Origin of the sequence: Actinomadura barringtoniae (assembly GCF_017573505.1) — a bacterium.
Lineage (GTDB): Bacteria > Actinomycetota > Actinomycetes > Streptosporangiales > Streptosporangiaceae > Spirillospora > Spirillospora barringtoniae.
Window position 1 is genome coordinate 1 of record NZ_JAGEOJ010000018.1, and the last position, 57,671, is coordinate 57,671.

At 71.1% G+C, this 57,671-nt stretch carries 43 protein-coding genes (1 of these 43 running past the window's edge); 26 read left to right on the plus strand and 17 right to left on the minus strand.

Features of this window, described 5'->3' with window-relative positions; genetic code table 11:
* Both J4573_RS37610 and J4573_RS37615 read right to left on the minus strand, forming a co-directional pair.
* A partial coding sequence (locus J4573_RS37610; protein WP_208260892.1) for a hypothetical protein occupies positions 1-184 on the minus strand: 184 nt, incomplete at its 3' end.
* A gap of 112 nt (positions 185-296) precedes the next feature.
* Positions 297-1,103: an Rv1486c family protein gene (locus J4573_RS37615; protein WP_208260893.1), complete on the minus strand. Its 807-nt coding sequence runs from the start codon at positions 1,101-1,103 to the stop codon at positions 297-299.
* 89 nt (positions 1,104-1,192) lie between these two features.
* On the opposite strand from J4573_RS37615, the gene J4573_RS37620 reads away from it, so the two are divergent.
* The 4 genes from J4573_RS37620 (at position 1,193) to J4573_RS37635 (ending at position 5,622) form a co-directional block, all read left to right on the plus strand.
* Positions 1,193-1,981, plus strand: coding sequence for an ABC transporter ATP-binding protein (locus J4573_RS37620; RefSeq protein ID WP_208260894.1), 789 nt, complete (start codon positions 1,193-1,195; stop codon positions 1,979-1,981).
* Positions 1,982-2,909: 928 nt separating this feature from the next.
* Complete coding sequence (locus J4573_RS56790) at positions 2,910-4,406, plus strand: SPFH domain-containing protein (protein ID WP_372442974.1); 1,497 nt, start codon at positions 2,910-2,912, stop codon at positions 4,404-4,406.
* Between the two features lie 100 nt (positions 4,407-4,506).
* On the plus strand, positions 4,507-5,274 hold the full coding sequence (locus J4573_RS37630; protein ID WP_208260895.1) for a sulfite exporter TauE/SafE family protein: 768 nt from the start codon (positions 4,507-4,509) through the stop codon (positions 5,272-5,274).
* A gap of 81 nt (positions 5,275-5,355) precedes the next feature.
* Positions 5,356-5,622, plus strand: coding sequence for a DUF8836 family protein (locus tag J4573_RS37635; protein ID WP_208260896.1), 267 nt, complete (start codon positions 5,356-5,358; stop codon positions 5,620-5,622).
* Positions 5,623-5,678: 56 nt separating this feature from the next.
* On the opposite strand, the gene J4573_RS37640 is transcribed toward J4573_RS37635, so the two are convergent.
* On the minus strand, positions 5,679-6,605 hold the full coding sequence (locus J4573_RS37640; RefSeq protein WP_208260897.1) for a Rieske (2Fe-2S) protein: 927 nt from the start codon (positions 6,603-6,605) through the stop codon (positions 5,679-5,681).
* Between the two features lie 307 nt (positions 6,606-6,912).
* On the opposite strand from J4573_RS37640, the gene J4573_RS37645 reads away from it, so the two are divergent.
* A complete protein-coding gene (locus tag J4573_RS37645; RefSeq protein WP_208260898.1) occupies positions 6,913-7,197 on the plus strand; it encodes a hypothetical protein in 285 nt (94 codons plus the stop codon).
* A 108-nt stretch (positions 7,198-7,305) separates the two neighbouring features.
* Here the strand turns inward: J4573_RS37645 and J4573_RS37650 are convergent, their stop codons facing one another.
* A complete protein-coding gene (locus tag J4573_RS37650; RefSeq protein ID WP_208260899.1) occupies positions 7,306-9,753 on the minus strand; it encodes a molybdopterin oxidoreductase family protein in 2,448 nt (815 codons plus the stop codon).
* A 146-nt stretch (positions 9,754-9,899) separates the two neighbouring features.
* On the opposite strand from J4573_RS37650, the gene J4573_RS37655 reads away from it, so the two are divergent.
* The 3 genes from J4573_RS37655 (at position 9,900) to J4573_RS37665 (ending at position 12,839) form a co-directional block, all read left to right on the plus strand.
* Positions 9,900-10,379, plus strand: coding sequence for an NfeD family protein (locus J4573_RS37655; protein WP_208260900.1), 480 nt, complete (start codon positions 9,900-9,902; stop codon positions 10,377-10,379).
* 34 nt (positions 10,380-10,413) lie between these two features.
* Positions 10,414-11,535, plus strand: a complete 1,122-nt coding sequence (locus tag J4573_RS37660; RefSeq protein WP_208260901.1) for an SPFH domain-containing protein — start codon at positions 10,414-10,416, stop codon at positions 11,533-11,535.
* A 266-nt stretch (positions 11,536-11,801) separates the two neighbouring features.
* Positions 11,802-12,839 carry an alpha/beta hydrolase gene (locus J4573_RS37665; protein ID WP_208260902.1) on the plus strand — a complete coding sequence of 346 codons (1,038 nt, stop codon included), beginning with the start codon at positions 11,802-11,804 and terminating at the stop codon, positions 12,837-12,839.
* 61 nt (positions 12,840-12,900) lie between these two features.
* On the opposite strand, the gene J4573_RS37670 is transcribed toward J4573_RS37665, so the two are convergent.
* The gene (locus J4573_RS37670; protein WP_208260903.1) at positions 12,901-14,361 is read right to left on the minus strand and encodes a catalase; all 1,461 of its coding nucleotides are present in this window, start codon (positions 14,359-14,361) and stop codon (positions 12,901-12,903) included.
* Between the two features lie 294 nt (positions 14,362-14,655).
* On the opposite strand from J4573_RS37670, the gene J4573_RS37675 reads away from it, so the two are divergent.
* Complete coding sequence (locus J4573_RS37675) at positions 14,656-16,494, plus strand: SDR family oxidoreductase (RefSeq protein ID WP_208260904.1); 1,839 nt, start codon at positions 14,656-14,658, stop codon at positions 16,492-16,494.
* On the opposite strand, the gene J4573_RS37680 is transcribed toward J4573_RS37675, so the two are convergent.
* Both J4573_RS37680 and J4573_RS37685 read right to left on the minus strand, forming a co-directional pair.
* Positions 16,484-17,875 carry a sensor histidine kinase gene (locus tag J4573_RS37680; RefSeq protein WP_208260905.1) on the minus strand — a complete coding sequence of 464 codons (1,392 nt, stop codon included), beginning with the start codon at positions 17,873-17,875 and terminating at the stop codon, positions 16,484-16,486. The genes J4573_RS37675 and J4573_RS37680 overlap by 11 nt on opposite strands.
* Positions 17,872-18,573, minus strand: coding sequence for a response regulator transcription factor (locus J4573_RS37685; protein WP_208261079.1), 702 nt, complete (start codon positions 18,571-18,573; stop codon positions 17,872-17,874). The genes J4573_RS37680 and J4573_RS37685 overlap by 4 nt, the downstream gene beginning before the upstream one ends.
* 146 nt (positions 18,574-18,719) lie before the next feature.
* Here J4573_RS37685 and J4573_RS37690 point away from each other — a divergent pair, with 146 nt between their 5' ends.
* The 5 genes from J4573_RS37690 to J4573_RS37710 all read left to right on the plus strand — a co-directional run bounded on the left by J4573_RS37690 (position 18,720) and on the right by J4573_RS37710 (position 23,657).
* Positions 18,720-19,946, plus strand: coding sequence for a UDP-N-acetylglucosamine--N-acetylmuramyl-(pentapeptide) pyrophosphoryl-undecaprenol N-acetylglucosamine transferase (locus J4573_RS37690; RefSeq protein ID WP_243774227.1), 1,227 nt, complete (start codon positions 18,720-18,722; stop codon positions 19,944-19,946).
* Positions 19,943-20,923 carry a GDP-mannose 4,6-dehydratase gene (locus J4573_RS37695; RefSeq protein ID WP_243774228.1) on the plus strand — a complete coding sequence of 327 codons (981 nt, stop codon included), beginning with the start codon at positions 19,943-19,945 and terminating at the stop codon, positions 20,921-20,923. Before J4573_RS37690 ends, J4573_RS37695 begins: the two co-directional genes overlap by 4 nt.
* A complete protein-coding gene (locus tag J4573_RS37700) occupies positions 20,920-22,233 on the plus strand; it encodes an LCP family protein (protein WP_208260907.1) in 1,314 nt (437 codons plus the stop codon). Before J4573_RS37695 ends, J4573_RS37700 begins: the two co-directional genes overlap by 4 nt.
* 100 nt (positions 22,234-22,333) lie before the next feature.
* Complete coding sequence (locus J4573_RS37705) at positions 22,334-22,957, plus strand: TetR/AcrR family transcriptional regulator (protein WP_208260908.1); 624 nt, start codon at positions 22,334-22,336, stop codon at positions 22,955-22,957.
* 91 nt (positions 22,958-23,048) lie between these two features.
* Complete coding sequence (locus J4573_RS37710; protein WP_307797216.1) at positions 23,049-23,657, plus strand: LURP-one-related family protein; 609 nt, start codon at positions 23,049-23,051, stop codon at positions 23,655-23,657.
* A 19-nt stretch (positions 23,658-23,676) separates the two neighbouring features.
* On the opposite strand, the gene J4573_RS37715 is transcribed toward J4573_RS37710, so the two are convergent.
* Positions 23,677-24,282, minus strand: a complete 606-nt coding sequence (locus J4573_RS37715; RefSeq protein WP_208260910.1) for a response regulator transcription factor — start codon at positions 24,280-24,282, stop codon at positions 23,677-23,679.
* A gap of 30 nt (positions 24,283-24,312) precedes the next feature.
* Positions 24,313-25,542 (minus strand): sensor histidine kinase, encoded by a 1,230-nt coding sequence (locus J4573_RS37720; RefSeq protein ID WP_208260911.1) that lies wholly within the window; start codon positions 25,540-25,542, stop codon positions 24,313-24,315.
* Between the two features lie 231 nt (positions 25,543-25,773).
* Here J4573_RS37720 and J4573_RS37725 point away from each other — a divergent pair, with 231 nt between their 5' ends.
* The 3 genes from J4573_RS37725 (at position 25,774) to J4573_RS37735 (ending at position 29,551) form a co-directional block, all read left to right on the plus strand.
* On the plus strand, positions 25,774-26,883 hold the full coding sequence (locus tag J4573_RS37725; RefSeq protein ID WP_208260912.1) for a ferritin-like domain-containing protein: 1,110 nt from the start codon (positions 25,774-25,776) through the stop codon (positions 26,881-26,883).
* Positions 26,884-27,257: 374 nt separating this feature from the next.
* A complete protein-coding gene (locus J4573_RS37730) occupies positions 27,258-28,289 on the plus strand; it encodes a hypothetical protein (protein WP_208260913.1) in 1,032 nt (343 codons plus the stop codon).
* A gap of 704 nt (positions 28,290-28,993) precedes the next feature.
* Positions 28,994-29,551, plus strand: a complete 558-nt coding sequence (locus J4573_RS37735) for a septal ring lytic transglycosylase RlpA family protein (protein WP_208260914.1) — start codon at positions 28,994-28,996, stop codon at positions 29,549-29,551.
* 50 nt (positions 29,552-29,601) lie between these two features.
* Here the strand turns inward: J4573_RS37735 and J4573_RS37740 are convergent, their stop codons facing one another.
* Entirely contained in the window at positions 29,602-30,657 is a 1,056-nt protein-coding gene (locus J4573_RS37740; RefSeq protein ID WP_208260915.1) for a hypothetical protein, read from the minus strand.
* 348 nt (positions 30,658-31,005) lie between these two features.
* Here J4573_RS37740 and J4573_RS37745 point away from each other — a divergent pair, with 348 nt between their 5' ends.
* Positions 31,006-31,368, plus strand: coding sequence for a YkvA family protein (locus tag J4573_RS37745; RefSeq protein WP_208260916.1), 363 nt, complete (start codon positions 31,006-31,008; stop codon positions 31,366-31,368).
* 90 nt (positions 31,369-31,458) lie between these two features.
* Here the strand turns inward: J4573_RS37745 and J4573_RS37750 are convergent, their stop codons facing one another.
* Entirely contained in the window at positions 31,459-32,202 is a 744-nt protein-coding gene (locus tag J4573_RS37750; RefSeq protein ID WP_208260917.1) for an IclR family transcriptional regulator, read from the minus strand.
* Positions 32,203-32,402: 200 nt separating this feature from the next.
* Between J4573_RS37750 and J4573_RS37755 the strand changes: the two genes are divergently transcribed.
* From J4573_RS37755 to J4573_RS37775, 5 genes are all read left to right on the plus strand, one after another.
* Positions 32,403-33,845 (plus strand): hypothetical protein, encoded by a 1,443-nt coding sequence (locus J4573_RS37755; protein WP_208260918.1) that lies wholly within the window; start codon positions 32,403-32,405, stop codon positions 33,843-33,845.
* A 182-nt stretch (positions 33,846-34,027) separates the two neighbouring features.
* The gene (locus J4573_RS37760) at positions 34,028-34,303 is read left to right on the plus strand and encodes a TFIIB-type zinc ribbon-containing protein (RefSeq protein WP_208260919.1); all 276 of its coding nucleotides are present in this window, start codon (positions 34,028-34,030) and stop codon (positions 34,301-34,303) included.
* A 226-nt stretch (positions 34,304-34,529) separates the two neighbouring features.
* Positions 34,530-36,353, plus strand: coding sequence for a fatty acyl-AMP ligase (locus tag J4573_RS37765; protein WP_208260920.1), 1,824 nt, complete (start codon positions 34,530-34,532; stop codon positions 36,351-36,353).
* 82 nt (positions 36,354-36,435) lie between these two features.
* On the plus strand, positions 36,436-39,411 hold the full coding sequence (locus J4573_RS37770) for an MMPL family transporter (protein WP_208260921.1): 2,976 nt from the start codon (positions 36,436-36,438) through the stop codon (positions 39,409-39,411).
* Positions 39,401-40,435 (plus strand): alpha/beta hydrolase, encoded by a 1,035-nt coding sequence (locus J4573_RS37775; protein ID WP_208260922.1) that lies wholly within the window; start codon positions 39,401-39,403, stop codon positions 40,433-40,435. Before J4573_RS37770 ends, J4573_RS37775 begins: the two co-directional genes overlap by 11 nt.
* 63 nt (positions 40,436-40,498) lie before the next feature.
* Here the strand turns inward: J4573_RS37775 and J4573_RS37780 are convergent, their stop codons facing one another.
* Together J4573_RS37780 and J4573_RS37785 are read right to left on the minus strand one after the other, a co-directional pair.
* Complete coding sequence (locus J4573_RS37780; RefSeq protein ID WP_208260923.1) at positions 40,499-41,749, minus strand: glycosyltransferase; 1,251 nt, start codon at positions 41,747-41,749, stop codon at positions 40,499-40,501.
* Positions 41,746-43,866: a DHA2 family efflux MFS transporter permease subunit gene (locus tag J4573_RS37785; protein ID WP_307797217.1), complete on the minus strand. Its 2,121-nt coding sequence runs from the start codon at positions 43,864-43,866 to the stop codon at positions 41,746-41,748. Before J4573_RS37785 ends, J4573_RS37780 begins: the two co-directional genes overlap by 4 nt.
* A gap of 326 nt (positions 43,867-44,192) precedes the next feature.
* Here J4573_RS37785 and J4573_RS37790 point away from each other — a divergent pair, with 326 nt between their 5' ends.
* Entirely contained in the window at positions 44,193-50,729 is a 6,537-nt protein-coding gene (locus tag J4573_RS37790) for a type I polyketide synthase (RefSeq protein ID WP_208260925.1), read from the plus strand.
* A gap of 42 nt (positions 50,730-50,771) precedes the next feature.
* Positions 50,772-52,091, plus strand: coding sequence for a crotonyl-CoA carboxylase/reductase (ccrA, locus tag J4573_RS37795; protein WP_208260926.1), 1,320 nt, complete (start codon positions 50,772-50,774; stop codon positions 52,089-52,091).
* Positions 52,092-52,199: 108 nt separating this feature from the next.
* Here the strand turns inward: ccrA and qcrB are convergent, their stop codons facing one another.
* Positions 52,200-53,882, minus strand: a complete 1,683-nt coding sequence (gene qcrB / locus J4573_RS37800; RefSeq protein WP_307797219.1) for a cytochrome bc1 complex cytochrome b subunit — start codon at positions 53,880-53,882, stop codon at positions 52,200-52,202.
* 340 nt (positions 53,883-54,222) lie between these two features.
* Here qcrB and J4573_RS37805 point away from each other — a divergent pair, with 340 nt between their 5' ends.
* Positions 54,223-55,497: a PucR family transcriptional regulator gene (locus tag J4573_RS37805; protein WP_307797221.1), complete on the plus strand. Its 1,275-nt coding sequence runs from the start codon at positions 54,223-54,225 to the stop codon at positions 55,495-55,497.
* Positions 55,498-55,588: 91 nt separating this feature from the next.
* On the opposite strand, the gene J4573_RS37810 is transcribed toward J4573_RS37805, so the two are convergent.
* The 3 genes from J4573_RS37810 to J4573_RS37820 form a co-directional block, all read right to left on the minus strand.
* Positions 55,589-56,647: a sensor histidine kinase gene (locus J4573_RS37810; protein WP_208260927.1), complete on the minus strand. Its 1,059-nt coding sequence runs from the start codon at positions 56,645-56,647 to the stop codon at positions 55,589-55,591.
* Positions 56,644-57,324 carry a response regulator gene (locus J4573_RS37815; RefSeq protein ID WP_307797223.1) on the minus strand — a complete coding sequence of 227 codons (681 nt, stop codon included), beginning with the start codon at positions 57,322-57,324 and terminating at the stop codon, positions 56,644-56,646. The genes J4573_RS37810 and J4573_RS37815 overlap by 4 nt, the downstream gene beginning before the upstream one ends.
* 69 nt (positions 57,325-57,393) lie before the next feature.
* On the minus strand, positions 57,394-57,671 hold the final stretch of the coding sequence (locus J4573_RS37820; RefSeq protein WP_208260928.1) for a glutamate-cysteine ligase family protein. The gene runs 1,204 nt beyond the window's last position; the window shows 278 of its 1,482 coding nt (coding positions 1,205-1,482); the start codon falls outside the window, past its right edge; its stop codon occupies positions 57,394-57,396.

A 57,671-nucleotide genomic window follows, 5' to 3' on the forward strand; every position in this document is an offset into this window, starting at 1 on the left:
GAACGGCCTCAGCCTGCGGAACGGCCTCAGCCTGCGGAACGGCCTCAGCCTGCGGAACGGCCTCGGCGGGCGGGTCGGCATAAGAGGGCAGGGTCGGCTTCAGCGGACGGCACGGCTTCAGTGTCCGGTCGCCTTCAGCGGGCGAGGTGGCCTGAGTAGGCGGGACGGCCTGAGCGGTCGGCACTGTTTGAACGCACGGCGCGGCCTCAGCGAACGGCTCTGCCTCAGCGAACGGCTCTGCATCAGCAAGCGGCTCGGCTCCGGCGCGCGAGTCGACTTCAGGACCCGGCCTGGCTTTAGCGGACGGGGTCGAAGGCGCTGTTGCAGGCGGCTACCAGGGCGCGGCGTACGGCGCCGTCGAGGAGGCGGAGCGCCTCGGTGCGACGGCGGATCTGGTCGGCGGTGAGCCCGCGGGCGTCCAGTTGCCTCGCCAGGTCGACGACCACGGCGAGGCGGCCTGCGAGGGCGGCGACGCGGTGGGCGCGCGCCGGGTATCCGGGGGCGAGCGGGTGGTCGCCGCGCCCGGACTCGCGGAGGTCGGCGAGCGCGTCGGCGATCTCGGGTGGGATGCCGGCGACGTCGTCGACGGTCAGCAGGGCCTCGGTGGCGTCGCGCATGGCGAGGGTCAGCTGGTGGTCGGCGTCGGCCAGCGACGGAACGTCGGGCTCACCGGGAGTGGCGTCGTGGGCGTCCCAGCGGATGCCGACGTACGACGAGCCGCGCCGGTCCTCGACGGGCACCAGCCCGATGGCACGGTCCGAAAGTGTGGCGATAACGGCGGACTCGGCCTCCACTGCCGCGCGATTGAACAGTGGCGGACCGGTCAGCCCGAGCGGATCGCCGGGCGCGGGCAGCGCAAGCCGGAGGGCGGTCATCCCGGCCACGCGAAGGTCGCCTAGGCCGCGCCGGAGCGTCGTCTCGGCCGAGAGGACGGTGCCCGTGGAGTCGCCTGTGACCAGGCGGTCGGCCGGTACGGCGCCGAGGATCTGCGGTCCCGCGACCTTCTCGACGGCGTCGACGGCCTCGTCCAGACCGACGTGTCCGGTCAGCCAGGCGTTGCCCCATGCGACCAGCGCGGTCGCCGCTTCTGCGCCAACGTGCATGCAGACCACCATAAGTGCTCGGAATCGCATAGGTTCTTTCCTGAGGATGGATCACTCGGGCAGGGCTAGATAGGGGACTTGGGCGCGCGATGGCCGGCGAGGTACTGCAACTGCGTGGGGTCGGGATCAAACGCGAGGGTGCCACCCTGCTGCGCGACGTCACGTGGACGGTGAACGAGAACGAGCGCTGGGTGATCGTCGGGCCGAACGGGGCGGGCAAGACCACCCTGCTTCAGGTCGCCGCGGCACTCCTGCACCCCACCGAGGGAACGGTGGAGATCCTGGAGGAGGAACTCGGCCGTACCGACGTCTTCGAGCTCCGGCCGCGCATCGGCATCGCCAGCGCGGCGGTGGCCGAGAAGGTGCCGACGAACGAGAAGGTCATCGACCTCGTGCTGACCGCGTCGTACGCGATCCTCGGCCGCTGGCAGGAGGAGTACGACTCGACCGACGTGACGCGCGCCGTCGAGCTGCTGGACGCGCTGGGCTGCGCCGACCTCATCCGCCGCAAGTTCTCCACGCTGTCCGAGGGCGAACGCAAGCGCGTACAGATCGCGCGGGCTCTCATGCCCGACCCCGAACTGCTCCTCCTGGACGAGCCCGCGGCCGGCCTGGACCTGGGTGGACGCGAGGACCTCGTCCGCCGCATCGCCCGCCTGGCCGACGACCCGGCCGCCCCCACCACCGTGATGGTCACCCACCACGTGGAGGAGGTCCCCGAGGGCTTCACCCACGCCCTCCTGCTCCGCCGCGGCGGCGTCGTCGCGCAGGGCAAGGTCGACGAGGTCTTCACCCAGGAGCACCTCACCCGCTGCTTCGGCGTCCCGCTCGGCGTAGAACGCCAGAACGGCCGCTGGTACGCCCGCTCCCACGGCTGACCAACCGCCCGGATTGAGCCGCGACCGGCCAGAGCGGTGACCGGCCTGAGCCGCGGCTAGCCTGTGCCGCGACACTCCTGCGGCCGCGACCGGAGCCTGCGTCACGGCTGGCCAAACCACGATCGGCCCGCGCCACGATCGGCCCGCGCCACGATCGGCCCGCGCCACGATCGGCCCGCGCCACGATCGGCCCGCGCCACGACCGGGCCTGCGTCATGATCGGCCTGCGCCGCGACCGGGCCGCGCCACGATCGGCCCGCGCCACGACCGGGCCTGCGTCATGATCGGCCCGCGCCGCGATCGGGCCTGCGTCATGATCGGCCTGCGCCGCGACCGGGCCGCGCCGCGACCGGGCCGCGCCGCGATCGGCCTGCGCCACGATCGGCCCTGCGCCACGATCGGCCCTGCGCCACGATCGGCCCTGCGCCACGATCGGCCCTGCGCCACGATCGGCCCTGCGCCGCGACCGGCCCTGCGCCGCGACCGGCCCCTGCGCCACGACTGCCCGGAGCTACATTCAGCCTGCGCCGTGACAGTTCTGCGCCGTGTTCGTGCCTGGGCCACGGCCTGCCTGGGCCGCGGGCGAGCTGAGCGACGACTGGCTTGAGCTATGGCCGCCCTGCGCTGCGACTGCCTTGCGCTGCGTTCGGCGTGCGGGGCGTTCGGGCCTGGGCCATGACCAGCCCTGTGCCGGGACCGGCCAGCGCGGCGACCGGCTCGCGCCATGATCGCCTGCGTTGCAGGCGAGATGAACGGCGACCGGCTTGAGTCACGGACGGCCTGAGTTAGGCCGGCCTGCGGGCGGGCGGTGGCGGGGCTGGGGCTGGTTGGTCTCAGCTGGCCTCTGACCGGGCCTCTGTTCACCTCACCTGCTGCGGGTGAGAAATGGAGTCTGTCCCAAAAAGGCAGGTCGATTTACGATCCAGGAGTGACCCCCACGCTGATCCTGGTCATCATCGTCATCGCGGTCGGCGCACTGGTGCTCTATCGCGCCGTACGGATCGTGCCGCAGGCCACCGCCGACATCATCGAGCGGTTCGGCCGGTACCACCGGACGCTGAACGCGGGACTCAGCCTCGTGGTCCCGTTCGTCGACCAGGTCCGCAGCCGGATCGACCTGCGCGAACAGGTGGTGCCGTTCGCGCCGCAGCCGGTGATCACCTCGGAGAACCTGGTGGTCAGCATCGACACGGTGATCTACTACCAGGTCACCGACACCAAGGCCGCGACGTACGAGGTGGCCAACTTCCTGACCGCGATCGAGCAGCTGACCGTGACGACGCTGCGCAACATCATCGGCGGGATGGATCTGGAACGGACCCTCACCTCGCGCGAGGAGATCAACACCGAGCTGCGCGGCGTACTGGACGAGGCGACGGGCAAGTGGGGCATCCGCGTGAACCGGGTCGAGTTGAAGGCTGTCGACCCGCCCGACTCCATCAAGGACGCGATGGAGAAGCAGACGCGGGCGGACCGGGACAAGCGCGCCTCGATCCTCACGGCCGAGGGCCAGAAGCAGTCGGCGATCCTGACGGCCGAGGGCGAGCGTACGTCCGCCGTACTGCGCGCTCGCGGCGAGGCCGAGGCGGCCGTGCTGTCGGCTGAGGCCGATGCCAAGGCGCAGGCCGCGCGGGCACGTGGGCAGGCGCAGGCCATCGCGACCGTGTTCAAGGCGATCCACGAGGGCAATCCCGATCAGCGGCTGCTCGCGTACCAGTACCTGCAGACCTTGCCGCGGATCGCGCAGGGCGACGCCAACAAGGTGTGGATTGTGCCCAGCGAGATGGGCAAGGCACTTGAGGGATTGGGTGGCTTCTTCGGCGCTATGCAGGGCAACGACCGCGCGGTCGGAGGTCGTGCGGCCGCCGAGAGTGTGATGTCAGGAGAGGGCGTTCCGAACGTAGCGCCAGGCGCGCCGTCGGGTGTCGCACCGGGAGCGGTGTCGAACGTGGCGCCCGGCGTGGGCCCGAACCTTGCGCCCGGCATGGGCCCGAACGTCGCGCCGAGCGTGGTGCCTGGTCCGGTGGCTGGTGTGGCGCCGAACGTTGCTCCTGGTGTGGCGTCTGGCGCGGTACCCGGTGGGGCGTCGAACGTGGGGCCTGGTGTGGTGGGCGCGGTGCCGGGTGGGGGGCCGAACGTGGTTCCCGGGGTGGCCTCGGGTGCGGGTCCAGGTGAGGCGCATGGTGCGGCTCCGGGCGGGGCGCATGGCGCGGGTCCAGGTGGGGCGCATGGCGCAGTGCCGGGTGGGGTGCATGGGGGCGTTCCGGGTGGGGCGGCTGGTGTGGGGCCTGGGTTGGCGGCGGGTTCGGCGGATGGGGGCTCGGGAAGCCCGGCTGTTCCGCCGCAGCGGGGGGAGGGCGAGGGTGAGCTGGACGGGCCTTCTCGTCCTCGGGACGATGACGACTACCGTCCGTACGCGCCCTGATCCACGCGGTATCATCACCCACCCCGACGCCCGGTGGTGAGCTGGGCGTTCTCTACGATCGTGGGGCGTAAAGAGCGCGCTAACCGGGATGGGTCGGATTTTGAATTTGCTCGACGCGGCTGCCGTCTTCGGGGCGGGGGTCGCCGCGGGAGGCATCAACACGATCGTGGGCTCCGGCTCGCTGATCACGTTCCCGACGCTGGTCGCTCTGGGCTATCCGCCGGTCGTGGCGAACGTGTCCAACAACATCGGGCTGGTGCCCGGGTCGGTGAGCGGCGCGTACGGCTACCGGGTGGAGCTCAAGGGCCAGCGCGAACGGCTGATGCGGCTCGGGAGCGCTTCGCTGATCGGGGCGTTGCTCGGGGGCGCCCTGTTGCTCGGGCTGCCGGAATCCGCGTTCAAGGTCATCGTCCCGGGACTGATCATCATCGCGCTGGTGCTGGTGGTCGTTCAGCCGCGGCTGCAGAAGTGGCTGCTGGCGCGGCGCGAGCACCATTCGCCGCACGGCGGTCCGTGGCTGTGGGCGGGGGTGCTGGCCGCCGGGGTGTACGGCGGGTACTTCGGGGCCGCGCAGGGCATCGTGCTGATCGCCATGCTGGGCATCGCGCTGGACGATGACCTGCAGCGCATCAACGCGGCCAAGAACGTGCTGTCGGGCGTCGTGAACGGCTCGGCGGCGGTGCTGTTCATCGGGATGTCGATCTTCTCCGACACCAAGATCGAGTGGCCGGTGGTGCTGCTGATCGCGGTCGGGTCGGCGGCCGGCGGGCAGCTCGGGGCCAAGGTCGGCCGGAGGATCCCGCCGCTGGCGTTGCGCGCCGTCATCGTGGTCGTCGGCCTCGTCGCGATCGTCAATTTGCTTCGCTGACCAGCGGATACCCGGGGTTGGCGCCCCTTATGTCTGGGTACAAGTCGAATATATGTTCGACAAGGTGAGGGGTCGCGTTCGATGAAGGGCGACAGGGTCGAGATCATGATCGACGCGGGTGGCGAGGGCACCCGTACCTACGAGGTCACCGCCACCCGGGCCGGACGCCGGGTCGAGATCACCAACCGGCGCGGCGTCGTCGAGGTCAGCGAGGTCACGCGCACGGGCAGCCCCGTACGGACGGCAAGGTTCATGGCCAGCAGGGTGCTGGCCCTGGTCGAGTATCCGATGGCCGATGGTCAGGCCGACCCCGGTGAGCAGCCCAGGGGGCTCCCGGATACGGCCTGAGCGGATTCCCCTACATGGTCTGAACGGAATCCCCGACGCGGGCTGAACGGCCGGGTCTAGCCCATGGGGCGGACCTGGACCATGCCGTCTTCCTGGACGCGGGACTCGAAGGCGGGCTGGCGGCCGGTGGCCGGGCCGTGCACGACGGAGCCGTCGCGGACGCGGAACGTGCTGCCGTGCCAGGGGCAGACCACGCAGGGGTCGTCTTCGTCGTCGACGGTGACCATGCGGCCCTGGTGGAGCGGTCCGGCGAGGTGGCTGCAGCGGTCGGCGAGAACGTGGATCTCGTCGCCGCTGCGCAGGACGAAGAGGCTGATGTAGCCGAGGCGGCGGTGGACCGGCCAGCCGTCGGGGAGTTCGGACGCCTGGCACAGGTCGTGCCACCCCAGCGGGACCAGGTGCGCGACCTGGTCGGCGTGGCTGGCCCCGGCGGCCTGCCGGAACGCCAGGTGCCCGCCCAGGTAGCCGCCCGCCAGCAGCGCCGTCAGGCCCGCGTAGCCGAGCGCGCGGCCCGTGCCGTCGCGGCCCTGGGTGCGGGCGACGAGGGAGGCGGTGTAGAGGAGGCTGGCGCTCGCCGTTCCCATCGCGTGAACGAGGCCGACGCGCTGCTGCTCGCGGTGCAGGGCCGACCAGTCGGCGATGCCCGTCAGCGCGGTCGGGACGGCGCCCGCCAGGCCGGCGGCGACCAGCGTTCGCGAGGCCTTCTGGGTGCCGGGCAGGAGGTCCAGGACCGCGGCCGAGATCCAGCAGCCCATGGGCAGGTCGGTCAGCGGCGGATGGGCGGGATGGCCGCCCGGAACGCCGTGCAGCACGTCCTTGACCGGTCCGGGGCGCAGCACGCGCTGCACGGTCACCGAGATCGTACGGATCGCGCGGTCCAGCCCGCGGGCCTGTTCGAGGTCCTCGGCCAGGTCCACGGGGCGCGGCCGGGTCAGCAGCGGCCGGGGGCCGCGCCGGAAGATCCTGCTCGCCCGTCGGTTCATGCCCCTCCTCGGGTGCGCATTCCGGTGTCGAAAAAGACGGCCGTAATGGGGACGCTCAGTGCGAGATTAGTATCCGCCTTCATCTCGGGCCACCCGGGGGGAATGGTTACCGGCCGTCCGTCGGCGGCCCGTGAAGGCCCGCGACGTCCCGCGAGACCGCAGCGCGCACCCGCGGTGATGGTTACCTACCAGCAGGTAGGGAGGCCTAAACCCGGGGTTCCGGATGGCCGCCGGGCGCACCTTCCTGGAAACCGGTCAATCGCCTAAAGTTGGGACGATTGCCCGTGAATCGGACGGGACGACTTCCATGGACGTTCCACCGCACCCCGAAACGGTCCCGGCACCCTCCACCCGCCCCGACGACCGGCCCGTGATCGGCCAGATCGAGGCGGAATTTCCAGGCTGGAGCGCCTGGCGCAGCGACACAGACCGCTGGTGGGCGTTCCGTACCGCCGCCAACCCGCTCACCATCGAGCAGTTGCGCGCCGGGCACCGGCTGATCGTCCAGGCCGACACCGTCGCCGCGTTGCGCGCCGAGATCCGCGCCGAGATCGAGTCCGAACCCCCCGTCGACGAGCCCTCAGACCACTGACCGTCGGTCGTGGCCGAGTTTTCCACAGAATCCAATTCGCCTTCCGGGGCCTGACCTAGGCGTTCGACAATCGAAGTGGGGTCGCCCCCCAGGGCGGCCGGGGGCGGGTTAGGGGGTGGGTTCGAGGGTTACGGGGACGCCGTTGAAGACGGCGTTGCCGGAGAGGGGGTCGATCTCGCGTTCGTCGGTGACGGCGTTGACGTTGACGCCGGGGTTGCCCTGGGCGACTCGGGTGCGGGTGCCGGGGCGGTCGTGGCCCCAGCCGTGCGGGAGGCTGACGACGCCCGCCATCACGGTGTCGGTGGGCTCGGCGACGGCCTCGATCGTGCCGGTACGCGAGGTCACCCGGACGGTGGCTCCGGCGGCGATGCCCAGGCGGTCGGCGTCGGACGGGTTGAGCTGGAGGGTGCAGGTGTTGGAGCCGCGCACCAGCTCAGGGAGGTTGTGCAGCCAGCTGTTGTTGGAACGCAGGTGACGCCGGCCGATCAGGACCAGGCCTTCGGGTGCGGCGTCGAGTGAGGCGCGGAGCCGGGTCACGTCGGCGGCGAAGGAAGGCGGGCACAGTTCGATCTGGCCGGACGCCGTGCAGAGGACCTCGTCCAGGCGCGGCTTGAGGGCGCCGAGGTCGAGGCCGTGCGGGTGCTCGTCACGCAGGCGGGTGAGGGTGAGGCCCTCGGGGTCCGCGCCGAAGCCGTCGCCGTACGGGCCGAGCCGCAGCATCATGTCCAGGCGCTGCTCGGTCGAGGTCATGGTGGCGTCCAGCGTCTTGCGGAGCTCGTCGGGCTCGCGGCCGAAGACCGGGGAGCCCTCGACGGTGGTCGCCTTCTTCAGGGTGCTCGTGATGATCATCTCGTCGAGTCCGAGGGCGGCCTCGCGGGCGGACGGCGGCGCCATGCCGGACGCGATGACGGCGAGGGCGGCGAGGATCTCGGCCTCGCTCGGACGGCCCTCGGGGCGCGGCACGATCGGCGGCGAGTAGCGGGCGTAGTCGCGCACGGCGAGGCCCAGCAGGGCGAGGTCGTAGTGCGGCGTCTGGGCCGGGCGCGGCGGCGGCAGGATGACGTGCGCGTGCCGGGTGGTCTCGTTGAGGTACGGATCGACGCTCACCATGAACTCGAGCCCGGCGAACGCCTTGTCGAGGCGAGTGGCGTTCGGCGCCGAGAGGGCGGGGTTGCCGCCGATCGTGATGAGCGCGCGGATCTGCCCCTCGCCGGGTGCCTCGATCTCGTCGGCGAGCGTGGCGACGGGCAGCTCGCCGTTCACCTCGGGGAGGCCGCGCACGCGGCTGGTCCAGCGGCCAGTGGTGAACGGACGCTTCTTCCGGTAGACGGGCGCGTGCGCGGGACGCGGGAACATCGCGCCGCCGGGCCGGTCGAGGTTGCCGGTCAGCACGTTCAGGACGTCGACGAGCCAGCTGTTGAGCGTGCCGTACGCCTGCGTGCAGGTGCCGATCCGGCCGTAGACGGCGGCGCGTTCGGCGGCGGCCAGCTCGCGCGCCATCCGCCGGGTGGTCGCCGCCGGAACGCCGGTGACGGGCGCGACCCGTTCCGGGGCGAAGTCGGCGGTGAGGGTGCGCAGGTCATCGAGGCTCCGAACGAGCCCAGCGAACCCGCTCAAGTCCGCTACCAGGTCTTCGGCGAACAGGGTGTGGACGAGCGCCATGAGGAGGTACGCGTCGGTGCCGGGGCGGATGAAGACGTGCTCGTCGGCGAGGTCGGCGGTGCGCGTACGGCGCGGATCGACGACGGTGACCTTGCCGCCGCGCGCGCCGATCGCCTTGAGCCGGCCGGGGAAGTCGGGCGCCGAGCAGAGGCTGCCGTTGGACTCGAGCGGGTTGGCGCCCAGCATGAGCAGATGGTCGGTGCGGTCGAGATCGGGCACCGGGATGGCCAGCGGGTCGCCGAACAGGTGGCCGCTGCTGACGTGCTTGGGCATCTGGTCGGCGGTGCTCGCGGTGTAGACGTTGCGCGTGCCGATCGCCTTGATGATCGCGGCGCCGTACAGCGGGCCCGCGACCGAATGGGCGGTCGGGTTGCCGATGTAGACCGCGACCGCGTCCTTGCCGTACCGCTCGATGACCTTGGCCAGCTCGCGGTGAACGGTCTGGAACGCCTCGTCCCAGTCGCCGGAGACGTGACCACCGGGCGCATGGTCACCGGGCGCATGGTCACCGGGCGCATGGTCACCGGGCGCATGGTCACCGGGCACATGACCGCCGGGCGCATGGTCACCGGGCACATGACCGCCGGGCACATGACCGCCGGGCGCATGGTCATCGGGCACTTGACCAGCCGGCTCATGGCCGTCGGCTGCAGGGGCGTCGGTGGCATCGCGGCGCAGCATGGGGGTGGTCAGGCGGTCCGGGTCGCCGTCCAGGCGTCCCAGGGTCGCGCCCTTCGGGCAGATGAAGCCCTTGCTCAGCGGGTCCTGCTTGTCGCCGCGCACGCCGGTGACCGTGCCCGCCTCGTCGAGGGTCAGCTCCAGGCCACAGAGAGCCTCGCAGAGCGGACAGGTGCGGTGGGCCTTACGGCTACTGCTGCTGCGGCTGCTGGTCATCTGCTCGCTCCTCAGGGCAGGAAACCCACCAATCATGACGTGTACCGCCGATCCCACGCCATTACCCCCTAAGTAGGGCATGGTCATGGTCGCTTTCACGGAGTTACCTTGAGTTCAAGGACTACGGCCGCCTCTAAGGAGTTGTCATGGAGGCGTGGGTCGCCTGGTTGATCGTGGCCGCGCTGCTCGGGATCGCCGAGCTGCTCACCCTGACGCTGGCGCTCGGCCTGCTCGCCGTCGCCGCGCTGCTCGCGGGGCTGACGGGCGCCGCGGGGCTTCCGGTGGGGCTCCAGCTCGGGGTGTTCGCGGCGAGTTCGGTCGCGGGCCTGGGGTTCGTACGGCCGATCGCGCACCGGCACATCAAGCAGCCGCCGCCGCTCCGTTCGGGCACGGCCGCGCTGGTCGGGCGCGAGGCGCTCACGCTCACCGAGGTGAACCGGATCGGCGGCCGCGCGCGGATCGGCGGCGAGGAGTGGACGGCCAGGCCGTACGACCCGGACGTCGTCATCCCTGCAGGCGCGATGGCCGACGTTCTCGCCATCGAGGGCGCCACCGCCCTGCTCTACCCGCTGGCGGCGGGCCCCGCCGGGGACCATGAGTCCGCCGGGGAACCCGAACCGGACTGACCGGTCTGCGGACCGACCGGGCTGAGGAGTGATCATGACCGACATCGCCATCGCCGTTCTCGTCGCGCTGATCGGCTGCGTGATCGTGCTGGCCACCGCGGTGGTGCGGTCGGTCTGGATCGTTCCGCAGGCCAAGGCGCGCAACGTCGAGCGGTTCGGCCGCTACAGCCGTACCCTCCAGCCGGGGATCAGCTTCATCGTGCCGTTCGTGGAACGGGTCAAGCCGCTGATCGATCTGCGCGAGCAGGTGGTCTCGTTCCAGAAGTCCCCGGTCATCACCGAGGACAACGTCGTGGTGCACATCGACACCGTGCTGTTCTTCCAGGTGACCGACCCGCGCGCCGCCGACTACGAGATCGTCAACTACATCAAGGCGATCGAGCAGCTCACCGCGACGCAGCTGCGGAACGTGATCGGGACGCTCGACCTGGAGGCCACGCTCACCTCGCGGGACCGCATCAACACCGCGCTCCGCGGAGTCCTGGACGACGCGTCGGGCAAGTGGGGGATCCGCGTCACCCGGGTCGAGATCAAGGCGATCGATCCGCCGGCGTCCATCAAGGACGCGATGGAGAAGCAGATGCGCGCCGAGCGGGAGAAGCGGGCGGCGATCCTGACGGCGGAGGGCGTGCGGCAGTCGAAGATCCTCACCGCCGAGGGCGAGAAGCAGTCGGCGATCCTGCAGGCCGAGGGCGCCAAGCAGGCCGCGATCCTGGAGGCCGAGGGGCAGTCGATCGCGATCGAACGGGTCTTCACGACCATTCACGCCAACGACCCGGACCCGAAGCTGCTCGCCTACCAGTACCTCCAGACGCTGCCGAAGCTCGCCGAGGGCAAGGGCAGCACGTTCTGGGTGATCCCCAGCGAGGTCACCTCGGCGCTGCAGGCCGTGTCGCAGGCGTTCGGCGGTTCGATCGACCAGGCCGTCGCGCCGATGAGGAACGCCCAGGCGGGACTGCCCCGCGAGCCCAGGTCAATTCCCGAGGCGAGGCCGGCTCAGGACGCGGTGCCGCCGCCGCACGAGGCGCTGTCGTCGCATGAGGCGACGCCGCCGTACGAGTTGGCGCCCGGCGATGATGACGCGCGGCCGGGCCTGCCCGCGCCGCGCGAGGAGCGCGAGGAGCGCGAGGAGCGCGAGGAGGCGGTCGGCCGCTGAACGAACCCGTCACTATTGTCATCCGCTCCAATAGAGAACGTGTTCTCAGCCAGACGCACACGTTTAGTGATCATGAGAACACCCAGGTGGTAGCGGGAATGCGCCCCCGGTGACGGATCGTTCCGCCCCGCTTACTTTTGTAACGGGTTTCACAATTTTCGCAGCCGAATTGTGTCGCGTCTCGCAGTGTCGTCCCGATGATCGTCTCCGCTAGCGTCTCGGACACTCATCGGTGTGCCAATCGGGGCCTGACAGCGGAGCTGACCATGACACGTGAACGGTCCCGACTACGCCTGGCGGTGGCCGCGGCGACCGGAGCCGTCCTCGTGGGCACGGCGCTCTTCGCGCCCTCCACGGCGTACGGTTCCAGCGCGCTGCGCAAGGCCGACACCGGCGCCGCCATCACCGGCCAGAAGCGCATCGGCCCGCACATGTTCGACCTCACCGTGCGCTCCCCGTCGCTGCACCAGACCGTGAAGGTCCGCGTCATCACGCCCACGGGCTGGTCGCGTACGGCGGCGCGGCGCTGGCCGGTGGTGTACGCCTACCACGGCGGCAACGACAACTACCTCTCCTGGACGCGCAGCACCGACATCGAGGGTCTCGCGGCGCGCTGGAAGACGATGGTGGTGCTGCCCGAGGGCGGTACGAACGGGTCCTACACGGACTGGTTCAACTACGGCAAGGGCGGGACGCCCAGGTGGGAGACCTTCCACACCAAGGAGGTCATCCAGCTCATGGAGCGCAACTACCGCGCGGGCACCAACCGTGCGGCCATGGGCATCTCCTCGGGCGCTCAGGGGGCCATCACCTATGCCGCACGCCACCGCGGCCTGTTCAAGTACGCGGCGTCCTTCAGCGGCATCGTTCACCTGACCAAGCCGGGCATTCCCGCGATCCTCATGGCCGAGGGCCTGGCGTTCAACCCGACGCAGGACCCGTTCCGCATCTGGGGCAAGCCCGACGACAACCTGCGCAACTGGGAGACCCACGACCCGTACGTCCTGGCGAAGAACCTGCGCGGCACCGGCCTCTACCTGTCGGCCGGAACGACGGGCAACCCGGGCCCGCTGGACCCGCCGTTCGTCGGCTGGGACTTCGTGAAGGCCCGCCTGGTCGGCGGCATCAGCGAGTCGGTCGCCGGTTCGACGAACGTCTCCCTCATCGCGCGCCTCAAGCAGCTCAAGATCCCGGTGACCACGCACATCTACAAGAATGGCTGGCACCAGTGGGGCTACTGGATCCGCGAGATGCAGCGCGCCTGGCCGCTCATGATGAAGTCCATCGGAGCCAAGCGCGTCTGACGCCCCAAAGACGTATCAGGGGCCCGGTCCACCAGGACCGGGCCCCTACTCATCTACAAGGTCAGGAGCCGTTGATGCCCAGGCCCTTGGCGACGCGGTCGCCCAGGTCCTTGTGGACGTTCCGCCAGTACTCCACGACGCGCGGCTTCATCTCCGCGGTGACCTCCGGCGAGCTCGCGTGGCCGACGATGTTGGTCACCATGTGCTCGCGGTCGGTGTCGGACAGGACCTTCTCCCACAGGGCGCGGGGCTGGCCGTAGTCGTCGTCGTCCTTGTGCAGGATGTACGCGCTGCGGACGATCTCACCGGCGACCTCGTAGCTGTCGCCCTTCCACAGCTCGGGGTCGGCGACCGGCCCGCCCATCGTGTTGGGCGCGTACACCGGGTCCGGTGAGTTCCGGTAGGCCATGGCGCCGTCCTTGTTGTAGGAGTGCACCTCGGCGATCGGGCTGTTGACCGGCAGTTGCAGGTAGTTGGGCCCGATCCGGTAGCGGTGGGTGTCGGGGTAGGAGAACAGCCTGCCCTGCAGCATCTTGTCCGGCGAGGCGCCGATGCCGGGCACGAGGTTGGCGGGCTCGAACGCGGCCTGCTCGATCTCGGCGAAGTAGTTCTCCGGGTTGGTGTGCAGGGTCCACTTGCCGATGGTGATCGGCGGGTAGTCGCCGTGCGGCCACACCTTGGTGAGGTCGAACGGGTTGAACCGGTAGTCCGCGGCCTCCTCGAACGGCATGACCTGCACCTGGACGGTCCACGACGGGTTGTCCCCGCGCCGGATCGCGTCCTGGAGGTCGCGCATGTGGACGTCGGAGTCCTTGCCCTTCCACTCGTCGGCCTCGGCGTCGGTGAAGTTCTTGATGCCCTGGTCGGTCTTGAAGTGGTACTTCACCCAGAACTTCTCACCTGCGGCGTTGTACCAGAGGAAGGTGTGCGAGCCGTAGCCGTTCATGTGCCGCCACGACGAGGGCGTGCCGCGGTCGGTCATCAGGAGCGAGACCTGGTGCGCCGACTCCGGCGAGCCGGTCCAGAAGTCCCACTGCATGTTGTTGTCGCGCAGGTTGGTGTCGGCGCGGCGCTTCTGCGAGTGGATGAAGTCGGAGAACTTCTGCGGGTCGCGGATGAAGAAGATCGGCGTGTTGTTGCCGACCAGGTCGTAGTTGCCGTCCTCGGTGTAGAACTTCATCGCGAAGCCGCGCGGGTCGCGGTTGCTGTCGGGGCTGCCGAGCTCGCCCGCGACCGTGCTGAAGCGGACCAGCGACTTGGTCTGGGCGCCCTTCTGGAACAGCTTGGCCTTGGTGTACTGGCCGACGTCCTCGGTGATCTCCAGCGTGCCGTACGCGCCGCCGCCCTTCGCGTGCACCACACGCTCGGGTACTCGCTCGCGGTTGAAGTGCGCCATCTTCTGGATCAGGTAGTGATCCTGCAGCAGCAGCGGCCCGTTCGGGCCGATGGACTGCGAGTGCTCGTCGCTCGGTGCGGCGATGCCGGCGTCGGTGGTCGTCGTCGGTGTCCCGGAAGTACTCATATCGCCAACGTAGGCACCTAAAGATGAATCATTCAAGACAATGAATTACCCAACTTTGGTCAACGGCGGGCAAGCTTCCCCCAAGGTGGGCCGCTGACCAGCGACGTTTCGCCGTTAACCCACCCCCCGATGTTTCACGTGGATCTTTCCGGAGACCCCTCCCGGCTCACGTGAGCGCCCACCCCGAGTCCCTCTACGGGCCGGTATCGCCCGTCCCGGGTGGTCTGGACTCTGGGGCTCAGCGGCGTACGTTCGCAGAGGAAGAGAACCCCCAACGGCGAGCAGGTGAGCGCGATGCGGGATCACCGGGTGAGGTCGGGCGAGGTCGAACTGGCCGTACGCGAGCGGGGAGAGGGGCATCGACCGACCGTGGTCCTGGTGCACGGCTACCCCGACACCAGCGCGGTCTGGGACGAGGTGGCCGAACGGCTCGCCGGCCGCTTCCGGGTGATCGCCTACGACGTGCGCGGCGCCGGGGCCTCCACGACCCCCGACGATCCGCTCGACTACGGGCTGGACGCGCTGATGGGCGATCTCAAGGCCGTGCTGGACGCGGCCGGCGCCGCCGAGCCGGTCCATCTGGTCGGGCACGACTGGGGCTCGGTCCAGGGCTGGGAGGCGGTGACGGGCAGCCGGCTGACCGGCCGGATCGCCTCGTTCACCTCGATCTCCGGCCCGGCCAGGCAGCACGTCGGGCTCTGGACCCGCGAGACCGCACGGAGCGGCCCGCGCGGCGTCGCCGAGGTCATGGGCCAGGCGCGGCGCAGCGCGTACATGCCTGTCCTGAGGACGCCGCGCGCCGGTGAGATGCTCGCCCGCGCGATGCCGATGGCGTTCGAACGCGGCATGCGGCTGATGGAGGGCGCCGAGCCGCGGCCAGGCCACCCCGCCCCGACGCTGTCCCGCGACGCGATCAACGGCCTCGGGCTCTACCGGGCCAACATGGGCCGGGGCAAGCGGCCGGAGGGCGAGGGCCGCACGGACGTGCCGGTCCAGCTGATCGTGCCGACCCGGGACCGATACGCGACCGAGGGCATGCTGCTGTCGGCGCGCGGCCGGGCGAGCCGCCTGTACGTGCGGCGCGCGCCGGGCGGGCACTGGATCGCGCGCAGCCACCCCGACCTGATCGCACGGTGGATCGGCGAGTTCGTCGACTACGTCGAGAGCGGCGAGGAGACCCAGGAGCTCACGCGGGCCAGGGCCGCCGGCGAGGCGGGCAAGGACTTCGGCGGGCAGCTGGTCGTGGTGACGGGCGCGGGCAGCGGGATCGGCAGCGCCACCGCGCAGGCCTTCGCCAAGGCCGGGGCCCGGGTCGTCGTGGCCGACATCGACGAGGGCGCGGCCAAGCACACCGCCGACGAGATCGCGGCGCAGGGCGGCGACGCGCAGGTCTACCGGGTGGACGTGACCGACGCCGACGGGATGGATCGCTTCGCCGAGTACGTGCGCGACACGTTCGGCGTCCCGGACGTGGTGGTCAACAACGCCGGGATCGGCGTGGGCGGACCGCTGCTGGACACCGACGAGGAGGTCTGGGGCCGCATCCGTTCGACCAACCTGGACGGCGTCTACCGGGGCTGCAGGCTGTTCGGGCGGCAGATGGTCGAACGCGGCGAGGGCGGCCAGCTGGTCAACATCGCCTCGATGGCCGCGTTCACCACCAGCGCCGGTCTCTCCGCCTACTCGGCCACCAAGGCCGCGGTCCTGCAGCTCAGCGAGTGTCTGCGGGTCGAGCTGGAGCCGGCCGGGGTCGGTGTCACGGCGATCTGCCCGGGTGTGATCAACACCCCGATCGTGCGGAACACCCAGTTCGTCGGCGTACCGCCGGGCGTCGCCGACCTCGTCCGGCGCCAGGCGATCCGGCTGTTCGAGCGGCGCGGCTACCCGCCCGAACGCGTCGCCGACGCGATCCTGCGGGCCGTACGGAACGACCGCGCGGTCGTGGTGGTCTCCCCGGAGGCACGCATCGGCCGGACGATCGCGCGGATCTCCCCGGCCACCGGCCGCGCCCTGGCGAGGTTCGGCCGCATGGCGGGCGAACGCATGCAGCAGCAGAACGGGCGAGGCGACCCCGATGCGCAGCCCGCCGCCGCCCCGCCCACGCCGCCGACACCTTTGCCGCCTACGAGCTGAGGCCGGGGCTGAGGTCGAGGCTGATCAGCGTGCCGCCGCCGTCCGGGCGTACGGCACGCACCTCGGCATGGTGCTCGCGGGCGACCTGGGCGACGATGGCGAGCCCCAGGCCGGAGCCGGGCAGCCCGCGAGCGCCGGTCGAACGGTAGAAGCGGTCGAAGACGTACGGCAGGTCGGCGGGATCGATCCCCGGCCCGTGATCGCGCACGCTCAACCGCCAGCCGTCCGGCGGCGTCGGGGCCAGGCCGACCTCGACGGGACCGCTCGTGCCGCCGAACTTGGCCGCGTTGTCCAGCAGGTTGGCGACGGCTCGGGTGAGGCGGCGCGGCATGCCGGGCACGACGGCCGGTTCGTGGCGATCGGCGGGCCCGCCGGCGACGTCGATGGTGAACGTGACCGCGGGCCAGCGGGTGCGGGCCTGCTCGACGCAGTGCTCGACGAGGCGGTCCAGCCGGACGTCCTCCACCGGGTCGGCGGGCTCGTCGCCGCGCGCCAGCTCGATCAGGTCGCCGACCAGGTCGCCCAGCCCGGCGAGCTGGCCGCGCAGGCGGGCCATCACGCGTTCGCGGCGTTCGGGCGGGAGCCGGTCGAGCAGCTCGATGTCGGAACGCAGCGCGGTCAGCGGGGTGCGCAGCTCGTGCGAGGCGTCCGCGACCAGGCGGCGCTGCGCGGTGATCGACTCGTCCAGGGCACCGAGCATGGCGTTGAAGCTGGTCGCCAGGCGCGCCAGCTCGTCCCGGCCGGTCACATTCATCCGCACGCCGGGGTCGCGGGTGGCCGCGATGCGTTCGGACGCCCTGGTCAGCCGGGCCACCGGGCGCATCGCTCCCCGGGCGACCAGGTAGCCGAGCAGGGCCGCCACACCGACGCCGACGATCGCGGTGAGCAGGAGCGCGAGCCCGGCCTGCCGCAGGCTGCGGTCCACGCCGTCCGACCGCACGCCCACCTCCAGCGCGGCGTTCGAGCCGTCGGGGAGCCTGATCGGCATGGTGTAGATCCGGATCGGCAGGCCCAGCGCGGTGGACTCGGTGAAGAAGGCCTCGGCGCGCCCGCCCGCCACCGCGACCATGCGCGGGGTGATCGGGAGCCCGGCCTTCTGGTCGGCCGTCCCGTCCGGCTGAACGATCTGCGCGCACGGCGACAGCCGCCACTCGCAGGTGCCGGTCTGGGCCCAGTCGCGCGTCTGGATCTCCCGCTTGAGCTGCGCCGACTGGCGTTGCAGCGAACGGTCGAGCTCGTTGTGCAGGGTCCTGTCGACCACGGCGTACGCGACGAGTGCGGCGCCCGCGACGGCGACGGCCACGGCGGCGGCCGCCAGCACGGCGAGGCGCGCGCGGATCGGCAGCCGCCCCCAGACCGGCAGCGGTTCGCCGCGCCTCACTCGTTCCTCAGCATGTAGCCGACGCCGCGCACGGTGTGCAGCAGCCGGGGTTCGCCGTCCGCCTCCAGCTTGCGGCGCAGGTAGCCGACGTAGACGCCGAGCGAGTTGGAGCCGGGGCCGAAGTCGTACCCCCACACCCGGTCCATGATCACCTCGCGGGTGAGGACCTGCCCGGCGTTGCGCACGAGCAGCTCCAGCAGGGCGAACTCGGTCTCGCTGAACTGGATGAGCCGGTCGCCGCGATGGCCCTGCCGCGCCTCGGCGTCCAGCCGGAGGTCGGCGTAGACGAGCGGGTCGCCCGGGGCCTCCATCCCGGCGCGGCGCAGGAGCGCGCGGACACGGGCGCGCAGCTCGTCGGGCGCGAACGGCTTGACCAGGTAGTCGTCGGCCCCGGCGTCCAGGCCGTCGACCCGGTCGCCGACCGCGTCCCGTGCGGTCAGCATCAGGATCGGCGTGCGATCGCCTCGCCCGCGCACGGTCCGGCAGACGCTGAGGCCGTCGAGGCCGGGCATCAGCATGTCGAGGACCACCGCGTCGGGCCGCAGCTCGGCCATCCCCTGGAGCGCGGTCACCCCGTCCGCCGCCGTACGGATGTCGTAGCCGTCGAGGCCGAGCGTGTCGCCCACGGTCTCGCGTACGGCGGGCTCGTCGTCCACCACGAGCACCCGCAGGTCGTCCACCACGTCCACCGCCCCCATCACGTCCCCGAAGCTACCGGTGACCTGGGCGGACTCCGTCCGTCTGGCAGATCTTCTTAGAAAGCTCTTACGTGGTCGGCCGCTAGGCGCTCTCCGCCAGGCGCTCTCTTAGGAAGCTCTTCGATCCGGTTCGCATGCTCGGCTCCATGCTCGAAACCAGAACGAGGACAGCGACGACGAAGACGCCGATGGCGGGGGCCGCGGGGGCGTCCCCGACCATCGTGATCGGGGCCGGAGGCACCGGCGGGCACATCTACCCGGGGCTGGCGCTCGCCGAGGCGCTCCGCGAGGCCGTGCCCGCCGCGCAGATCATCTTCACCGGTACGGAACGGGGGATGGAGCGGCGGCTGATCCCGGCGGCCGGATTCCAGCTGCGCACGTTCGACATGATCCCGTTCGCGGGCCGCAGCCGCTTTCTCATGCCCGCCGCGCTCGCCAGAGCGTCCCTGCAGGCACGGTCGATGCTGCGCTGGGTCGGCGCGGACGTGGCGATCGGGATGGGCGGCTACTCCAGCGCGCCGCTGATCGCCGGGGCCCGGCTGGCGGGCGTTCCGTCGCTGATCCACGAGTCGAACGCCGTACCGGGGCGGGCCAACCGCTTCTCTGCACGACTCACCCCGAACGTGGCGGTAGCCTTCGAAGCTTCCGTGCCGCATTTCGGCAGCGTGCGCGACTACAGAGTGGTCGGCATGCCGCTGATGCCGGGGCTGGCCGCGTTCGACCGCGCGGCCCTGCGGGACCGCGCCCGGCGGCGGCTCGGGGTGAGCGGCGACACCTGCCTGGTGATGGTGAACGGCGGCAGCCAGGGCGCGACCCGGCTGAACGAGGCCGCCGTCGCGCTGGCCGCGCGCTGGCGGAACCGCGACGACCTTCGGATCGTTGTGAAGGCAGGTCAGGAAGGTTCCGGCGAACTGAACAGGCGCCTCGCCGCGGCGGGGGCGCAGCGGATCGCCACGGCGGTCGACTACATCGAACGCATGGATCTGGCCTATGCCGCGGCCGACCTCATGGTCTGCCGCGCGGGTTCGGCGACGGTCGCCGAGCTCGGCAGGGTCGGCCTCCCGGCGGTCCTGGTGCCCTACCCCCACGCGCCCCACGATCACCAGACCCGCAACGCGCGGGTGCTGGCCGACCGTGGTGCCGCCGTACTGCTGGCGGACGCGCACCTGGACGGCGACACCGGCACCGCGCCGGACGCGCAGCCGGACACCGTGCGGGGCGGCGAGCGGCTGGGGGAGGTGCTCGGCCCGCTGATCGCCGATCCCGCGCGACGTGCCCGGATGGGCGCGGCGGCCCGGTCGACCGGGCGGGACGAGGCGGCATCGAGGCTCGCCGGATGGGTACTGGAACTGATCGACAAGGGGGATCGTTGAACGGCTGGGAGCGACGCAAGGTGCTCGTCACCGGCGCCGAGGGTTTCATCGGGAGCACCCTCGTCGACCGGCTGACCGAGCTGGGCGCCGACGTCCGCGCGTTCACGCACTACAAGCCGTACGGCGACGGTGGCCATCTGGCCGGCCGGGAGAACGACGTGGAGATCGTCACGGGCGACCTGCGCGACCCCGGCCGCGTGTACGACGCGGTCGACGGCTGCGAGGTGGTGTTCCACCTCGCGGCCCTGATCGGGATCCCTTACAGCTACGAGGCGCCCAACTCCTATGTGCAGACGAACGTGATCGGCACGCAGCACGTGGCGGCCGCGAGCCTGCGGCACGCCGCCCGGCTCGTGCACACCTCCACCAGCGAGGTGTACGGCACCGCGCGGATCGTGCCGATCCCGGAGACCCACCCGCTCCAGCCGCAGTCGCCCTACTCCGCGTCCAAGATCGGCGCGGACATGATGGCGCTGTCGTACTGGCACGCGTTCGAGCTGCCGGTCGCGGTCGTCCGCCCGTTCAACACCTACGGGCCGCGCCAGTCGGCGCGCGCGGTGATCCCGACGATCCTCGGCCAGCTGCACGCCGGGGCGCGGCAGATCGCGCTCGGCGCCACCACGCCGACCCGCGACTTCAACTACGTGACCGACACGGTGAACGGCTTCATCGCCGCCGCCGACAACGACGCGGTGCTGGGCGAGGCCGTCAACATCGGGTCCGGCCGCGAGATCTCGGTCGGCGACCTCGCCGAGCTCCTCATCAAGATCACCGGTGCCGACGCCGAGGTCGTCACCGACCGCGAACGGCTCCGCCCGTCGGGCAGCGAGGTCGAGCGCCTCCTGGCCGACACCGCCAAGGCCCGCGAACTCCTCGGATATGAGCCACAGGTGACCCTTGAGGAGGGTCTGGCTCGTACATCCGAGTGGGTGCGGGACAACCTCGACCGGATCGGCTCCCGGAGGTACGAGAGATGAGCAAGCACCGCCGCCGGCCCGGCCGGGGCGAGACCCCCCAGCAGCCCGTGCCTGAGGCCCCCGCCAACGGCGAGAGCTGGACGGGCCCCGCCTACGGCGAGGGTTGGACCGGCACCTCCTGGCCCGGCGACGCCTCCCCCTACGGCCCCGGCTACGAGGCCGGGTCGGGCTACGAGGCGGGCTACGACCCACGCTCGGGCCATGACTCAGGCTATGACGCCGATCCCGGTTACGGCGGCGGTTCCGGCTACGACCACGGCTCCGGCTACGAGCGTGGGTTCAGCCATCAGCCTGGCTATGCGTCTGCGGTCGAGCCTGAGCCGATGACCCGCCCCGACGCGGGCGGTACGGGCTGGGATGACGATCTCGACGCGGAGCCGAGGTCGCGCAAGCGGCATCTGAAGTGGGCGATCCCGGTCGTCGCGCTGCTGGCGGCGGTCCCGGTCGGGGTGTACGCGGCGTACGCCTCGCTGAACGGCAACATCACCCACGTCAGCGCGGTCGACCTCGGGCCGCGTCCCGCCAAGCTGACCAAGTCACAGAACATCCTGGTGATCGGGTCCGACAGCCGCGCCGGGGCCAACTCCTCATACGGCCGAGAGCAGGGCGCGCGCACCGACACGATGGTCCTGTTCCACGTGCCGGCGGGCGGGGCGAACGCGCAGGGCGTGAGCCTGCCGCGCGACTCGATGGTCTCGATCCCGGCCTGCAAGGCGCCGAACGGCTCGACGATCCCCGCGCACACCGGCCAGATCAACGCCGCGTTCAACGAGGGCGGGCTCGGCTGCGCCTGGAAGACGACCGAGTCGGTCACCGGCGTTCACGTGGACCATGTCCTGGAGATCGACTTCACCGGGTTCAAGGGCATGGTGGACGCGCTCGGCGGCGTGGAGCTGACCGTTCCGCAGGCGATCAACGACCCGAAGGCGCACCTGAACCTCAAGGCCGGACGCCAGAAGCTGAACGGCGAGCAGGCGCTCGGCTACGCCCGGACCCGGTACACCGTGGGCGATGGCTCCGATATCGGACGTATCAAGCGGCAGCAGCAGCTCATGAAGGCGATGGCCGACACCGCCAAGCAGAAGTACGGCGACCCGACGAAGGCCTGGTCGTTCCTGCGGGCGGCGACCAAGTCGGTCACGACGGACCAGGGTCTCGGGCTCAAGGGGATGTTCGACCTGGGCATGAGCGTCGGTGACACCGGCAGCGTCAAGTTCGCGACCGTTCCGATAGAGGCCTACCCGGCCGACAAGAATCGCGTCCAGTGGACCGAGCCCGCCGCCGACCGCCTCTTCGCCACCCTCAGGTGAGCCCGGGGACCGCCCGTTAGGGACCGTCCTGCGCGAGGCTGTGATGTGCGAATCGGGCCGGTGGTCACGGGTCCCGTCCCAAAGGGGCGACAATGGGTGAGTGAGTGAGACCCGGACCCCATTGCGCCGCCGCCCCGCCCAGCGCCGGAGCGCCGAACGAGTTCAGCGCATGCTCGACGCCTGCGCGGAGATCCTCGACGAGGACGGCTACGACGGCCTCACCACGACGCGGATCGCGCAACGGGCCGAGGTGGCGATCGGCTCGGTCTACCAGTTCTTCCCGGACAAGCGGGCGGTCGCGCAGGCGCTCGCGCTGCGCAACCTGGAGCTGTTCGGCGAGCGGGTGTCCAAGCACCTGGCCGAGGGGACCTTCTCCGACTGGTCCGACACGGTCGGCGTGATCATCGAGATCTTCGTCGACATGCACCGCACGGTGCCGGGCTTCCGGGTGCTGCGCTTCGGCGACGTCGCCGACATCAACCTGCTCGACTCGGGCGCCGACAACAACGCGGTGGTCGCCGACCGGCTGCGCCGCATGATCGTCAGCAACTTCTCGGTGAGCGACACCCCGGAGCTGGCCCGCGCGCTGGCGATCGCGGTCGAGGCCGCCGACGCCGTCTTCAAGATGGCCTTCCGGGTGGCGCCCGACGGCGACCCGGCGATACTCGCCGAGGTCGAGCCGCTGATCCACGGCTACCTGTCGGCCTACGTCCAGGAGACGTAGGCCGGGGGCGAGCGCCCGACGCACGACCGGGCGCATCACCGGGAACGTATGGCACACTTCGCCACACGCCTCCCGGATCACAACAGAACAGGTGGGATCGTTGGAAATCGAGAAGCTCCAGCAGCACAGTCGCTTCCTGGTGCGTCAGCGGGTCCGCCTGATGGTCAACCAGTACGAGGTCCACGTCGAGAACACCGACGGCTCCGAGGGCGGCATGGTCGCGTTCGCTCAGCAGAAGCGGATGGCGTTCAAGGAGCAGGTGACCCTCTACTCCGACGACAGCAAGTCGTACGCCTTCATGGGCTTCAAGGCGCGCAAGCGCATCGACCTGGCCTCCGCGTACGACATCACCGACGCGGCGGGCCAGCCGATCGGGGTCTTCCGCAAGGACTTCAAGAAGTCGCTGCTGGCCTCCACCTGGCACCTTGAGCAGCCCGGGCTCGGCGTCGCGACCGGCAGCGAGCGCAACAAGTTCGTGGCGATCCTGCGCCGGGTGTGGGACGTCATCCCGTACGCCGAGAGCCTGCCCTTCGCCTGGCCGTACCACTTCGACTTCTACGCGGGCGACCAGATCGTCTTCTCGGTGGAGAAGAAGTTCGGCTTCCGCGACCGCTACCTGGTCGACATCAAGGACTCGCGCCTGGACCGCCGCCTGGTGATCGCGCAGGCCGTCGGCCTGGACGCCCTCCAGTCCCGCTGATCGGCAGGCCCGGGACGGGTCAGAGCCAGCCCTGGGCCTGGGCGGCGTGCACGGCCTCGATCCGGTTGCGCGCGCCCACCTTGTTGATCGCCGCGGACAGGTAGTTGCGCACGGTCCCCTCGGACAGGTGCAGGCGGGCGGCGATGTCGGCGATGGTCGAGCCGTCGGCGCCCGCCGCCAGCACGTCCCGTTCGCGCTGCGACAGCGGGTTCGGGCCGGCGCTCAGGGCGGCGGCGGCCAGGGCCGGGTCGATCACCCGTTCACCGGCGACGACGCGGCGGATCGCGGCGGCCAGCTCCTGGGCGGGGCTGTCCTTGACCAGGAACGCCGAGGCCCCGGCCTCCATCGCGCGGCGCAGGTAGCCCGGCCGCCCGAACGTCGTCAGGATCATGATCTTGCAGTCCGGCGCCGCCCTGCCGATCTCGGCGGCCGCGCTGAGACCGTCCCTGCCGGGCATCTCGATGTCGAGCAGCGCGACGTCGGGCCGGACGTCGGCCGCCACGGTCACCGCCTCGTCGCCGTTCGCGGCCTCGCCGACCACCTCGAGATCGTCTTCGAGGCCGAGCAGCGTGGCCAGGGCGCCCCTGACCATTCCCTGGTCCTCGGCGAGCATCACCCGGATCACGCGGGTGACTCTACCGGTGCGGATCTCCCGCTAGGCGGGGGTTTGGGCTGGCGAGACGGTCCGTGCCACCGGAACGTGGACCGACAGCCGGAACCCGCCGCCCTCGACGGGCGCTGCGGCGAAGGAGCCGCCCGCCTCGGCGATCCGCTCGCTGAGACCGGTCAGGCCGTTCCCCGGCCTGAAACCGCCGCCGGAGCCGCCCACTCCGGAGCCGCCCACTCCGGAGCCGTCCGCCTCGGCGGCGTCGGCCGCGCCGGTGCCGTCGTCGACGACCTCCAGCGACGCGCCCTCGCCGTCGCGCGTGATCGTGATGGTGCACCGCTTCGCGCGCGAGTGCCGTACGGCGTTGGTGACCGCCTCGCGCACCGCCCAGCCGAACAGGCCGTCGACGACGTCGGGGAGCGGCTCGTCCGGGCGGCGCACGACCGCCTGGATGCCGGCGGCGGTCAGCACCGCGCGGGCGCTCAGGATCTCCTCGGCGAGGTCGCGCTGGCGGTAGCCGGAGATCGCGGCGCGCACGTCGGCGAGCGCCTGCCGGGCGACCGACTCGATGTCGTTGACCTCGCCGACCATCTTCTCCGGCTGCTTCTGGCCGACGCGGCGGGCGAGCTCGGACTTCAGCACGATCAGCGACAGGCTGTGGCCGAGCAGGTCGTGCAGGTCGCGCGCGATGCGCAGCCGTTCCTCCACCGCGGCGAGGCGGGCCACCTCGCCGCGCGCCGCCTGGAGCTCCTGGACCAGCGTGCGGGCGTGCCGGAACGCCCACATGAACATGCCGAGCGAGAGCGCGACGACCGAGATGGTGAGCGTGCCGGAGCCGTCCATCCCGTTCGCCCAGCATTGGAGCAGGCCCATCGCCGCCGACGCCACGACGCCCCAGGGCACCAGCCGCATCGGGAGCACCATCGCGCAGATCATGGAGAGGTAGATGGCCGCGCCCAGCCAGTTCGGACCCAGGGCGAAGGGCAGCGTGACGCACAGGACCGCGAAGGCGGAGAAGAGGGCCCAGGTCCACCGGCTGATCTCGGTGTGCCAGCTGGCGCGGCTCAGCGCCGTCGCGATGTAGAGCGAGGCGAACGCGGCCAGGGCGATCCAGCCGATGACCAGCTTGACCCCGTGGTACTCGGTGACCCCGCCGGCCACCGGAACCATGTAGACGAGGCCGAACGCCGCCCAGAAGGCGCGGCGGCGGCGCGAGTTGTCCGCGGCCCAGTCCAGGCGGTCGCCGCACTCGGCGTTACCGCCGAACAGGAGGGTCATGACGATCGGCCGGTGGTCCGGCGGCGAGCGGCGGTCTGCGCGTTCATGGGTCCAAGGCTAGGAAGTTTCCGCCCGGTGCGGGGAGTGAGGCATGTCGTCGGACGCCCATGACTTTTGTCATGGGGGACATGACGGGCATAGGGGGACTGGCCACATCTGGCTTTACATGTTACGAAGGGATGTAAAGCGGTGGGAAAGCTCACACACCCCGTGCCCGCAGGAGGTTCGCACGTGAGTTCTTACGACCACTACGTCACCGCGGTACCGCAGGACACCTGGAACGTGCCGATGTCCGGCGACGCGCGCTTCACCTGGGAGTACGACGAGGGACGCGACCGGCTGCTGAACCTGTACCAGAAGGGCAAGGACAAGCAGTGGGACGCCCAGAAGCGGATCGACTGGGACCTTGAGGTCGATCCGAACAACGTCGCGGGGCTGCCGGACAACTTCAACCCGCTGTTCGGGTCCGAGATCTGGGACCGGATGACCCAGAAGGAGCGCGACGAGTTCGGGCGCCACCAGGGTTCCTGGCTGTTCAGCCAGTTCCTGCACGGCGAGCAGGGCGCGCTGAACGTGTCGGCCCGGATCGTCCAGTCGGTGCCCGACCTGGACTCCAAGTTCTATGCCGCCACGCAGACGATGGACGAGGCGCGGCACGTGGAGCTGTACGCCCGGTTCGTCCAGGAGAAGATCGGCACGCTCTACCCGATCAACCAGGACCTGGCGAAGCTGCTGGCCGAGTCGCTCGAGGACAGCCGCTGGGACCTGCCCTACCTCGGCATGCAGGTGCTCATCGAGGGCCTCGCGCTCGCGGCGTTCGGCCTCTACCGGGACATGTCCACGAACCCGCTGGTGAAGCAGCTGCTGGCGTACGTGATGCAGGACGAGGCGCGGCACGTGGCGTTCGGCCGGCTGGCGCTGAAGGACTTCTACAGCGAGCTGACCGAGAAGGAACGTGCCGAACGCGAGGAGTTCGTCGTCGAGGGCTGTTACCTGATGCGCGACCGTTTCAAGGGACGCGAGGTGTTCGAGCAGCTCGACATGCCGGTCGACAAGTGCATGGAGTACGTCGACAACTCCGACATGTACACGCTCTACCAGTCCCTCTTGTTCAGCCGCATCGTCCCTTGTGTGAAGGATGTCGGCCTCTGGGGCGACAAGGTGCAGGCCGCCTATGAGGACATGGGCGTTCTCGATAATGCCAAGGCCGATCTCGAAGCGTTGATGCGCCAGGACGAGGAGATCGCCGAGAAGGTCGACGAGGAACGTCACGCGCAGGAGCTCGCCGTGCGCAAGCAAGAGGTGGACGAGGCCATCGCCCTTGGTGGCGCCTCCACCTGAGGAGAGGCGCGACTGCCGCCGACGGCAGGTAAAAAGCGAGGACGTCCCGCATCCGCTCCGGGGCGTCCTCGCTTTGTGCTCCGTGTAATTGCGGTGCCAGTGCCGAGCCAAATCATGGCCAGATCGCGGGTCGATGTGTCCGCAGATGTCGCCACATCTGCCCGGATCAGAATGCGTCCTGACCATTTCAGTAGATCTTTATCGCCGCGCTTAATCGATTCGTGAATTCGCTGTGCGGTCACTGCGCTTGTACTAACGTCCCCGCTCGGTGCGGCTGAATGCCGGAGCCAAATGAGGATCACCCGGTTCCGCACGCGCAAGGGTCAAACAGCAAACCCCCGGGGGGGAAAATGAATCGATCTGCCAAGAGCCTGATGAGGACGTCCGTCCTCGCGCCCGTGGCCGTCATGGTGGCCGTCACGTCCACTCCCGCGCACGCCGAGGGCCCGGCCGGGCCGATCGCCGGTCTCGCCATGAGCGCCGTCGCCGCCGTCCCGTCGCCCGCCGCCGATCTGGCGCGCCCGGTCGTCGACCTGCCCGCCACCACCGTGGACGGCATCCTGACCACGGCTCGGGGCGCCGCGACCGTCAACCGTTCCAAGGGCGGCGCGCAGGACGCGGTCGCCAAGCTCGGCAAGGGCGTCCTGAAGACCGCGAACGGCGACGTGGCGTTCTCCGGCATCACCGCCAAGTGCACGGCGGCGGCCGACGGCACGGTCAGCGGCGCCACCCAGATCCTCAAGGGCAGCCCGCTGTCCTCGGTCGTTCCGGCCGCCCCGGCCCCGGGCCTGCGGGTCCCGACCAGCGAGCCGGGCGTCGTGCTCATGCTGAACAAGCAGGTCCGCGACCCGCTCGGCGGCATGACCGTCTCGGCGATCAGCATCGACAGCGCGCCGGGTACCGGCGGCATCACCCGCGACCTGGGCGTCGCGCGGTGCCTGCCGGCCAAGGAGCTCGCCGGCCAGGCGGGCGCCAAGGTCCGCGGACTCACCAAGGGCAAGGTCGCCCCTGCGGGCCAGCGCAAGGCCGGCGACCCCGTCAGCGACACCGTCGGTGGCCTGCTCGGCGCCCTCACCGGCACCGCGCAGAACGGCCTGCCGATCAGCGGCGGCCTCGGCAACCCGCAGGGCGCACTGCCTCAGCTGCCCACCGACCCGGCGAGCGTCTCCGGTGAGGCGGCGGGCGTGCAGGGCCGCGTGACCGACATGGTCGGCCAGGTCACCCAGGCCGCGGCCCCGGCGACCGGCGTCGCCGGCGCGCTGCCCGTCGGCGCCCAGGGCGGCCTGAGCGGCCTGCTCGGCGGCCTGCCCGGCCTCGGCGGCATCCTGCCGGTCACGGCGCTGCCCGTCCTGCCGCAGGTTCCCGTCGCCGCCCCGCAGCTTCCCGCCGCTCCCATCGGCGGCTGACCACGCCATGCGCGGCGACCGGCGACTCCGCACCGGCGGCTGGTGCGTGAGGCTCGCGGGTCGCGCGAGGAGGGTGTGGGTGTGGAGACTGCAGCTCCACACAGGGGCAGTAGGTGCGTGTGATGAGGGTGTGAACGGAACCGGGCCGGGCGCACTCTCGATATGACGAAACGTGCGAGGAAACGGGGTGTCCCGGAGTGCATCGGCACTCCTGGGACGCCCCGTTCGCGTTCGGCGAACAGGCGGAACGGACGCTTGTTATAGCGCCGAGATCGGCGAACCGTGGCGGAGTAAAGATGATCTACGTTTCCCCTTACCCGCTGCTGTCGATCCACTCCGTAGGGCCAATTTGAGGGTGACAAACCCCACAAATGGGGGCCGATTGCTTGATTCGGCTCGAAGGCAACGTACGGTCAAGAACTTGTGTGCGGCGGGGGCCCGAACCAGCAGTGAACCAGGCCCTGTGCCGCACTGCCGGACGCCGGTTCCGCATTGAGGCGGATGCGCCAGATAGAGCGCGAAGAGGCGGGGCCCGCGGGGTCGTTCACCCCGAACGGGAGGCCCGTGCGGCAGCCGATTCGGGGGCGATACACGACCCCTGAACTGTCGCGAATAACGGCGGTGTGATTTACGCCGGGCGTCCGGGGCTCTGTCCCCGAACAAAGGACCTCTCTGTGGGTAGCGCTGGCAAGCATCGCCCGAAGATGCGCCTCCGTAGCATTCTGATCGCCTCAGGTGTCGCCGTCGCCGTCCTCGCGGCGGGAGGATGGGCACTCATCTCAGCCGGTGGTTCGAGCGGGTCGGCACAGGCGGCACAGTCCGCCCAGGCACCGACCGTCACCCCGCAGGCGGACCCGCCGCGGGCCACTCCCACCAGGGCCAGCCGGGGCGAGACGCGGGACCCCTCCCCGTCGCCCGTGCCGAAGACCGTCAAGCCGAAGCCGAAGAAGACCAAGCCGTCGTACCGGGTGCTCAGCTCGGGCTCGTGCGAGGCCTCCTTCTACGGTGAGGGGCAGATGACGGCGAGCGGCGAGACGTTCGATCCCAGTGAGCTCACCGCGGCGCACAAGACGCTGCCGATGGGGTCCAAGGTGCGGGTCACCAACAAGAACAACGACCGGTCGGTGATCGTGCGGATCAACGACCGCGGCCCGTACGCGGGCGGCCGCTGCCTGGACCTGTCCACGGCGGCGATGGAGAAGGTCGGCGGTACGGGCTCGGGTGTGATCCCGGTCCGGTACCAGGTGCTGTCGCGCGGCTGACGTCGCGACTGACCCGCGGCCGACTTCTCCGCGGTTTCTCTCAACAGGCTCTACGGGTGATGGCTGACGGCCTGAAGACCCGAGCCTTCAAGATGCAGTGGCACCGGCCCCTGTGCGGGCCGGTGCTCTGTCATGTCCGTGTCCTTGTCCTTCTGGGCCGCGGGCTCGTGGACGGCGGGCTCCTGGACGGCGGGCTCCTGGGCGGTCGGCTTGGAGCGCGGCGGCCGGGGCGGGACGATCTCGGCGAGGCGTTCGCGGAACCAGTCGGTGAGCACGCCGTCGACCCGCACCGCCTCGGTGATCGGCGGCTTGGGCTCGGTGCCGGGCTCGGCGGCCAGGCTGTGGCCCATCCGGAACGAGGCGGATTCCACAGCCTCCGCGCCGCACTGCCGGAGCAAATCGCGCAGCGCGGTGATCTCGTTCGGCGGTACGAGGCGGTCTTTGGCGCCGCCGACCAGCAGCAGGGCGGCACCGCGACCGGCGATGACCGCCGCGCGGGAGCCCAGGTCGAGGCGGTCGGCCAGCGCCTGCGCGCCGTCGGACCAGTTGCGCCGGCGGCCGGCGCGCTTCTCCAGGTTGCGGACGGCGCGGGCGGGTGCGAGCACGGGCGCGACGAGCGCCACCGTGCTCACCGGGACGGCGCCGAGCGCCAGGGCGAGCAGCGCCGCGGCGCCGCCGGCCGAGAAGCCCGCGAGGCCGACCGGGCCCTCGCCGACGCCGAGATCACGCCTGAGCTCGGCCAGGACGTCGGGAAGCCGCCCGGCGGCCTGCTCGACCGCCGTGCAGTACGTCTCCAGCCCTCGATCCTCCAGGAGTGCTCCTGAGGCGAGGCTCGCGTGCGGGCGGCCCGGCAGCTCCAGATAGACGCGCCAGGTCGGCACACCGGTCATCGGGACGGCTGCGGCCATCGCGGCCGCTGTACGAGGGGCGTCGAAGCCGGGCCAGGCCACGATCAGCCGGGTGGGGCCCGCCGGGCGGGCGTCCACGGCGGTGGGCGGCAGCGCCACATAGGCGGTGCCCGCGGCCGTTCCGGAGATGGGACGGCTGATCTCGCCGTGGATCGGCACGGTCTGGTCGGGGGGCAGGTCCTGATGGTCGCCGCTCATGCCTGCGTCAGCTCCCGGGTCTCGACGGTGCCGTGGCTACCTCGCGTACGGGCTCACGTACGGCTGGACACGGAAGGCGGCGCCCCTCCCGCAATGCCATGTTTCCAGCGGAGTCAGCGAAATGCGCCCGAATCCCCGCACCTCGGCAACGAGAGTGAGAAAGAACTCACCTTGGGTAACCCGAGCGGGGCGAAGAGGGTAGGCGTCGGGTCCCGCAGGTGGGGAAGCCGGGGTGTGGGCTTGATCACTCCATGCAGGTCAAACGGGAACAACCTGGGCTTTTCCCGCGTCTTAGTTAGTCGTGGGCACCGCGGGGGCGTGCCCTTCCCGTTCGACTTAGGAGTGCCTGTGAACAAGAAGCGCAGCGCGGCCGCGGCCGGACAGGCCTGGCAGATATACAACGAGACCCTGAAGCCGGACGCCCCGGGCATGTGGGAGCGCGTCCGCGCCGTCCCGCGGATGCTGAAGTCGGCACTGCGCGGCGAGTACAAGGGCATGTCGTACGGCACGCTGGGCCTGCTGGCCCTCGGCCTGATCTACATCATCTCCCCGATCGACGCGATCCCCGACCTGCTGCCGATCGTCGGAGTCGTGGACGACACCGGCGTGGCCCTGTGGCTGGCCGCCGTCCTGATCAAGGGCGCGGGCGACTTCGTCACCTGGGAGCGCGGCGGCCGCCCGACCGTGATCGTCGGCGACATCGTCGACTGACCCGCCTACTGACAGACCTGAACGAGATCCCGCCGGTCCTTACCGGCGGGATCTCGTCGTTTCCGCCCGCCCGAGGCGGGTGCGGGTGCGCTATGCGGGCTTGAGTTCGGCGGTGAAGCGTTCGGCGGCGGAACGCATGAGCGGGACGACCTCGCCGACGGTCTTGGCGGTCATGCGCGCGGACGGCCCGGACACCGACAGGGCCGTCAGCGTCGGTGCTCCCGGCAGCGCGACCGCCACGCAGCGGACGCCGATCTCCTGCTCCTCGTCGTCCAGCGCGTAGCCCTGCTCGCGGATGCGGGCGAGCTCGGCGACCAGGGAGTCGGGGTCGGTGAAGGTCTGCGGGGTCTGCGCGGCCATGCCCGTACGGGCGAGGATCTCGCGGACCTTCGGCTCGGGAAGCTGCGCCAGCAGAGCCTTGCCCACGCCCGTGCAGTGCGGCTGGACGCGCCGCCCGACCTCGGTGAACATCCGCATCGAGTGCCGCGACGGCACCTGGGCGACGTAGACGACCTCGTCGCCCTCCAGAACGGCCATGTTGGCCGTCTCCCCGATGGCGTCCACCAGCCCGGCGAGCGTGGGACGGGCCCAGTCGCCCAGCATGCGGCCCGCGCCCTCGCCGAGGCGGATCAGGCGGGGGCCCAGGGCGTAGCGCTTGGACGGCTCCTGGCGGACGTAGCCGTGGTTCACCAGCGTCCGCATCAGCCGGTAGATCGTCGGCATCGGCAGGCCCGAGGCCTCCGTCAGCTCCGACAGCGCCATCTCGCCGCCCGCGTCCGCGAGGTGCTCCAGCAGCTCGAAGGCACGTTCCAACGACCGTACGGCCTCGGCCACCGGCGTCTCCTCTCTCCAAGGTCCCGCACTGTTCTCTCCAGGCCCCGCGATGCCCAGCCGATTGTACGGAGAGTCGATTTCACTCTACGAAAGTGGGTTCCGACGTTACCGGTAGCCGTGACCTGGCAATACTGACTACGTCCGGTGCCGAACGGTGCCGTCCCCCCGAAGTGCAACGGAACGGAACGAGAGGGGACCGGGTGCCAACGGGGGGTCGTCGGACCAGGCGATGGGCAGCGGCCGCACTGAGCGCCGCGCTCGCCACGCCGCCCATCGTGCTGACGGAGGGCTCGGCTCAGGCCGCCGCCTCGCCGGTACGGCTGTCGGCCGCGTTCACCTCGACCGGGCGGGTGCCGGTCTCCGGCGGCCAGCAGCGCTCGTACGCCGTGGACGTCCGGCCCCAGGGCGGCGTCGCCCGGGCCGCCGCGCTGACCCTGATCGCTCAGCAGCCGCTGGAGTGGCGCGGCCACTCGTCCGAGTGCACCGCAAACCGGAACGGGCGGCGGCTTCGCTGCTCGCTCGGCGACCTGGCCCGGTCGCGCCGGATGCAGGTCGTGGTGTTCGTGCCCGGCTCGCTGCGTACGGCGCAGGGGCCGCGGATCGTCGCGGTCGCCAGCGCCCAGAACCTCACCGGCACGTCGATGATGGACGTTCGGCTGCCGAAGGCGACCGCAGGCCCGTCCTACCCGACCGGCTCGTCCAGCCCTTCCAGTGCCTCCGGGTCGTCCACCGCGTCGGTCAGCCCCAGGCCGGGTGGGACCGGAAGGCCTTCGGGCACGGACAGGCCGAGTCCCAGGCCCAGTCCCTCGAACGGGACCTCCGGGCCGTCCGAGTCGTCCGGCACGGCCTCCGCCGGGTCCACCGCCACGCCTGGCGCGACCGGGTCCAGCTCGCCCAGGAAGCCCGGCGTGAGCATCCCGCCGACGCGCAAGCCGCTGCGGACGCCGTCGCGCCGCCATGGCCGCAGGCCGCACCACCTCGGGACGCCCGGGATGCAGGCCGGGCCGCCGCCCGCGTACAACCTCGCGCCGCCCCTTCAGCAGCAACCGCCGCCCATGCAGTTGCCGCCTGTGCAGCCGCCGCAGATTCAGGCGCCGCCCGCGATGCCTCAGCCGGCCATGCCGCAGGCCCCGGCAGCGCCGCCTATGCCGGACTCGCCGGGGCAGGTGCCCGGCGCGGCAGGGGAACCGCCTGCCCAGCCGGCGCCGGTCCTGCCGCCGCTGACGGCTCCCGGCTCGGCCGGTGCTCCGTCCGGCATGGTGCTGCCGACCCCGGGCGCTCCCGGAGCCTCGGGCTCCTCGGCATCCGGAACGGCGGGCGCGGCGGCGAACGACGGCAATCAGATGACCCTGATCTCGCCCACCGGAACGGACGAGGAGGGCACGCCCTGGGCCGCGGTGCTCGGCATCGCGCTCGTGGGTGAGCTCGCGCTGCTGTGGATGGTCGCCTGCCTGGGCCTCGTCCGGCGGCGGTTCGCCCTGGCCAGTGCCGCGCGCGCCGCGGCGCTGGCCGAGGGGACCGACGGTTCGCGCCGCGTTCCGAGGGCGTTCGCCGCCGTGGCCCGCCCGTTCGCCGCGGTCGGGCGTCGCCTGAACCCCGTTCGCCCGTTCAAGGCCGCCGCCCGCAAGCTCCGCAGCCACTGAACGCTGCAGCCACTGAACGCTGCAGCCACCGAACGCTGCGACTCCGACACCGGTCGACATATCCGGCGCGAGTCGCACCGGTCCGGCACCGGCCATCTGACATACGGATCGGTAGGCGAATGTCGCCGCACCCTGCCAAATAGGTCGTGTCCTCACTAAGCTGACCGCCCTACAGTTAACGCTTGCGTTACGGACAGGGGATCCGGATGTCAGACGTGACGATGCGGTGCCCGAAGTGTGACTCGCTGTTGGACACCCATGAACGGCACGGAGTGGTGATCGAAGAATGCCCGGGCTGCCAAGGGGTGTTCCTCGACCGCGGTGAGCTGGAGCAGCTCATCGACGCCGAGAGCAAGTACCTCGCGGAACTGACCGACGATGACGACCCCGACACGACCTATCAAGGACGCCATCGACGTGGCATCATGCAGCAGATCTTCGCTGCTGAGGGGAGTTGATGAAACTGCCCGTGTACCGTCGGTGACGGGCGTTTCGGTGTGCCATTCACTTGTCACCCGCGTGACAAAACGGGCGGCCCCTTATGTGGGCCGGAGCTAATAGCCCCTCATGCCTACCCTGCGGTAGCTTCACGCTGGCCGGGAGGCACCAGACCCTCGTCCGGCACCGCCCTCCACCTCCGCCCCTCCTGCCGCGAGGCCCCCTTCCCCCCGGGAGATTGATCACATGGCACTGGGCTCTCTGCTTCCCGAACTTCAGCCAGGCGGCACCAGCCGTACCCCGCTGATCGAGCGGGTCGCCAGGTGGGCCGCGGAGAAGCCGGAGGCGCCGGCGTTCACCTTCGTCGACTACTCCATGGACCCGTCCGGCACCAAGATCACGCTGGACTGGGCGGAGACCGACCGGAGGGCCCGCGCGATGGCGGTGCGGCTGCGGGAGGCGGCCCAGCCCGGCGAACGGGCGGCGCTGCTGCTGCCGCAGGCGCACGAGTACATGATGACCATGCTCGGCGCGATGTACTCGCACATCGTCGCGGTGCCGCTGTTCTCGCCGGACCAGCCGGGCCACGGCGAGCGCCTGGTCGGGGCCTACTCCGACGCCGAGCCCGCGATCGTCGTCACGACCCGCAACTCGCTGCCGCACGTGGAGAAGTTCCTCGCCGACAACGACGTTCCGCAGCCCAAGGAGATCATCTTCGCCGAGGAGATCGACCCGGCGCTGGCGGCGTCCTGGCAGGACGAGCCGATCGACCCGGACGACCTGGCCTATCTCCAGTACACCTCCGGTTCGACGCGGCGCCCGGCCGGTGTGGAGATCACGCACGGCAACCTGGCCGTCAACGCGCGCCAGCTGTGGGCGGGCTGGGCCCCGGACAGGCCGAACCCCGAGCTGGTGACCTGGCTGCCGCTGTTCCACGACATGGGCCTGATGTCGGCGATGGGGCTGCCGCTGGTCTACGGCGACCACGTGATCTACACCGCGCCGCTGTCGTTCCTCATGCGGCCGCTGCGCTGGCTGCAGCTGATCTCCGAGTGCCCGAACGTCTACACCGCCGCGCCGAACTTCGCCTACGAGTACGTCGCCGAGCACGCCACCCCCGAGAAGGTCGCCGAGCTCGACCTCAGCGGGCTGGTCACCTGCCTGAACGGCGCCGAGCCGGTGCGGCCCTCGACGCTGAAGATGTTCACCGAGACGTTCGCCCCGGCCGGGTTCCGGGCGGGCGCGCACGCCCCGGCGTTCGGCCTGGCCGAGGCGACGGTGTTCGTCACCGCGGCCGCCGAGGACACGCCGCCCAGGGTCCTCATCGCCGACCGCGAGGCCCTCTCGCAGGGCGAGCTGCGCCTGGTCGACGCCCCCGCCGACGGCGCGGACGCCGCCGAGGGCGAGGCCGGCGCCCGGGTCACCAGCCTGGTCGCGTGCGGGCGGCCCGTCGGCCAGTACGTCGCGATCGTCGACACCGAGACCTCGGCGGAGCTGCCCGACGGCCAGGTCGGCGAGATCTGGGTGCACGGCCCGAACACCGCCCCCGGCTACTGGCGCAACTCCGAGCGCAGCCAGGACACCTTCGGCGGCGTGCTGGCCGAGCCCGGCGACCTCCCGGCCGGCCCGTGGATGAAGACCGGCGACTGCGGCCTGATCCACGAGGGCGAGCTGTACGTCACCGGCCGCATCAAGGACCTGATCATCGTCGACGGCCGCAACCACTACCCGCAGGACCTGGAGGTCACCACCCAGGAGGCGCACCCGGCGATCCGGCCCGACTTCGTCGCCGCGTTCGCCGTCCAGGGCGAGGAGACCGAGCGCCTGGTCGTGGTCGCCGAGCGCAACCGGCGGGTGCCGCTCGCGCGCCTGGACCTGGACGAGGTCGAGAGCGCCGTGCGCGCCGCGGTGAACGTCGAGCACGAGATGAGCCTGCACGAGTTCCTGCTGGTCGAGCCGGGGGCGATCTCCCGTACGTCCAGCGGCAAGGTCGCCCGCGCGGCCACCCGCCAGCGCTACGAGGTGGCGGACCTGGCGACGACGGAGGCACGCCTGGCCGGACGCAAGTAGGGCGAAGGGCGCAAGCGGGCCCGATCGCTAGTAAGAAGGACGGGGCGGCCGCGACGGCGCGGCCGGAGGAACCAGGAGGATCATGCTCGCGGGGCTGGGGCGTCTCATTCACAGACGACGCTGGATCAGCCTTGCGCTCATCCTGGTGACGACCGTGCTGGCCGGTGCCTGGGGCCTCGGCGTCTTCGCGCGGTTCAGCACCGAGGGCGGCTTCGACGACCCCAAGTCGTCCTCGTCCCTGGTGGCCCGGCTGGGCGCGACCTATTTCGGCAGCACCAACCCCGACGTCCTGGTCCTGTACCGCAGCGACACCATGACCGTGGACGACCCGCGTTACGAGCAGGCGGTCATCGGCACGGTCGCGCGGCTGCCCAAGGACAAGGTCGCCGAGCTCGCCTCCTACTGGTCGTTCGACGAGAAGGACGCCGCGCCGCTCGCCTCCCGTGACAAGCACGCGACGTTCGTCTCGGTGAAGCTGGCGGGCAAGGACGACGCGGCCAAGGCCGAGAACTACAAGGCGATCAAGGACCGGCTGAACGCGCCGGGCCTGCAGACCAGGCTCGGCGGCAACGTCCCGCTCGGGCAGGAGTTCGCCACCCAGGTCGTCGCCGACATCGTGAACGCCGAGACGATCTCGATGCCGATCCTGCTGATCCTGCTGGTCCTGGTGTTCGGGGCGCTGACGGCGTCGGTGCTGCCGCTGATCGTGGCGCTGTTCTCGATCGTCGGCGGCCTGGCCGTGCTTCACATGGTCACCTATCTCACCGACGTGACCTCGATGGCGCTCGAGGTCGTCACGATGATGGGCGTCGGTCTCGCGATCGACTATTCGCTCTTCATCGTCAGCAGATTCAGAGAAGAGCTGGCCAAGGGCATGGACGCCCGGGGCATCTCCCCGGGCAAACCATGGAAACAGGCGGGCACCAGACGGGATCGCAAGGCCGAGAAGCGGGCGTACCTCCGTGCGCTGAAGCCGGTCCGGCAGAGCGCGCTCGCCCACACGATGGCCACCGCCGGGCGGACGATCATGGTCTCCGGCATCACCGTCTCGGCGGCCCTGAGCGGCCTGCTGGTGTTCCCGCAGATGTTCCTGCGCACGATCGGGCTGGCCGGCATCTGCACCGTCCTCGTCGCGGTCTTCGGCGCGATCGTGCTGCTGCCGACGATGCTCGCGCTGCTCGGCACCAAGGTCGAGTTCGGCCGGATGCCGTGGCGCCGCCCGAACTCGCGCCGCGTCCGCAAGGCCCGGCGCGACCCCGACAGCGGCTTCTGGCACGCGCTCGGGCACAGCGTCATGAAGCACCCGTTCCCCTACTTCGTCGTCGTCATCGGCATCCTCGGGGTGCTGTTCGTGCCGTTCCTGAACGTGCAGTTCGGCAGCGTCGACGCGCGCATCCTGCCGAAGGACAGCCCCACCCGGGCGGTGGTCGAGACCGTCAAGCGCGACTTCCCGAACGGGTCGGCCGAGCCCATCGACGTGGTCATCTCCGGCGACCTCATCCCGCGCAACTGGCGGCCGGTGCGCAAGGGCGACAACATCCCGCCCTACCTGGAGCAGTTCCGCAAGAAGCTCGCCGCGATGCCCGGCGTGACCGACGCCAAGTACACCGGCTACTCAGGCGACTACGGCGGCGTCCGCATCTCGGTCACCCACAAGTGGGAACCGATGGACGAGCACGCCCAGGATCTCGTCAAGGAGATCCGCGGGATGAGCCTCACCAAGAACGGCTACCCGATGCACATCGACGTCGGGGGCAGTACCGCCGCGCAGATGGACCTCATGTCCAGCCTGATGCGCAGCCTGCCCAAGATGGCGGTGATCGTCGGGCTGGCCACGTTCTTCCTGCTCTTCATGTTCTTCGGCTCGATCGTGCTGCCGCTGAAGGCGATCGTGATGAACGTGCTGTCCATCGGCGCCTCGTTCGGCGTGATCGTCTGGGGGTTCCAGTACGGGCATCTGGCCGGGATCCTGAACTTCACGCCCACCGGTGGCGTCGAGGCCACCAGCATGATCCTCATCCTCGCCGTGGTGTTCGGCCTGTCGATGGACTACGAGGTCTTCCTGCTCAGCCGCATCCGCGAGGAGTGGGACAAGCACCGCGACAACCGTGCCGCCGTGGCCCGGGGCATGCAGCACACCGGCAGCATCATCACCAGCGCCGCGCTGCTGTTCCTGGTGGTCATCGCCGCGTTCGGCATGGCCGGGATCACCTCGGTGAAGCTCATCGGCGTCGGCATGTTCGTGGCCGTCGTGGTGGACGCGGCCCTGGTGCGGTCGCTGCTCGTTCCGGCGACGATGCGGTTCATGGGCAACGCCAACTGGTGGCTGCCCGGACCGCTGGCCGGCCTGCACTCCCGCATGGACCTGCGCGAACGCGAGGACATGCCCAGCCGGCACATCATCGCGCCGAGCCGTCTGCCCGAGGAGCAGCCCTACCCGTACGCGATGCAGTGGGAAGAGGCCGGGCCGGACGAGGAGGAAGTGCCCTCGGCGTTCCGTACGACCGCGAACGGCCGGCACGCCGCACCGGCGGCCCCAGCACCGGCGGCGCCCGCGCCCTTCGCTTCCGCTCCCACGTCGGCGTTCCCGGAGAACATCCAGTTCCAGCCGGGCGCAGCCGCTCCCGGCCCGCACCAGCGACCGTCGCAGCCGTACCCGCAGCAGGCGCAGCCGTACCCGCAGCCGCAGCCGAACGGGAACGGTGCACAGCCGGGCTTCGACCGTCGGCCGAACGACGGCCGGTTCCTTCCGACGGGTGGACACCACCCACCCGCACCGGGCGCGCCAAACGTGCCGCCCGCAACGATCTCGCAACGTTTCCCTGACCGGCCCGAGGCGCCTTCGCGGGCGCCGCGAGCCATGACCCGACCGCCTACCTCGGCGGATCACCCCATGCAGCCCTCGGCCACATCCCCTCGAGCCCCTTGGGCACCGTGGTCGAACGGGCAGCCCCAACCCAGCCCCACGCACACCACCCGTACCAAACGTGAGATAGTTCCGAATCCCGACGGTTCTGGGTGGCGCTGGAGCACTGTGGAGGACAACGATGTCGATTGAGTCACGTCGCCGCGGCGCGCGACGGGCGGGAGCCGTGCTCGGCGCGGCCGCCCTCGGGGTGACCGTGCTCCCCTTGGGCGTGGCCGCCCCGGCGGAGGCCGCCGGGTTCAAGAAAGCCGACGGCGGTGCCTATATCAAGTCGTATCGCTGGTTGAACAAGGGCAAGACCGCGTTCGACTTCGTCGTGCAGTCCAAGGCCCTCGGGTCCGCCCAGCACGTGCGCATCCTGCTTCCCAAGGGCTGGAAGAAGAACTCGCGGCAGAGCTGGCCGACCGTTTACGCCTACCACGGCGGCAACGACAACTGGACCTCCTGGACGCGCAAGAGCAGCACCGACATCGAGGCCGTGTCCCGCAAGTGGGGCGTCATGGTGGTCATGCCCGAGGGCGCCAACGGCTCGTACACCAACTGGTACAACTACGGGAAGGGCGGCCGCCCGCGCTGGGAGGACTTCCACCTGCGCGAGGTCGTCCAGCTGGTGCAGCGCAACTTCCACGCCGGCGGTTCCCGCGCGGCGATCGGCGTGTCCTCGGGCGCGCAGGGAGCGTGCACGTACGCCGGACGCCGTCCTGGCTTCTTCAAGTTCGCGGCCTGCTACAGCGGCATCCTGAACATGACGGCGCCCGGCATCCCGGCGCTGCTGATGTACACCAACACCGGTAACGGCAACGACCCCTACGCCATCTGGGGACGGCCGATCCTCGACGATGCCGTCTGGAGAGAGCACAACCCGATCGACCTGCTGCCCCGGATGCGCGGCACGAAGCTGTACGTGTCGTCGGGCACCACCGGCCAGCGCGGCCCGCTCGACTCGCCGAACACCGCCCCCTGGGACATCGGCTACCTGAGCGAGAAGGCGATCGGCCCGACGGTCAAGGACTACGTGGCCCGGGCCCGCCAGCTGCACGTGCCGATCACCGCGCACATCTACGGCAACGGCCGGCACTCCTGGCCGTACTGGAAGCGCGAGATGCACACCTCCTGGCCGCTGATCATGAAGGCGATCGGCGCCCGGCGCGCCTGACGGCCGGCGTTCGCGCCCGATATCAACAACCTCGCATGATGCCCCGGCCGATCGGCCGGGGCATCAGCCGTTTCGGAGGTCCTCCAGAAGGGCGCAGGCCTTGGCCACCCCGTCCTCGGCGGAGATCCGGCGCCCCACCTCGGCCGCGCGCTCGGCGATGTCCTGCGACCCGACGGCCTGCCGTACGGCCCGTGCCAGGCGCGGCACCGTCATCGACGCGAAGGGCACCGGCTTGGGCCCGGCCCCCAGGGCCGTCACACGTTCGCCCCAGTAGGGCTGATCGCCGAAGAACGGCGTGATGACCGAGGGAACTCCGGCCCGCAGCCCTGCCGCCGTGGTTCCTGCGCCGCCATGGTGAACGACCGCCGCCATGCGGGGGAACAGCCACGAGTGAGGAACGTCCCTCACCGCGAAGACACGCTCGTCAGAGGTCTCCGGGTCGCCCTGCACGATCCCGCGTACCCCTGCCAGCCTCAGGGCGGTCCGCACCACGCGGTCCGTCATCGCGGGGTCCTTGGGGCGCATGCTCCCGAAGCCCACGTACACAGGCGCCGTTCCAGCAGCCAGGAAGTTCTCAAGTTCCTTGGGCGGCTGCCAAGCAGGCTCGTCCAGGAACCAGTAGCCGGTCAGGTGCACATGTGAGGGCCAGTCCGAGGGACGTGGCACCACGGCGGGGCTGAAGCAGGCCAGCACCGGCCGCCGCTCGTTCCGCACCCTGCGCATCGGCCCGCGCAGCGAAAAGGCCTCCAGCCCAAGCTCGTTCCGGCGCCAGGGGTTGATGAACGGCCGGGACAACTGCCACGCGACCTGGTCGATGGCCATGAACGATGCCCGGTTGGCCCACGGCCCCAGGGCACGCGCCTGCGGAACGAACGGATGCGGGAACGCTCCCGTGGGCTCGCTCGGCTGGAAGTGAATCAGCGCCCAGGGAATCCCCAGATGCTCCCCGATGTGCTGCGGCAGGAACCCGAGCGTCGGCCCGAGTAGCAGGTCGGCGCCCTTACAGGCGTCCAGGCACTCGGCCAAGAGCCGTTCGGCCATGGGCCCGATGATCCGCCGGAACCCGCCGAGGAACTTGACCGGATTCCTTCCGCCCGCCAGCAGTTCCTGCCCGGCCTCAGAATCCAGGATCTCGGTCGGGTCCGCCGTGAGCGGCGCCAACTCCAGCCCGGCCGCACTCACCAGCCCCTCGTACCGGCTGCTGGCCACGAGCCGCACCCGGTCGCCGCGCAGGGCCAGTGCCTGCCCCAACGCGATGCAGGGCTGGATGTCGCCGCGCGACCCCGCGGCGAAGATCACGATTCTGCGGCTCACCAGGCATCGCCTCTCTGGGGTGCGGGCCCCTCCCACGCCTCGGGCTCGGGCTCGGGCGCGTTGAGCGGGGACTCGTCCGGCACGTACGGCTGGTACCACCCGTCCGGCGGTGGCGGCGGCCACTGCTCCCGCTTGCGCTTGCGCCCACCCGCCGGCCGCGCCGGATACCGCGGCTCCACCACATGCGGCTGCGGAGGCTGAGCGTGCGGCTCGTTCGACGACACCGGCTCAGGCACGAACGGCGGCTGAGCCGGCGGCGGCTCGGCCATGGATACCGGCTCCGGCCTAAGGCCCGGCTCAGGTGTGGGGTGCTGCTCGGCGGCGGGGAGCGGCTCGGCGCGGGGGAGTGGCTCGGGCTGCCAAGGCGGCTCGGACGCCGCCACGGGCTCGGGCACCAACGGCGGTCCGGGCTGAGCGTGCGGCTCTGGCGACGGCGGCTCGGCCGGAAGCTGCGGCTCGGCCTGGTAGACCGGCTCGGGCCGGGACGGGAGGTCGGCCTGGGGGACCGCTCCAGCCGGGTGTTGCGGCTGGTTCATCGACACCGGTTCCGGCTGGAACGCAGGCTCGAGCGTGGGGTTCGGCCCAGGCGTGGGCCCCGTCTCGGGCATCGGGTCCGGCTCGGCCATGGGGCGCGGCTCGGCCGTGGGGTGTGGGCCGGGGGTGGGGAGGGGGTGGGGCTGGGCGTTGGCGGCTACCGGGGCTCCGGCGTAGGCGGGCTCGGGGAGCGGCTCGGGGGCCGGGACGACCGGGGGTTGCTTGCCGTGCTTGGGGCCGAGCCAGCCGCGGCGGCTGGGGAGGGTGACGCCGCTGATGAGGCCGCCGACCAGGACCAGGCCCGCGCCCAGGAGGAGGCCGCTGGAGGTACCGGAGCGGAAGGTCTCCAGGCTCTCGGCGCTGGCGCCCTTCTCGGGGATGTGGTGGATCAGGATGCCGACGATGGCGATGCCGAACGCGCCGGAGACCTCGCGGATGACGTTGAGGACGCCGCTGGCGACGCCGGCCTGGGCCTCGGGGACGGCCTTCAGGACGTACATCGCCAGGGGCATGCAGAGGGCGGAGCCGATGCCGACGATCATGACGCCGGGCATCAGGTCGAGATAGGTGTCGCCGCGGTGGAGCGTGGAGAACATGACCATGCCGGCGGCCATGGCCGCCATGCCGCCGCCGATGATGGGGCGCGGGCCCAGTTTGGCGGCGAGCCAGAAACCGAGCGGGGTCATCACCAGGATGGCGATCGACGGCGGCAGCATGACCAGGCCCGCTTTGGGCGGAGAGAAGTCGAGATACATCTGCAGGAACGTGGCCGAATAGAAGATCAGGCCGTTGAAGCCGATTCCCCAGAGCATCTGCGAGAGGATTCCGCCCACGAACACTCTGTTACGGAAGAACTGCAGATTCATCATCGGATCGGGAGCCCAGCTCTCGACCACGATGAAGCAGACCAGTGCGATCCCCGAGAGGGCGAAGACGCTCAGCACCGAGGGGTCGGTCCAGCCCTGTTTGCGGCCCGCCTCCAGCCCGTACGCGAGCGCGAACAGCATGGTGGCCGAGATCAGCACGCCGGGCAGGTCGACCCGGGAGTTCTTGTTCTCGCCCTTGGCGGTCAGCACCACCAGGCCGAGCAGGATCACCAGGATGCCGGGGACGATGTTGATGAGGAAGATCCAGCCCCAGTACCAGTGCTGGACGATGAAGCCGCCGACGACCGGGCCGAGCGCGGTGGCGCCGGAGGCGGCGCCGACCCAGACGATGGTGCCGAGGGAGCGCTGCTTGTCGGTGCGGCCGACGGTGACCATGACCAGCGTCGCAGGCAGGGCGAGCGCGGCGCCGCCGCCCTGGACGACGCGGGCCAGGATCAGCACGGCGTCGTCGGGGGCCAGCCCGCAGACCGCGGAGGCGCCGGTGAAGACGGTCATGCCCGCGGTGAAGGTGACCCGGCAGCCGTAGACGTCCGTGAGCCGCCCGCCCGCGATCATGAGGCAGGAGAACATCAGGATGTAGCCGGTCGCGACCCAGTCCTTGGCGGAGTTCGACAGGTCGAGCTCGTTGATCATTGTGGGCAGGGCGTTCGTGACCACCGTGTTGTCCATGGTGATCATGAATGCGCTGACGGCCACGACCGCCAGCGCCCACCTGTATCGGCCGCGGGTCAACTGACTGCGCGGCGAGGGCCCCGAAACCCGGGGAGAACCGCCGCTTCCCCCTATTAACGAGAGTAGATATTGTTACGATTCGTTGGCATCCAGTTACAACCCCTGACTCGCAGCCAAGGGATCCTCAACTATCCCATCAGGCCACATTGGTTACTAGTGGGTCTTGTCATCACCGTGACAAGTGAGCTGCGGGAAAATGTGGGCTGCGTGCGCATCGTGATGCGGTCACGGTAGGACAAAGTGGTCCCTCCTGCTTCGAACGATCCTGGTTCATTGGGGGAACCCCGCGTATGCAGACGAATGATCGTTCCGGAGCCGCGCTCGACGAGACGCGGATCAGCGAGGATTCGATTCGTCGGTACCTGATCGACCAGATCGCGCGTCGCTCCAGGATCACGCCGGCGGAGGTCGACCCCGACCGTCCGCTCGAAGAGTTCGGACTGGCGTCCCGCGACGCCGTCGCGATCGCGGGCGAGCTCGAGCAGCTGCTCGGCCGCGCCCTTCCCGCCACGCTCGTCTGGGAACACCCGACCATCAACAAGCTGTCGGTCGCCCTCGTCGGCGGCGGCACCAAGACGGTCGTGCCCCCGGCGCCGGTGCCGGTCGCCGAGACGCCGATGCGGCCGGACGAGCCGATCGCGGTCGTCGGGATCGGCTGCCGCTTCCCGGGCGGCGAACGCGACCTGACCGGCCCCGAGGACTACTGGCGCTTCCTCACCGGGCGCGGTGACGCGATCCGCGAGGTGCCGGACGGCCGCTGGGACCCGTTCGACGACGGTTCTCCCGAGGTCGCCGACCGGCTGGCCAAGACCACGCGCCTCGGCGGCTTCCTGGACGACGTCGCCGAGTTCGACGCCCAGTTCTTCGGCATCACCCCGCGCGAGGCCGCGGTCATGGACCCGCAGCAGCGCCTGGTGCTGGAGGTCGCCTGGGAGGCGTTCGAGCACGCCGGCATCGGCCCCGCCTCGCTGCGCGGCAGCCGCACGGGCGTGTTCGTCGGCGTCTCGGCCCCGGAGTACGCGGCGTTCACCGCCTCCGACTTCGCCTCGCTGGAGGCGTTCACCGCGACCGGCGCGGCGCTCAGCATCATCGCCAACCGGCTGTCCTACCTGCTCGACCTGCGCGGCCCGAGCATGATCGTGGACACCGCCTGCTCGTCGTCGCTGGTCTCCACGCACCTGGCGGTCCAGGCGCTGCGCGACGGCCAGGCCGACGTGGCGCTCGCGGGCGGCGTCAACCTGCTGCTCTCGCCGACGGTCACGATGACCTTCGACATGGCGGGCGGCACGGCCGCCGACGGGCACTGCAAGCCGTTCGACGCCTCGGCCGACGGCATGGTCCGCGCCGAGGGCTGCGGCGCCGTCGTCCTCAAGCGGCTCTCGGACGCCGAACGCGACGGCGACCGGATTCTCGCCCTGGTCAAGGGCTCGGGCGTGAACTCCGACGGCCGTTCCAACGGCCTGGTCGCGCCCAACTCCGAGGCCCAGAAGGAGCTGCTGCGCGCGGTCTACGCCTCCGCCGGCATCGACCCGCGCGAGGTCGACTACATCGAGGCGCACGGCACCGGCACGTTCCTGGGCGACCCGATCGAGGCCAAGGCGCTCGGCGAGACCCTCGGGTCGGGCGCGGGCCGGGAGAGCGGCGAGCCGCTGCTGCTCGGCTCGGCCAAGTCCAACCTCGGCCACATGGAGTCGGCGGCGGGCGTCGCCGGGCTCATCAAGACCGTGCTGGCCCTGCACCACGGCACGATCCCGCCGTCCAACCACTACAAGGAGCCGAACCCGCACATCCCGTTCGACGACCTGCGTCTCGCGGTCGTCGCGGAGGAGACGCCGTGGCCCGACCGTGGCCACCCCGCCCGCGCGGGCGTCTCGGGGTTCGGGTTCGGCGGTACGAACGCGCACGTGATCCTGGAGGCGCCGCCGTCCCAGGAGACCAAGACCTCGCCGACGGCCGTGCGGACGTTCCCGCTGTCGGACACCGCCGACGACCGGGTCCGCGACAACGCCGCCGCCCTCGCCGGGTGGGTGCAGGCCCGCGATGACGTGTCGCTCGCCGACCTCGCGCAGACCCTGCACCGGCGCGGCGGCCGTGGCCGTTCGCGTGCGGCCGTGGCGGCACGTGACCGCGCCGGGCTGGTGGACGCTCTGAACGCGCTCGCCGAAGGCCGTCCCCACCAGGGCGTCGTCACCGGCACCGCGCTGGGCATGCCCGGCAAGCCGGTCTGGGTCTTCTCCGGCTACGGCGCGCAGCGCGCGGGCATGGCGCAGCGGCTCCTTGAGGAGGAGCCCGCGTTCGCCGAGGCCATCGACGACATCGACGCGCTGTTCGCCGAGGAGGGCGGCCCCGAGCTGTGGGCGCTCCTTGAGGACGGCGAGAAGCCGACCGAGCTGACCGCCACGATGCCGGTCCTGTTCGCGATCCAGGTCGCGCTCGCCCGCACGTGGAAGGCGTACGGCATCACCCCCGGCGCCGTGATCGGCCACTCGATGGGCGAGGTCGCCGCGGCGGTCGTCGCGGGCGCGATCACCCTCGAGGACGGCGTCAAGATCATGTGCCGCCGGTCCCGGCTGCTCACTCGGATCGTCGGCGGCGGCGCGATGGCCGTGCTGGGCGCGTCCGCGGCCGAAGTCGAGGCGCTGGCGCACGACCTGCCCGAGGTCTACGCGGCCGTGCACTCCTCGCCGAAGCAGACCGTGGTCACCGGCGACGCCGACCAGATCGCCACACTGATGGAGCGGGCCGAGGCCGAGGGCCGGCTGGCCCGCAAGGTCCAGGCCGAGGGCGCCGGGCACTCGCCGCAGGTCGATCCGCTGCTGGACGACCTGCGCGAGCTCCTCGCCGAGGTCGGGCACGAACGCGGCACCCCGCTCGCGGGCGGCATCCGGCTCTACACGACCGCGCTGGACGACCCGCGAGCCCTCACCGACGAGTCGCTCCTGGACGCCGGCTACTGGGTCAAGAACCTGCGCAACCCGGTGCGGCTCGCCGACACCGTCGAGGCCGCCGCCGAGGACGGGTTCCGCGCGTTCGTCGAGATCAACGCGCACCCGATCCTGTCCCACGCCGTCGGCGAGACGCTGGACGGCAGCGGCGCGCTGGTCACCCACACCCTGAAGCGCGCGCGCAAGGGCGAGGAGACCGACGACACCCTGACCTTCCACGCCCAGCTGGCCGCGCTCGCCGCGAACGGCCTGCCCGCCGTCGCCCCGGGCGACGGCGGCGTGATCGACGCGCCGCTGCCCGCCTGGCGGCACGAACGGCACTGGGTCGACACCTCCAGGCGCAACGCCGGCGGCCGGGACGAGCACCCGCTGCTGGGCGCGCACGTCGAGCTGCCCGGCGAGGACCGGCACGCCTGGCGCGCCGACGTCGGCACCGAGGCGCAGCGCTGGTTCGAGGGCGCCAAGGTCCACGGCCTGCCGGTCCTGCCGGTCGCCGCGTTCGCCGAGATGGCGCTCGCCGCCGGGGCCGAGGTGCTCGGCGGCGACGCCGTGCGCGTCAACAGCCTGTGGATGGAGCGGCCGCTCGCGCTCGCCGACCACACCACGGTCACCACCACGTTCACCGAGTCCGACCAGCGGGTCGAGATCCACGCGCGGACGCCCGCCGGGACCTGGACCCGGCTGGCCAGCGCCGACGTCGGCGACGATCACCGTGGCCCGGCCGTGCCGCTGGCCGGTGCCGCGACCGACGTGGCCGCCGCCGAACGCGGCAGCCGCCACTACCGGCTCCACCCCGAGGTCCTCGACCGGGCCCTGGCCGTCCTCTACGCCGACGCGGGCGAGGGGACCTGGCAGGCCGAGACGGTCGGCAGCCTGCGCGTCTACGGGCCGACGCACCGCGGCGGGCACGTCCGCACCGAGGTCGTCCGGGACGACGAGGGCACCGTGGGATCGGTCCAGATCCTCGGCCCCGACGGCGAGATCCTGCTGGACGCCACCGGCATCGTGCTGCGCCGGGTCGAGCGTTCCGAGGTGCCGGTGCCGCTCGCGGACAAGCTCGTCGAGCTGGTCTGGGACGAGACCGAGGCGCCCGAGCCGACGCTCACCGAGAGCGGCGACTGGCTGCTGCTCGCCGATGACGACGACGCGCTCGCCGGTGCCGTCTCCGCCGACCTGGAGGGACGCGGCCACCACGTCGCCCGCCGCCGCCACACCGACCCGGCCCTCGACGAGGTGCCCACCGGCGTGGTGTTCGTCCCGTCCGCCGACCTTGTGGACGAGAGCCTGGTCCTGGCCGTCGTCGGGATCGCGAACGCGCTGCCCGACGGCACCCGGCTGTGGATCGCCACCCGCAAGGCGCTGCCCGTGCTGGACGGCGAGGCGGGCGAGGCGAGCCAGGGCTTCGTGCGGGCGCTGACCCGCGTGCTGTCGTTCGAACGGACCGTCCTGCACGCGACCCTCGTGGACGTCGACCGGCCCGCCGACCTGGTCACCGAGCTGCTCGCGAACGGCGACGCACGCGAGGTCGCCTACCGTGGCGGCGTCCGCCACGTCGCCCGCCTCGACCAGGCCGCGCTGGACATGCCCGCCAAGCCCGGCCGCATCGTGCGGCGCGGCGGCGCGTACGTGATCACCGGCGGCTACGGCGGCATCGGGCTGGTCACCGCCCGCCTGCTCGCCGAGCGCGGCGCCGGGCGGATCGTGCTGTCGGGCCGCAGCGGCCCGGACGCCGACGCCGAGAAGGTCATCGCCAGGCTCCGCGAGAACGGCGTGCACGTCGGCGTCGTCCTCGGCGACATCGCCGAGCCGGGCGTCGCCGAACGCCTCGTCGAGGTCGCCCGCGAGGGCGGCCGGCGGCTGTGCGGCGTCGTGCACGGCGCGGGCGCGATCGACGACAGGCTGATCGTCGACCTCGGCGCGGAGGATCTGCACAGGGTGTGGACGGCCAAGGTCGAGGGCGCCCGGCAGCTCAGCCAGGCCACCTGGGACATCGACCTCGACTGGTTCGTCATGCACTCCTCGGCCGCGGCCCTGGTGGGCTCGCCCGGCCAGGCCGCCTACGCCGCCGCCAACGCAGCGATCGACGCGCTGATCTCCCACCGCCGCGCGAACGGGCGGGTCGGCACCACGATCAACTGGGGCACCTGGTCGCAGGTCGGCGGCGCCGCCGACCTGAAGGTCGCGGTCATCGAGGCGATCAGCCCGGCCGAGGGCGCCGAGGCGCTGGAGGCGCTGCTGTCGGAGGGCCGCACCGCCGCCGGTGTGCTGCGGTTCGACCCGGCCGCCGCCGTGAGCCTCTTCCCCGAGATCAAGAACATGCCGTACTTCGCCTCGCTGACCGCCGCCGCGGGCGACGCGGCGGAGGCCGACGGCGGCGACTGGCCCGGCATCGACGCGATCCGCGAGCTCGACCCGGCCGAGGCCAGGCAGCGCATCGCCGCGCAGGTGCGGTGGCGGATCGCGACCGTGCTGGGCTTCGATCCCGAACGGCTCGACCCCGCCGTCCCGCTGACCGATCTCGGCCTCGACTCGCTCGTGGCCGTGCGGATCAAGAGCGGGGTGGAACACGACCTGGGCCTGACCGTTCCGGCAGCCGTGCTGCTCAAGGGCGCCAGCGTGAACGCCTTCGAGGAGTGGGCGGCCGAGGAGCTTGGCCTGTCCGGGGCGCCCGCGCCGTCCACGGGTGTGAGCGCGGTCTCCAACGCCGAGTCCGGCTACGTGATGCCGCGCGACGCCGCCGAACGGCTCGCCGTGCGGATCATCGAGGACGTCCTCGGGCTCGACCGGGTCGGCGTCACCGCCGACTTCTTCACCGACCTCGGCGGGCACGACCATCAGGCCGACCAGGTCGTCGCGCAGGTCGCGGCCGAGCTGGGCGGTGAGGTCACGCGCAGCGAGCTGTTCGCGACGCCGACCGCCGAGCACGTCGCCGAGTTCCTGCGGGCCGCCGACGAGGAGGCCGCCCGGCAGACCGTGCGGCCGCTGAAGGCCACCGGCACCCGGCGGCCGATCTTCATCGCGCACCCGGCGGGCGGCACCACCGCCTGCTACCGGCAGCTGATCGACCTGCTCGGCGCCGACCAGCCGGTGTACGGCCTCGAACGGTTCGACGACGCGCCCTCGGTGGAGGAACGCGCCGCCCGCTACGTCGAGGAGCTGCTGGTCGCCCAGCCCGAAGGGGCCTTCCGGCTCGGCGGCTGGTCGTTCGGCGCCGTCCTGGCCTACGAGACCGCCCGCCGGCTCACCGCCGCAGGGCGCGAGGTCGAGTTCGTCGCGCTCTTCGACGGCGGCCTGCCGCTGCCGGTCGAGGACGAGTCCGACACCCTCGCCCGCCGCTTCTCCGCGTTCACCGACTACATCAACCAGACCTACGGCCTGGAGATCAGACTCACTTACGAGGAGCTGTCGGGGCTGGAGGAGGAGGCCCAGTTCGCGCTGGTGATGGAACGGGCGGCGCCGCTCGCCGACCTCATCCCGCCGGCCGCGCTGCACCACCAGCTGACCTCGCACCAGGACACCCGGTCCCTTGAGGCATATCAGCCCAAAACCTACGACGGCCGCGTGATCCTTTACTACGCTCCCGAAGAGACGCCGTGGGCCGTGAAGGACGCCCGCTACGTCCTGGACGGCACGAACGGCTTCGGGCCGCTGTGCCCCGCCCTGGAGAAGGTCACCATCCCCGGGGTGCACCACCTGAACCTGCTGGACCCGCCCGGTGTGGAGCTGCTGGCCGCGCACCTGGAGGACCAGCTCGCCGCACGTTCGCACGACGCACGTTCCGCAGCCGCACATCCCGCGGACGCACGTTCCGCGGACGAGGTACCGGAGGCCGCTGGCGCGACCGAGGCCGGCCTCTCCGTTTCCGCCCCCCAGGCCCCCTGACCTCAGGGGCCCGTTCCACACCCCGCTCGACGGAGGAGATCAATGTCCGACGACCTGCTCGAAGCCGTCCGGTCCGGCGCTACCGAGAAGGAGCTGCTGGACTGCGAACTGCCCACTAGCTATCGCGCCTCATACATCCTCAAGGACGAGGTGGGCATCTTCGAGGGCGAGACCGACAAGGACGTGCGCCGGTCGATGCACTACGGCGAGGTCGAGATGCCCGAGCTCGCCCCCGACGAGGTCGTCGTCGCGGTCATGTCCGCCGCGATCAACTTCAACACGGTGTGGTCGGCGATCTTCGAGCCCGTCCCGACGTTCGCGTTCCTGGAGAAGTTCGGCCGGCAGGGCTGGTACGGCGCGCGCCACAACCTGCCCTGGCACCAGCTCGGCTCGGACGGGTCCGGCGTGGTCGTGCGGGTCGGCTCCGGCGTCAAGAGCTGGAAGGTCGGCGACAAGGTCGTGCTGTCCCCGTCGTACGTCGACGAGGAGGACCACGGCTCCTACGACGACGGCATGATGAGCGAGACCCAGCTGGCCTGGGGCTTCGAGACCAACTTCGGCGCGCTCGGCGAGTACTGCATCGCCAAGGCCAACCAGCTCATCCGCAAGCCCGGGCACCTCACCTGGGAGGAGGCGGGCTCCAACACGCTGTGCGCGGCCACCGCGTACCGCATGCTGGTCGGCCCGCACGGCGCGCAGATGAAGCAGGGCGACGTCGTGCTGATCTGGGGCGCCACCGGCGGCCTCGGCTCGTACGCCACGCAGCTGGTCAAGAACGGCGGCGGCATCCCGGTCGCGGTGGTCTCCTCCGAGGAGAAGGCCGAGATCGTCCGGGCGCAGGGCTGCGACGCCGTCATCAACCGCAACGAGCTGAACCTCGGTGAGGGCGGCCTGCGGCACCCCAAGGCGGGCCGGGTCCTCGGCGAGGCGATCCGCGCGCTGGTCGGCGAGGACCCCGGGATCGTGTTCGAGTACCTGGGCCGGGAGACGTTCGGCGCCTCGGTCTACGTCGCCAAGCGCGGCGGCAAGATCATCACGTGCGGGTCGTCGACCGGCTTCAAGCACGAGTACGACAACCGCTTCCTGTGGATGCGGCTGAAGAGCATCATCGGCTCGCACGGCTTCAACTACCACGAGGCCGTCCAGATGAACCGGCTCATCTCGCTCGGCATGATCCACCCGACGCTGTCCACGGTGTTCCCGCTGGAGCAGGCCGGGGACGCCACCCGCGCGGTGCAGACCAACCAGCACATCGGCAAGGTCGCCGTGCTGTGCGGCGCCACCGGCGAGGGCCAGGGCATCGACGACCCGGCGCTGCGCGAGCGCATCGGCGAGGAGAAGTTCCACCTCTACCGCCGCTGAGGCTCCTGGCTTCCTGGCTTCACCCGAGTTCTTACCGTCGAGCCGTGGCGGGTCCCGGCCCTGTCACCGTGACCCGCCACGACTGGACGGCCCTCGGGTGCGACCCCGTCAGGGCTCGATGGACCTCCGCTCGCCTGAGGTCAGCTCCGCTTCGCCATGGGCTTCACCGTCGCCGTGCCCGTTGCCGTTGCCGTGGCCCCCGTTCGGGCGCTGCGGCGGTACGAACAGGTCGGCGCGGAAGTGGCGGTTGAGGGCGCCGCGCACCCGGCCGAGGGCCTTGCGGCTCTCGGGGGCGTCGACGCCTTCGCGTTCGGGACGGCCGACCGGCAGCGCCGCCACCGGCCGCTCGTCGGTGATCGCGGCGGTGAGCCGGTCCTCGACCGGGCGCTCGACCTCGGTGTACTCGCCGGTCGGGCTGCGCCGGATGATGCCGGTCTCCAGCCCGTGCGAGATCAGCTGCAGGTCGCGGTGTTGCAGGCCGAGGGCGATGCGGTACGCGATGGCATAACCGATCACCGGCCCGATGATCACCAGTCCCCGGAAGAACCAGGTCGTCCAGAACAGCGGGATCTCGAAGGTGTGCGCGATGACGTCGTTGCCGCCCGCCGCCCAGAGCCCGCCGTAGAAGATCACGCCGCCCACGCCGATGCCGAGGCGGGCGGGCACGTCCCGTGGCCGGTCGAGTAGATGGTGGATCTGATGATCACCCGTGACCCAGCGTTCGACGAACGGATAGACCGCCAGCCCGGTGAACAGGATGCCCGGCACCACCAGCGCCGGGACGATCACGTTCATCGGGATCGTATGGCCGACCAGGTTGATCTCCCAGGCGGGCATGATGCGCAGCGAGCCCTCCAGCCAGCCCATGTACCAGTCCGGCTGGGAGCCCGAGCTGATCGCGCCCGGGTCATAGGGGCCGAACAGCCAGATCGGGTTGATCTGGAAGAACGTCGCCAGCAGCGCGCAGGCGGCGAAGACCCAGAGGAAGTACGCCGTGGTCTTGGCGATGAAGACCGGGAAGAACGGATAGCCGTACTGGGCCCTGTTGGTCGACTGCCGGCCGGGGAACTGGGTGTGGGTCTGGCGCCAGGTCAGCACGACGGCGTGCAACGGCACCAGCGCCAGCAGGATCCCCGGTATCAACAGGATGTGGATGACGTACAGCCGGGGGATGATCAGATCCCCTGGGAACTCGCCGCCGAACAGGAACATCGTCACGTACGAGCCGACCACCGGCAGCGAGAGCAGCACGCCCTCCAGGATCCGGATCCCGGTGCCCGACAGCAGGTCGTCGGGCAGCGAGTAGCCGAACAGCCCGTTCACCATGACCAGCATGAACATCGTGATGCCGAGCAGCCAGTTGAGCTCGCGCGGCTTGCGGAACGCGCCGGTGAAGAAGTTGCGCAGCAGGTGGATGACGATGGCCGCCATGAACAGGTTGGTGGCCCAGTGGTGGATCTGCCGCATGAGCAGGCCGCCGCGCACGTCGAAGCTGAGGTTCAGCGTCGACTCGTAGGCCTCGCTCATCTTCACGCCACGCAACGGCTGGTACGAGCCGTTGTAGACGACCTCGGTCATGCTCGGTTTGAAGAACAGGGTCAGGTAGACCCCGGTCAGGATGATGATCACGAACGAGTACATCGCGATCTCGCCCAGCAGGAAGCTCCAGTGGTCGGGGAAGGCCTTCTTCATCGACTTGCGGAGGAAGTCGGTTCCGCCGAAGCGCTCGTCGATGGCCCGGTGGGCCTTCGTCAGTGCCTCTGGGGCCTGCTGGGACGTCGTCTCGGGCACTTCGGGACCTCCTGCACCGGTGGTCCGACGAGGACCACCTCTTGCATCGGTCGTTCGTCTAACCAATGTCGCACTACAACAGGAGACGGGCTAGACGTCAGGTTTGTGACATCGCGGCGACATCGCGGTCCGGGACCTGCCCGGCGTCGTGGTGGATGCCGAAACGGCATACCTGCCCTTGACATGGGGCGTACCGGCCGAACCTGGTCGAACCTCGACCTAGACTTTGCGCCCGGACGCCCCTGAGGGTCATGATTTCCATCACACGGATCGCATAAGTAATGAATTACCCCTTGTGTCCGGCGTTGTACGCGGGGGAACCGAGCGTGGGGAGGCGCACGTGACACAAGAAGGGCTATCGGCGCTCGGGCATCCCTGGGCGGACCTGCCCAGGGACCTCGCCGACCACATGAGACCTCATCTCGACGAGGTCGCCGACGACATGATCCAGGAGATCCAGACCCGGGTCCGCGAATACGACCGGCCCGGCGACGGCTCCTACTCGGGCACGCTGCGGCTGGCCGTCGAGCGCGTCCTGCACTATTTCGTGGACCGGGTCGCCGACCCCGAGCACGAGCAGGTCTCGGTGATCGACTTCTTCCGTGCGATCGGGCGCGGGGAGGCGGGCGAGGGCCGGAGCCTGGACGCCATGCAGACCGCGATCCGGGCCGGCGGGATGATCGCCTGGCGGCGCATCACCGAGGGCGCCGCGATGCTGGAGACCTCACCGCGCACGCTGGGCGCGGTCGGCGAGGCGCTCATGTCCTTCCAGGACGAGCTGGCCGCCGCTGCCGCCGAGGGCTACGCGCAGGCCAAGGCCGCCGTGGCCGGGGAGATGCAGCGCCGCCGCAAGCGCCTGCTCGACCTGCTGTTCGCCGATCCGCCGGCCGCCCCCGAGGCGATCGCCGACCTCGCCGCCGCCGCGCACTGGCCGGTGCCCCGCACGGTCGCCGCGGTCGCGCTCGGCCAGCCCCGGCAGGACTCGCCGCACCAGCCCGCGTTCCCGCCCGACATCCTCGCCGACCTCACCCGCCGTACGCCCAGCCTGATCGTCCCCGACCCGGACGGGCCCGGCCGCGCCAAGCTCGTCGACCGCGCGCTCAGCGGTTCGCTCGCGGTGGTCGGCCCGACCGTTCCGGTGACCGAGGCGGCCCGGTCCATCCAGTGGGCCCGCAAGACGCTCGGCCTGGCCCAGCGCGGCGTCATCGAGGCCTCGGGCGTGGTCCGCAGCGTCGAGCACATGTCGACGCTGATCCTCTTCCAGGACGAGGAGCTCATCACCTCGCTGGCCCAGTTGCGCCTCGCGCCGCTCTCGCACCTGCGGGTCAGCCAGCAGGACCGGCTCGCCGAGACGCTGCTGGCGTGGCTGCAGTCCGGGCGGAACGCCAACGAGGTCGCGATGCGGCTGCACGTTCACCCGCAGACCGTCCGCTACCGCCTGCGCCAGCTGGAGGAGCTGTTCGGCGACCAGCTTCTGGACCCGGACCTGCGCTTCGACCTGGAGATCGTGCTGCGCGCCCGCGCGCTGCTCAGCGACCACCCGGGCGAGCAGATCATCCCGTCCAGGCGCGAGGCGGTGGGCGACTCCGCCGAGATCGTCAGCTTCCGCCGCTGACCCCGGCTGATGCCTGACCCCGGCTGATGCCTGACCCCGGCTGACGCCTGACCCCGGCCGACGCCTGACCCTGGCCGACGCCGCCGACCCGTCAGTCCGGGCTGGTCGGATGGGCCGACAGCTCGGGCAGTTCCACGCGGATGCGGCAGCCGCGCGGCGCGTCCACGACATAGATGTCGCCGCCGTGCAGGTCGATGGCCCAGCGTGCGATCGCCAGGCCCAGGCCCGTGCCTCCGTCCTTGGGGCGGTACGAGCTGTCGCCGCGGTTGAAGCGCTCGAAGACCCGGGCGCGCTCGCCGGGCGGGATCCCGGGCCCCTCGTCGGCCACCTCCAGCACCAGGCCGCCCGCCGCCGACCGGGCCGTGATGGCGACGGGCCGGCCCGCCGGGCTGTGCCGGGCCGCGTTGTCGAGCAGGTTCGCCAGCACCTGGCGCAGCCGGTCGCGGTCGGCCCAGGCCTTCAGATCCGGCTGGACGCCGACCTCGAACGAGGCCTCGGGATGCCCGGCGGCCACCTCCGCCGCGACGTCGGACACGAACGCGGCCACGTCGAGCCGGGTCAGGTCGAGCTCGGCGGCCCCGGCGTCGATCCGGGACAGGTCCAGGAGCTGGGTGACCAGGCGGCCGAGCCGTTCGGTCTGCTCGACCGCCGACTCCAGGACCTCGGGGGTGGCGGGGGTGACGCCGTCGGCCACGTTCTCCAGCACGGCCCGCAGCGCGCTGATCGGGGTGCGCAGCTCGTGCGACACGTTCGCCACGAACTCGCGGCGCTGCCGGTCCACCGCCGCCAGGTCCGAGGCCATCGTGTTGAACGCCTTGGCCAGCTCGCCGACCTCGTCCATCGAGGTCGCGCGGACGCGGCGGCTGTAGTCGCCGCGCGCCATGGCGCGGGCGGCGACGGTCATCTCGCGCAGCGGCGCGGTCATGCCGTGCGCGATCAGCTGGACCACGCCGAGCGCGATCAGCACGCCGAGCGGCAGCGTCTCGCGGGCGCGGAAGCCCAGCGCGAACCCCCACAGCACGATCAGGGTGGCCGTGCAGGCCGTCACCACCGCGACGATGCCGAACTTCACCTTGATCGAACGCAGCGGGTCCAGGGGCCGCGGCAGCCGCGTGTAGAGCCATCTGAGGGGCCGCGCCGGGGCGGTCATGCGGGTGCCTCGATCGAGTAGCCGACGCCGTGGACCGTACGGATGAGCCCGGGGCCGAGCTTGCGGCGCAGCGCCTTCACGTGGCTGTCGACGACCCGGGTGCCGGACGCGTCCACCCAGTCCCAGACCTGTTCGAGCAGCACGGCGCGGGTGAGGACGGTGCCGGGGCTGCGGACCAGGCAGCCGAGCAGGTCGAACTCGGTCGGCGTGAGGTGGACCTCCTTGCCGTCCCGCCGCACCCGGCGGCCCGCCCGGTCGATCTCCAGCGGGCCCAGGCTGAGCAGGTCGGACGCGGTCGCGATGCGTTCCGCCGTCTCGAAGCGCCGCAGCACGGTGCGGACGCGGGCGACCAGCTCGCGCATGCTGAACGGCTTGGTGACGTAGTCGTCGGCCCCCACGCCGAGCCCGACGAGCAGGTCGGTCTCGTCGTCGCGGGCCGTCAGCATCAGCACCGGGACGGGCCGTTCGGCGTGCACCCGGCGGCAGACCTCCAGGCCGTCGAAGCCGGGCAGCATCACGTCCAGCACGATCAGATCCGGCAGATACGCCCGGGCCCGCTCGACCGCCGCCGGGCCGTCGCCGGCGATCTCCACCGCGAATCCCTCGGCCGTCAGCCGGTCCGCCACCGCCCGCGCGATGGTGGGCTCGTCCTCGACCACCAGCACCTTCTTCGCCACAGGCCAGAGAGTAGGCCCAGGATGTGCGTGCTCCCGGCCCGAAATGTGGCGATCGCGTGAAGATCGAGGTCAGGGGCCGATGGGCCAGGTGTGGACGGGCTCGTTGGTGTTCATCAGGTCGGTGTAACTGCGGGTCATCAGCCGCAACGCCTCGTGGCGCTCGGTGCCGAAGGAGTCCTCGATGGCCTGCACGGTGTCGATCTGCCAGGCCGCGCCGGTCCGGCCGGTGACGCAGCGCCGCTCGATGATGCCGAGCAGGCGGTCGCGGCGGCTCGGGTCGACGCCCCAGCGGTCCAGTCCCTCGTACGCGAGAGGGAGCAGTTCGCGCAGCACCACCTCGGCGGCGG

Coding starts and splice junctions, on each gene's coding strand:
- J4573_RS37615 (WP_208260893.1), bottom strand. CDS start 1,103: ATGCACGTTGGCGCAGAAGCGGCGACCGCGCTGGTCGCATGGGGCAAC.
- J4573_RS37620 (WP_208260894.1), top strand. CDS start 1,193: ATGGCCGGCGAGGTACTGCAACTGCGTGGGGTCGGGATCAAACGCGAG.
- J4573_RS37635 (WP_208260896.1), top strand. CDS start 5,356: ATGAAGGGCGACAGGGTCGAGATCATGATCGACGCGGGTGGCGAGGGC.
- J4573_RS37640 (WP_208260897.1), bottom strand. CDS start 6,605: ATGAACCGACGGGCGAGCAGGATCTTCCGGCGCGGCCCCCGGCCGCTG.
- J4573_RS37645 (WP_208260898.1), top strand. CDS start 6,913: ATGGACGTTCCACCGCACCCCGAAACGGTCCCGGCACCCTCCACCCGC.
- J4573_RS37650 (WP_208260899.1), bottom strand. CDS start 9,753: ATGACCAGCAGCCGCAGCAGCAGTAGCCGTAAGGCCCACCGCACCTGT.
- J4573_RS37655 (WP_208260900.1), top strand. CDS start 9,900: ATGGAGGCGTGGGTCGCCTGGTTGATCGTGGCCGCGCTGCTCGGGATC.
- J4573_RS37660 (WP_208260901.1), top strand. CDS start 10,414: ATGACCGACATCGCCATCGCCGTTCTCGTCGCGCTGATCGGCTGCGTG.
- J4573_RS37665 (WP_208260902.1), top strand. CDS start 11,802: ATGACACGTGAACGGTCCCGACTACGCCTGGCGGTGGCCGCGGCGACC.
- J4573_RS37670 (WP_208260903.1), bottom strand. CDS start 14,361: ATGAGTACTTCCGGGACACCGACGACGACCACCGACGCCGGCATCGCC.
- J4573_RS37675 (WP_208260904.1), top strand. CDS start 14,656: ATGCGGGATCACCGGGTGAGGTCGGGCGAGGTCGAACTGGCCGTACGC.
- J4573_RS37685 (WP_208261079.1), bottom strand. CDS start 18,573: ATGGGGGCGGTGGACGTGGTGGACGACCTGCGGGTGCTCGTGGTGGAC.
- J4573_RS37690 (WP_243774227.1), top strand. CDS start 18,720: ATGCTCGAAACCAGAACGAGGACAGCGACGACGAAGACGCCGATGGCG.
- J4573_RS37700 (WP_208260907.1), top strand. CDS start 20,920: ATGAGCAAGCACCGCCGCCGGCCCGGCCGGGGCGAGACCCCCCAGCAG.
- J4573_RS37720 (WP_208260911.1), bottom strand. CDS start 25,542: ATGACCCTCCTGTTCGGCGGTAACGCCGAGTGCGGCGACCGCCTGGAC.
- J4573_RS37730 (WP_208260913.1), top strand. CDS start 27,258: ATGAGGACGTCCGTCCTCGCGCCCGTGGCCGTCATGGTGGCCGTCACG.
- J4573_RS37735 (WP_208260914.1), top strand. CDS start 28,994: ATGCGCCTCCGTAGCATTCTGATCGCCTCAGGTGTCGCCGTCGCCGTC.
- J4573_RS37740 (WP_208260915.1), bottom strand. CDS start 30,657: ATGAGCGGCGACCATCAGGACCTGCCCCCCGACCAGACCGTGCCGATC.
- J4573_RS37765 (WP_208260920.1), top strand. CDS start 34,530: ATGGCACTGGGCTCTCTGCTTCCCGAACTTCAGCCAGGCGGCACCAGC.
- J4573_RS37770 (WP_208260921.1), top strand. CDS start 36,436: ATGCTCGCGGGGCTGGGGCGTCTCATTCACAGACGACGCTGGATCAGC.
- J4573_RS37775 (WP_208260922.1), top strand. CDS start 39,401: ATGTCGATTGAGTCACGTCGCCGCGGCGCGCGACGGGCGGGAGCCGTG.
- J4573_RS37790 (WP_208260925.1), top strand. CDS start 44,193: ATGCAGACGAATGATCGTTCCGGAGCCGCGCTCGACGAGACGCGGATC.
- ccrA (WP_208260926.1), top strand. CDS start 50,772: ATGTCCGACGACCTGCTCGAAGCCGTCCGGTCCGGCGCTACCGAGAAG.
- J4573_RS37810 (WP_208260927.1), bottom strand. CDS start 56,647: ATGACCGCCCCGGCGCGGCCCCTCAGATGGCTCTACACGCGGCTGCCG.